Raw genomic sequence first — 57671 nt, forward strand, 5'->3', positions numbered from 1 at the left:
AATTTTTGTATTTATAGAATAGTCAAATTTACTAAAAAGAAATAGGAAAACATGAAGTCTTAATGATCAGCGTGTTATAACTATGCTAAAAAAAATGGCATAGATATTGAATATTATAATTTACTTTGAGAAGATTTACAAAGTATTTAACTCGATAATCGAGTGAACAGTTAACTTGAAAAACGAACGCTTATGAAAACTATAAAATTACTATTTGCTTTAGCAATATTAACAATAGGGTTTTCTTCTTGTACGAATGAAATGTACATGGAAGATCCTTATGTAGAGCCTGGAATATCTTTAAACCAATTAATGCACTCTTACGAGGTTTGGTATATAGATATTAATGAGTCTAATACCAATGGTCAAATTCCGTTTATGCAAATTGCCTTTACGTTATCTTTTAGAAATGGAGTGCTTTATGCAAACAATAACTTAGCTGGTATTGGTACTACTGGTAACGGCTTTGGGGTAGATATAGGGTATTATGACGTGTATAGTACTACGTTACAATTAGACCATGATTTAGATGGTGTATGGAATTTTGAAGTAGAACAGTTAGCAGCTAACCGAGTACGTTTGTATAATTATGCTACTAATACCTCTTTTGTAATGTACGGATACCAACGTAGTAATTTTGATTATGATATGGTATTTTATGACAACATACATTATTTTTTACAAGAGTATGATGCTTGGGAGAAAATATATACAAGCCAAGCAGGTGCTATTAATGAGTTTGATAACGAGAACTTTTTAGCGTTTTTACCAGATGGTTACGGAGATACTTTTCTATCTTCTATAGATGCTCCTGGAACTAGTATTAACAACTTATACTGGGATTATGAAGGTATTTATGAAGTAATGGATTTTTCTAACACAGACTATGTGAAAGCTTTAACATTAGATTATGATTTTCTGGGCAATGAATACTTTGAGTTGTACGTTGTTAATGATGAAACTGTAGAGTTGTATCACCCATACTCTGGTACTACATATAGATTTAGAGGAAGAGGATTTATACCTTACTTAAAGTCTCAGAAAGTTGAAAAAGGTACGCTAGAGAACAGAGGTAAATTGAGAATGAAGGAGAATAATAAGGTGTTTGATGCAACTAAGTTTAAAGCATTATAAAATATATTAGTTTGTGTAATATAAGTTTTTGGTTGGTTATTTAGTTAAAAAGCCAGTTCGTACAAAATGTAGAACTGGCTTTTTTTTATTGTTATCTGTAATATTCTAATTATAAATAGAAGATGTACCCTAAAGAAAGAGATACAGAAGTATCGTTATTTTGGTTTTCAGTATAAACATCAGGGTCTGGTCTCATACCATCTACCCAATCAGAGAAATAGTACTGATACCTTAAATCTACCATAAGATCTGAATCTCTGGTTATTTTTACTTTAATACCAACGTTTCCTATTGCAGACATCACAATGCCTGAGCCATTGTTTAACTGTCCGTTTTGGTATTTTACTGGTAACGTTTCTTCTGGTTGCGTTTCAATGTTTCCTAGGTCAGAATAGTTTCTAGGGAAGTAATAATTTGCTTGAAACCCTAAACTTGCATACGGAACAAAAACATAGTTACCACTTAAAAATTCTCTAAGAGGAACAGGGTAGTATTCTAATTGAGAACCAACAGAAAGTGTCTTCATCTCTCCGTGCATAGCTCTTAACTGATCGGCAGTAAGCGAAGTATATTCAGGGGATACCCACTGGCCAAAGTGATCAAGTTTAGATTGCATATAGATAAATTCATTTCTAATCATAAAGTGATCGTTAAAATAGGTGTATCTATTAAAACAGTCACAGTCGGCATTTAAGGCAAGGTTCATGTAATGTATAACACCTATACTAAAACCTAAGTTACCTTTAATGTTGTCAAAATTTTTGTCTTCCCCGTAGTCAGATTGAAAAGCTACAGGTCCACCAATTAACCCAAGTTGATGGGAAAATTGCGAAAAGCCTTTATGCAAGGCAAAAAGCAAAAAAACTAGCAGAAGTATGTTTTTTCTTATATGCATTATTTTAAGGTATATGAACTATTATAGCAAATATATAAAAATTGTGGTCAAACTTTTTAGTAGTATGGTGCTTCTGTCCTAAAATTTACTCCAATAGTCGAAAATACTGATTTGTTATTTTAAAGTTGTCAAAATTTTTAAATTCATAATTTAAGTATAATTTATATGCTGCATATTTAAAATATGTATATATTTGCTCGTATATTTTGTGAATATTTAAATCCAAAACTAGATGAATCAAAGAGTTGCATCGTTTATGGAGCTTGTAAAAGCCCGTAATTCTCATGAGCCAGAGTTTCTTCAGGCAGTTCAGGAAGTAGCTGAAACAGTACTTGATTATATTGCAGAACAAGATATTTATAATGGTAAAAACATTCTTTTAAGAATGGTAGAGCCTGAAAGAGCTATTAGCTTTAGAGTTTCTTGGGTGGATGATCAAGGCGAAATACAAGTTAATAGAGGGTACAGAATTCAAATGAATTCTGCTATTGGTCCTTACAAAGGAGGGCTACGTTTTCACCCTTCTGTAAATATGAGTATTTTAAAATTCTTGGCTTTTGAGCAAGTATTTAAAAATAGTTTAACTACCCTTCCTATGGGAGGCGGTAAAGGTGGTTCTGATTTTGATCCTAAAGGAAAGTCAGATGCTGAAATTATGCGTTTCTGTCATAACTTTATGGCGGAATTAAGCAGACATATTGGTCCTCATACAGATATACCTGCAGGTGATATAGGGGTAGGTGCTCGTGAAATTGGGTTCCTATTTGGAATGTACAAAAAAATTAAGAACGAATTTACCGGGGTACTTACTGGTAAAGGATTATCATGGGGTGGATCTTTAATTAGACCAGAAGCAACAGGATATGGTACAGTATATTTTGCTGAAAGTATGTTGCAGACTAAGAATGAAAGCATGGAGGGTAAATCTGTGGTTATTTCTGGGTCTGGTAATGTGGCGCAATATGCTGCTGAGAAAGTGTTGCATTTAGGAGGTAAAGTACTAACGTTATCTGATTCTTCTGGGTATATTTATGATAAAGATGGTGTAGATGCTGAAAAGTTAGCATTTGTTATGGATCTTAAAAATAACAAGAGAGGAAGAATTTCTGAATACGTTGAGAAATACAGTAGTGCAGAATTTTTTGAAGGTGAGACTCCTTGGGGTGTTGCTTGTGATGTAGCTTTACCATGTGCCACTCAGAATGAGTTGAGCGGTGAAGATGCTGAAAAATTATTAGGTAATGGATGTATTTGTGTGGCAGAAGGGGCTAATATGCCTTGTATGCCTGAGGCAGTACACAAATTCCATGAAGCTAAAATATTGTTTGCACCAGGTAAAGCGTCTAATGCTGGTGGTGTAGCAACTTCTGGTTTAGAAATGTCTCAAAACTCTTTACGTATTAGTTGGACAAGAGAAGAGGTAGATAATAAGTTGAAAGATATTATGAAAAACATTCATGATAACTGTGTTGCTTATGGTACCGAAGATGGATATACAAATTACGTTAAAGGAGCTAATATTGCCGGCTTTGTTAAGGTAGCAGATGCTATGTTAGCGCAAGGGGTAGTATAAGTTTTTTTGAAGTGTATATAAAAAGGAGGCATTTGCCTCCTTTTTTATTATATAGTTTTGTGTTTTTAAGTAGTTTTTTTAGCGCAACAATCCATTTTAGCTTTACCGTTACAGCCGGCTGCTTTAGTTTTAGCTGTGCAATTTTCTTTTTTTTCTGCCGTACAGCCTTTGCTACAATCAGCTGTGCAAGTATGAGCTTTTTCGTCAGTTTTAGCCATGTTGTATACCTTGTAGGTATGGCCGTCTCCAATAGTAGTTACGGTAGTGGCAATGGCTTCTAAAGATAGTTTAGTGCTGTCAAATGCTACAGATGCTTTTTTATTTTCAAAGTCTACCTTGGCTTGTTGTACACCATCTAATTCATTTAATTGTTTTTCAATAGTAGCTGCGCAACCTACGGCACAGGTCATACCATCTATATTAAATTCTGTGTTAGAAATATTAGCGGCTGCAACTTCTGTTTTAGCAGCTTGTTCTTTTGTTGCTGTATTGCACGAAACCGTAAGAAGTATGCACGCAACGCTAACGTAATAAAATATTTTTTTCATGAGATATCTTTTATGCAATAAAAATACTCTTTTTCTTGAAAAAATATTCACTATTGTATATAAAAAAGGGATGTACATAGTACACCCCTTTTTTCAAATATTATTTTGATTGGCTAATTATTCAAAATCAGCATCGGTAACGCCTTCGTTTATTTGAAGCTCTTGAATAGTAAAAACAACTTCTTGCGGACCAACAACTTGCTTAAATGAAAGTGGTATTTTAACACCATCATATTCTTTGTAGTCAGAAAATGTAGTGATAACATTATATGTTTGTCCGTTAGCTTCTATAGTTTTAACTTTTGATATTTTTAGATGAGAAGTTGTGGCATAGTATAGTTTTTCTGTGTCATTAGTTTTAATCACATACATGTCTTTGCCATCAACAGTTTCAATACCTGTTAATTCTATATTTGGGTTTTCAAGAAGAACTAATTCAGTAAATGTGGTAGCTTCAGCTTTTTCTTCTTTAAGTTCTTCAGCTGTCAATTCTTTCTTTTGACCTTGTTGAAGAACATAACCGGTATCTTTACCTATTACCTGTTTTTGTACTACATTACCTCCTAATATTAAGGCTTGGTAAGCTCTTCCGTCTTTGGTTTTCTTAGCTTCCATGTTTAGCGTCATACCTTGTGTTTCGGCTATGCCTTTCATACTTAAGGTTTTCACGTTGTTAACGTTCTCCATGCCTCCAATAGCTTCAATATAATCCATTAAAACAGTTTTAGCTGTTACTCCTTCAGGAATTGGTTTTGAGAACACAGGGCGCTCAATTTTATTACCATATTTATCAAAATAGAACACAGGAAGTTTTTTACCTTCAAAATCAATATTTTCTAATTTGTGTAAAACTTCGCTTCCTTTACCTACAATAACAATTTTTAAATTTCTGTATGGGAAATATTTTTCAGCAACACGTTTTACATCTTCTTTAGTAACTGCATTAATTCTGCTAATAAATGTTTCGTAGTAATTCTCTGGTAAATTTTTTGTTTTAATATTGAGAGCGTAACGCGCAATAGTTTGTGGGTCTTCAGTTGCCATAATAAAGTTACCTAGGTATTTTGCTTTCGCATTTGCAAGGTCTTTATCATCAACAAACTCGGTTCTTATACGCTTAATCTCTTTTAATGTTTCTACAACAGCGCTATCTGTAACGGCGTTTCTAATTTTAGTAGAAGCTCTAAATTCACCATTAGAATATTGGTCTGCTGAGGTGCTAGTACGTGCGCCATAGGTGTATCCGTGCTCTTCACGTAGGTTCATGTTAAGGTAACTACCAAAGGCTCCTCCTAAAATGTAGTTAGCAACCAAAACAGCAGGGTAATCTTCGTCTGCCATTTTTAAGTCAATAGGGCTTACTACTTTTAGTTCAGACTGCACAGCATTAGGCATGTCTACAAAATTTATTTGGGTATACTGTATTGGGTTTGCTTTTGGCACTGTTACGTTAGGTGCTTTAGCTGATAACCATTTACCAAAATATTTTTTAATAATTTTTTTAGCATCTTTAGTTTTAAAATCACCCGTAACTACCATGTATGCATTTTGAGGCACAAAGTATGTTTTGTAGTAATTTTTTACGTCTGCTAAAGTAACTTTGTTTACGGTTTCTTCAGTGGTAAATTCACCATAAGGGTGGTTAGCGCCGTAAAGTAAAACATCAGTAACTCTAGATGATACTGCAGCAGCACTGCTTTCGCCAGTTTTTAAACCTTCAATAAGTTTTTTGCGCTCTTTTTCTAATTCTTCCTCGGTAAAGTTAGGGTTAATAGCAGCATCTGCCATTAATTCTGCAACTCTATCAAAATACTTAGAAAGAGATCTTGCGTAACCTCCTTCGTCATTTAAAGAAATACTAGCGCCTAAGAAGTCTACTTCTTCATTATAAGTGTCTTTAGGTATGTTGGTAGAACCGTTACCTAATAGCGAAGATGTTAAGCTAGCAACCCCAGCTTTTTCTCCTTGCGTATGCGGTGTGTTGTCTATTTGTAAACTAATAGAAACTCTAGGTAGTTTATGGTTTTCTACTATTAAAACAGTTAGGCCATTGCTAAGTGTTACGGTTTCAGGAGCTCCTAAGTTAATTGTAGGTGTTGGTCCTGGCTCGGGCATTTGTGAGCGATCTATCTGCGCTTTAGCGCTTATTGTTGTAAGTATAATTGCTATGATAACAGTGAGTGTTTTTCTCATTTTATTCTATATTTTTAATTACTGAGCAGGTTCAGCTAAATAATCTAGTTCTAAACGTTGGTTTGATTGAAGGTATTCATTAGCTACACGTTTAATGTCTTCACGTGTAATAGATCTGTAAATCTCAATTTCTTTATTAATTAAAGAAGTGTCTCCGTATAGCATGTAGTATCTTGCCAATGAATTAGCAATACCCTGTACGCTAGAATTTGAGTTTACAAATTGGTTTTCAAAATTGTTTCTAAGTTTTTGGTACTCTCTTTCAGAAATCAATTCTGTTTGTATTTTATGAATTTCTTCATCCATTGCATCAGTAAGTGTTTTAAGAGATACATCTCCTAAAGGTAATGCGCCAATAATGTAAGTTCCGTAATCTTCCATAGACCTAGGAAAAGCTAACACTTGTAAAGCAATTTTTTGGTCGTCTACCATTTTCTTATAAAGTCTTGAGCTTTTTCCGCCTGTTAAAAGTTCTGATACATAGTCTAAAACATAGGCATCTCTAGCGCTCATTTTAGGAGTTCTGTAGGCTAATATTTTTACAGGAATTTGAATGTTAGAGTCGTATTCTGTTGCCTTAATGGTGTGTGTAATTGGCGTTTCTTCAATAACAGTTCTTTCAGGTTTTGGAGCATTATTAGTGATAGGTCCAAAATAATCTGAAATCATTTTTTTAGTTTCCTCTGTTTTAAAATCTCCTGCTACCACTAAAACCGCATTGTTAGGGTTGTAGAATTTGTGGTTAAAAGAAACAAACTCTTCTAATTGTGCAGCATCAAGATCTTCCATACTACCAATAACCGACTCTCCGTAAGGGTGTTTTTCAAAAAGGTGAGGATTAATACCTGTACCGTAAATAATTTTACCGTACGGAGCATTGTCTATACGTTGTCTTTTTTCTTCTTTAACAACTTCGTTTTGCGTATCTACCCCAATTTGGTTAATCACCGGGTGCATCATACGTTCGCTCTCCATCCATAAGCCTAATTGAAGACTGTTAGACGGAAATGTTTCATAATAATAAGTTCTGTCTTGGGTGGTGTTTGCATTGTTATTACCTCCCTGGGCTGAAACAATATCAAACCATTTTCCGCGCTCAATATTTTCGGTTCCTTCAAATAAAAGGTGTTCAAAAAAGTGAGCAAAACCAGTTCTTCCTGCTTCTTCATCCTTAGAACCTACATGGTACATAACACCTACGGTTACTACTGGTGCTGTGTTGTCTTGTTGTAATATTACGTGTAGGCCATTGTCTAAGTCGTACTCTTCATAGGCTACCTCTTGTGCAAAAGTTGTACTACCCATTAGTGCTAAAGTGGCTAATGTTAGAAATTTTTTTTTCATTGTAGATGGTTTTTTCAATGCTAGTTATAAAATAGATTAGTATAACTACAGTGTTATTTGTTACAAAAGTAAGATTGTTATGCTAATTTTAACGTAAAACTCTTAATTAAATGGTAAAATCATCATTTTTAACACTATTTTATAACTAGTTAGTTTACAGATAATTAATATCGTGTTAAAGTTTAATTCATAAGATTATGAATACTGGTGAAAAATCAAATTTAAAGTATGGTGTTTTAACGGCCTTTTCGTTTATAGTATATTTCATGTTGTTAAAAACAATTGGGTTGTCTGACCATGCATGGTTGCGTTTTTTTAATGCATTTCTGTTAGGTGTAGGAATCTATTCTAGTATTAGGAGTGCAAAAAAAATAGGTTCTGGCAATGTTAGGTATTTTAACGGAGTTAAAGACGGATTGGTTACAGGTATTGTGGCTACCTTGGTATTTGTAGCATTTATGACCTTATATATGTACGGTATAGATACTGATTTTCATAAACGAATTTTAAAACAGTGGTTTGACGAATATACACACGGACCTATATTGTTACTGTTTTTATTGCTTGTAGAGGGTATTTCTTCTAGTTTTATACTTACTTTGCTGGTAATGCAAAAGGAGAAAACCAACTGGAATTCAAGGTTTTCAAAAAAAACACATCAAAATGCATAAAGTGTTTGTAGTTTAATTAATTAGAATTATATTTGCACTCATTTTTTAGTAAATTAATTATAATTTAAACGGATACGCTATGTATGCAATTGTAGAGATAGCAGGGCAGCAATTTAAAGTTGCGAAAGACCAAAAGGTATATGTTCACCGTTTGTCTGCTGAAGAAGGTTCAAACGTTACTTTAGATAACGTACTTTTATTAGACGACGAAGGGAAAGTTACTATTGGCGCCCCGGCTATAGACGGTGCTTCTGTAGAGGCTAAAGTCTTAAAACATTTAAAAGGAGACAAAGTAATTGTTTTCAAAAAGAAAAGACGTAAAGGTTACAAAGTTAAGAACGGTCACAGACAGTCTTTAACTCAATTAGTAATCGAAGGTATTTCAGCTACTGGTGGTAAAAAAGCTGCTAAAGTTGAAAAGAAAGAAGAAGCTCCTAAAGCTGAAGTTGCTGCAGATACTACTGATTTAAGTAAGTTAACTGTTGCTGATTTAAAGCAAATGGCTAAGGACAAAGGAATTGAAGGTTATTCTTCAATGAAGAAAGCTGAATTAATTGAAGCGTTAAGCTAAGTTTAACCCATAAAAAATAGTAAGACATGGCTCACAAGAAAGGTGTCGGTAGTTCGAAGAACGGTAGAGAATCAGAATCGAAACGATTAGGAGTTAAGATTTTTGGTGGACAGGCTGCTATTGCTGGAAACATTATTGTTCGTCAGCGTGGTACATCTCATAACCCAGGTGAAAATGTTTACATGGGAAAAGATCACACATTACATGCACAAGTTGATGGTGTTGTGAAATTTGAGAAGAAAAGAAATAATAAATCTTATGTTTCTATTGTTCCTTTCGAGGCGTAATTAGAACCGAAGATTTTAAGTATAAAAAGGGCGTATAGTTTTAAACTATACGCCCTTTTTATATGTTGTATTTTTACGTAGACTAATTTTATGTAACATATTCTTACGTTCAATTTAAGAAATAATTAACATTGTAATTCTAAGTGTTTGCTAAATTGTTGACACTAAAACGAATATCAACTAAAAAAATTATGTTATGAAAAAAGGTCTGGTATGTGTAATGCTGGCAGGTTCAGTATTGTGTACAAGTTGTTTGGGTTCTTATAGTGCGTTTAACGGGCTAAGAGAATGGAATAGCGGTGTTAGTGATAGTAAGTTTGTGAATAACTTATTATTTTGGGGCTTATGGATAGTTCCTGTTTATGAGCTTTTTATATTGGGTGATACCATTATTTTTAACACCATTGAATTTTGGTCTGGCTCTAACCCTGTAGCAATGGAAGAGGGTGAGGTAGAAACTCAAATAGTGCGTCATGAAGGAAATAAGATTAAAATGACGGCTACTCAGAACAAACTAGTTGTAGAGGTATTAAAAGGGCCTAAAAAAGGGAGTAGACTAGATATGGTTTACAACCCTGAAACACAAACTTGGAGCGCTGTTAAGCCTAATGGAGAAGTTATTGAATTGGCTTCTTATAAAGATGGTTTCTTTTTAGTGCATTTGCCTAATGGTTCTAATGTTGCTATAGACCCTAACAAGCCTGTTGAAGAGGGTATGGCGCTACTAAATCATAAAATTGAAGCTATTGAAGAGCGTACGTATTTAGCTTCTAATGAATAATGAAATAACAAAGAAAAGTGTATTATAAAAAAAAGTCCCTATTTAGGGACTTTTTTATTGCATATATGTGGTGGTTACGATTCGCAACTGCTACAGTTAACTAAGTTGTTAACCATTTCTTTAGATACACTTTGGCTACGTTGGTAGTAAAGAGTTTTAACACCTAGTTTCCAGGCTTCAATAATTAGCTTGTTTACCTCTTTAATAGGTACTGCTGCTGGTATGTTGATGTTCAAACTTTGTGATTGATCTACAAATTTCTGGCGTATAGATGCTTGTATTATAATTTCTAACTGACTGATTTCTTTAAAAGTTTTAAATACGTCTTTTTCAGTTTGGGTAAGCTCTTTTAGTTTTTGTACACTTCCGCCATCAAGCATAATGTCTCTCCAAGTATCTTCATTGTCAATACCTTTTTCTTCTAGTAATTGTTTCAGGTATTTATTTTTTCTAATAAAGTTACCTTTAGATAATCCTGCCTTGTAATAATTGCTGCTAAAAGGTTCAATACCTGGTGAGGTTTGCCCTAAAATAGCAGAAGATGATGTTGTTGGTGCAATAGCAAGGGTTGTGGTGTTTCTTCTTCCGTATCCTTGTAATACTTCTGGCTCACCGTAAATTCTTGCTAACTCTTCACTCGCTTTATCTGCTTTTGCTTGAATATGCTGAAAAATTTCAGTGGTCTTCATTTTTGCTTGCATGCTTTCAAAAGGAATCATGTTTTTCTGCAGGTACGAGTGCCAGCCTAAAACTCCTAGTCCTAACGCACGGTGTCTCTTAGCAAATTTGTTAGCAGAAGCTAAGTAGTGGTTATCTTCTGTTTTTACAATAAACTCTTGTAATACGGCGTCTAAGAAATAAATAGCAAGTTTTACTGCTTCGGTATCTTTCCATTCGTCATACAGTTCTAAGTTCATTGATGATAAACAGCAAATGAAAGATTCATCTATAGAAGAAGGTAGCATAATTTCCGAACACAGGTTACTAGCGTTTACTTGCATTCCTTTGTCTTTATAAACTTGAGGCTTGTTTCTGTTTACATTATCTGTAAAGAAGATATATGGTAAACCTTTTTGTTGGCGACTTTCTAATACTTTAGCCCAAACTTTACGTTTGTCCATATCGCCATCAATCATTTCTTGCATCCAGTAATCGGAAACACAAACTCCGTAAAATAAGTTTTGAATAGGGTTACCTATATCTTTAATTTTTAAGAACTCCTCAATATCCGGGTGGTCTATATCTAAATAAGTAGCAAAAGCACCACGTCTTACACCTCCTTGAGAAATAGTATCCATAGCGGTATCAAACAGTTTCATAAAACTAACGGCTCCACTACTTTTACCATTATCGGTAACTGCACTACCTCTAGCTCTTAACGACCCAAAATAGCCTGAGGTACCCCCTCCAATTTTGGTTTGCATAATAACTTCTCCAAGTTTATGCGTTATCCCTTCAATATGGTCTGGTATATGTACGTTAAAACAAGAAATAGGTAAACCACGTTCGGTACCCATGTTGGCCCAAATAGGAGAACTTAAGCTCATCCATCCGCGCTCAATCATTTCTTGAAATGATTCTTTTAATTCTGGTTTGTATAATCTTTTAGCAGCTGCCGTAGTAATACGGTCTATTGCCCCCTCTACAGTTTCTCCTTTTAAAAGGTAACCTCTGTTTAATATTTGCTCGCTCTCTTCATTTTTCCACCAAAGTTTTTTTCTTAGGGTGGTATCTGTTTCGTTGGTAAGTGGCAGTTCTTTTGTAAACATGTTTTTATTTAAGTTTTGGGGAATTAAAATAAGTCGTTAGCTGTAATACTCTTATCGTGTTTTGTGTAATCTACTGGTCTTTTAGCAAAAAAGTCATCTAAACTGTTGGCAAAAACTTCCTCTTCAAACCAACGTAAAGGAGCATATTCTTCAGCGGATACATAATATATTTTATCCATCCCTATTTTCTCCATGCTCTCGTCTATTCTAAACTTCATAAAGTTTAATAGGTCTTCTTTTTTTACATTTTCTAAATGACCATCTTCAAAAATCCAATCTAAAATTTTGCCCTCAATGTCTAAAGAGTGTTTTACAGTTTCTTTGATATGGTCTAAAGTAGCCTGGTCAAAAAAGTCGGGATATTCTTCTTTAATTTTATTAACTAAATAGATACCTCCATTAGCATGTATTTGTTCGTCTACTGAAGTCCAGGCAATAATGTTGCTTACATTTTTCATTAATCCTCTAAAGCGGGTAAAAGAAAGTATAATGGCAAACTGGCTAAAAAGTGAAACGTTTTCTATAAGAATAGAAAATAAGATTAAAGAAACAACGTATTTCTTATTGTCTTGAGAATTTGCATTTTGTAATGCTTGTGATAGGTATTCTACACGTTCTTTAATTACAGGTACCTCTAATAAATCTCTAAATTCATTATTATAGCCAAGTACTTCTAATAATCTAGAATAAGCCTCAGAGTGTCTAAACTCACATTCAGCAAAGGTAGTTCCTAGTCCGTTTAACTCAGGTTTTGGAAAATGATTGTATATATTACCCCAAAAAGACTTTACTGCAACCTCAATTTGTGCAATAGCTAAAAGACTGTGTTTGATAGCCGTTTTTTCTGCCTGATTTAAATGCGAATGGAAGTCTTGCGTGTCTGCTGTAAAGTCAACCTCGCTATGTACCCAATACGCTTTATTAATAGCTTCGGTAAATTGTAATACATCAGGGTATTCAAATGGTTTGTAATTTACTCTTCTGTCAAAAATGCCCATAACTCACACTGTTTTTAATACGGTTCTTTTTCTACTTTTTTTCTAATGTTTTTGAAATCAGATTTCTGGAAAAAATGAATAGGGTATTATTCATTTTTTATCGGGAGAACTAAGTTAAGTTTTCAAAACTTTTAATTTTCTAAAAACATCAAAAAGATTTGAAAAGTTTATTAACAGTGCGTGAAGTCCCTTTTTATCAATGGTTTGCGATTTTTGGTGCTTCTTATTGTTTACAATTATTAAACAAAAAATGACAACAATCTAACTTTTAGATAATATAAAGTTTACAATTTTACAAACTGTTTACTTAAACCAACTATACATGAAATTTAATTATCTGTACACACTTTTTTTGTTTTGTACACTGGTTACTTTTGGGCAGCAAAAGAACCATTTTTCGGCCTCTGAAATTTCAAAGGATTCCTTGTTTTATACCTATAAAAAGCAGTTAAAAGAGGCAAAAGAAAGCAAATCTTTACAAGAGACGTGTAAGATATATATACAATTAGGCGATTTTTTTAAGCAGTCTGGTATATTTCCTGAAGCTATTGAACAACTAAATGAAGCTGCTGGCTTGGCAAAGACATTAAACAATGATTCTTTACAAATTGCAGTTCAAATTCAGTTAGGGGATGTTCAATTGCTATTAAAAAGTTACCCCAAAGCAAAGGAGTTGCTTACCAATAGTATAGAAAGAGCTCATGCAAAAGCATATAGGAAATTAGAGGCAATAGCACACGAGTTGTTAGGCACTTGTTACGAGAAAGAATCTGATTATCTCTTAGCATTAAATCATCAGGAAGAGAGTTTAGATTTATTTGAATCTATACATGACCAGGAAGGTATAGCTATAGTGAATGAAAATATAGGAAGCATTTATGAAGACTTGGAGCAGTATGAAAAAGCTAGGAGTTATTTTGTGAAGTCGCACACCTATTTTTCTAAAATGGAACCAGAGGCTAGCCTAAATGTACTTAATAATATTGGAGATACGTATAGAAAAACAGGAGACTATAAGAATGGGTTGTATTATACCTCGCAAGCCAAAGATTTGGCTGTACAGTATAATGATGGACATCAGCTAGAAAGTGCTTACCGAGATTTAGCCAAAACGTATGTGCTGCAAAATAATTTTGAAGAGGCATACAAGTATCTACAAAAAAGCCACCAAGTGAAAGAGGATGAATTTTATTCTCAGAATTTTGATCAAATGAATGTGTTGCAAACCGTATATGATACTAAAGTAAAGGAAGATCAAATTAAATATTTAACACAGCAGAATAAAATTAGTGAGGCGCATCAAAACCTGATGTGGTTTGCCATAATAGTACTAATTGTAGGTGGAGGTACGTTTTCTTTATTAATTAATAAAAGGAGAAAGGCCGGAGTTAAATTACAGGAGTACGAGCAACGTATGATGCGTGCAGAATTAAAGCAGAAAGAAATTGAAGAGCAAAATCTACAAAACGAAATACAATTAAAAACAGTTACACTGTCTAAATATAGTTTAACACTGGCTCAAAAAAACAAACTCATTACAGATGTAGCTGCTTCTTTAAAAAAATTAGCTACCAGAACTAAGGTAGATGTGCATACTAAAATAAAGAGTATTGCCAGAGAAATGGAAACTACTTTAGAACAAGACGAAGAATGGGATGAGTTTATGCAATTTTTTGAAGACATACACCCAGACTTTATTAAAAAGATTTCGGCGGTATCTGAACAAAAATTATCCTCTACAGAATTACGTTTGGCAATGCTACTACGTTTAAATCTTTCTAGTAAAGAAATAGCATCTATTTTAAGAGTTACTCCAGATAGTGTTAGGGTGGCCAGATATCGATTAAGAAAAAAATTACCCATAGATCAAAAGCAAGAACTGGTAAATTTCATGCTAGACTACTAAAAAAACACCTCATCTTTTCTTATTGTTAGTGTAATGTAAAGAAATCTTAATTGTTGCTTTGTTGTTTCTCTCAAAATTACAATTGTTTCTCTTTTGTTGCTTTTAATTTTAAGGTGTAATATGTTGATAAACATAATTTTGGTGAAAACAAAAAACACAAATAATGAAACAACTAACTGGCTTTAAATTAGCTATTGTAACATGGTTTGTTGCCCTATTTTTTGGTTTTGCACAGACCGGAGAGGGAACAATTCAAGGAACTATTACCGATGATTATGGTATTTATGTACCAGGTGCATCTGTAATGATTAAATCACTTAATAAAGGAGTAGTAAGTGACCAAGATGGTAAATTTACTTTTGTAAATGTACCTGCAGGAGATTACACTATCACAGTGAAATATTTAGGTTTTGAAGATACTGAAGCACCGGTTACTGTAACTGCTAACCAAACCGTTGCTGTGAGCATTGTACTGTCTTCTTCAAACGTGGAACTAGAAGAAGTTGAAGTAACAGGGTTTGGACTTGGTGGACAAGCTAGAGCATTAAATACACAGAAAAATAACACCAATATTACCAACGTAGTTTCTACAGAGCAAATTGGTAAGTTTCCAGATGCTAACATTGGAGATGCTGTAAAACGTATACCAGGTATTACCATGCAGGTAGACCAAGGGGAGGCCAGAAACATTATTGTACGTGGTATGGCACCACAATTAAACTCGGTAACCTTAAATGGTAGCCGTATACCTTCTGCAGAGGGAGATAACCGTAACGTACAGATGGACCTTATTCCTTCTGATATGATTCAAACCATTGAGGTAAACAAAGCGGTAACTCCTGATATGGATGGAGACGCACTAGGAGGGTCTGTAAACCTTATTACACGTTCGGCACCACAATCTTTCCGTTTGGCAGCTACATTGGGTTCTGGTATTAATTTTATTAATGACAAACCAGTTATTAACGGATCGTTCTTAGTAGGAGACCGTACTAAAAACGGAAAATTCGGTTGGATGGTTTCAGCATCTTATAACGATAGCGATTTTGGTTCTGATAATGTAGAAGCAGAATGGACAGATGAGTTTGAATATAACAACGGAGATGAGGATAACTTAGAGTCGGTAGACGTAAATCCTTATAACAATACATACGAGCTAAGAACTTATTTGGTACAGCGTATTAGAAGAAGTTTCTCTGCTAACTTTGATTATAAGTTTAACGATAACAATACCATTTTCTTCAAATCTATGTATAACTGGAGAGATGATAGAGAAAACCGTTATAGAGTAGAATATGAAATTTTAGACGGAGAAGATATTGGACCAAATGACTTTTCTGTAGTAGATGGTAACCTATTAAGCTTCCCGGCAGAAACAAAACGCCAAACCAAAGGGGGTATTAATAACAACCGTAATAAAAACAGACGTTTAGAAGACCAACGTATGCAAAACTATACTTTAGGTGGTAACCACCTTTTTGGTAATGTGAAATTTGATTGGATGGCAGCGTATGCAAAAGCTTCTGAAGAGCGTTTAAACGAGCGTTATATTGAGTTTGAATCTGAATTAATGGTAAGCAGAACGGCACAGTCTGAGTACCCAAGATATGCACCATTAAACCAAGCAGACTTAGCTTTAGATAACTTTGAGTTTGGTGAAATTACCGAGGAAAACCAATACACAGAAGAAGAAGACTTTAACATGTTTGCTAATTTTGAATTACCTGCTAACCTGTTTGGTAAAGGAGATGGTACTTTTAAATTTGGTGCTAGAGGTAGATTTAAAAACAAAAACAGAGCGAATGGTTTCATAGAATATTCACCTATTGCTGGTTTAGAAACCATGGCAGATGTTGCTACTAAAGATTATTCAGATCCTGATTTCTTAGCGGGTAGCCAGTACCAAGCAGGGTACTTTGCTACAGCAGAATACTTAGGAGGTCTTAACTTAACCAATACTGATTTGTTTGAAGGGGAAGATGTACCAGACGAGTACTTAACAGCTAACTTTGATGTTACTGAAAACGTATATGCAGGGTATGTAATGGCAGACCAAAAATTATCTGATAAATTAAGCGTGTTATTTGGTATACGTTTAGAGAGTACACACATAGAAAGTACTGGTAATGAGCTTACTTTAGATGAAGACGGAGATTTTGCTGGGGTTACTGCTGTAAATGGTGAAAGTACCTATACAAACATTTTACCTGGCGTTCACTTTAAATACAACGCTACTGATAATACGGTATTACGTTTTGCTTGGACAAACACTTTGGCAAGACCAAACTATGTAGATTTAGTTCCGTTTAGTGAAATTAACAGAGAAGATGAAGAGATAGTTTTAGGTAACCCTAACTTAGACCCTGCTAAATCAATGAACTTTGATTTTATGGCAGAGCACTACTACAAATCTGTAGGGGTTATTTCAGGGGGTGTTTTCTACAAAGATATTCGTGATTTTGCTTATACGTTTGTAACAGAAAACGAAGAAGGGTACGAGGTATACCAACCCATGAACGGAGACAACGCTATGGTATACGGTGCAGAGGTGTCTTTCCAACGTCAGTTAGATTTTTTACCTGGGTTTGCTAAAAACTTTGGGGTGTACCTTAACTATACGTACTTAAACTCAGATGCTAAAGGTATCCGTAACGAAGACGGAGACGAAAGAGGAGATCTTGAATTACCAGGATCGTCACCAAATATGTTTAATGCATCATTATCGTATGCAGATAAAAAATTAAGCGCTCGTTTATCGGGTAACTTCTCTGATGCGTATTTAGATGAATTAGGAGGAAACAGCTTTGAAGATAGATACTATGACCAACAGTTTTTCTTAGACTTTAACGTAAATTATTCGTTTACTAAAAACTTAAGCATGTATGCTAGTTTAAATAATATTACCAACCAGCCGTTACGTTATTACCAAGGGGTTAGTAGCAGAACTATGCAAATGGAATATTATGAAAGAAGATTAACGTTTGGTGTTAAGTATAACATTTTTTAATAAGCTGAATTGAATGAAAAAGATAGTATTAGGATTATGCGCTTTAGGTTTTTTTGCGTGTAATATGAAAGAGAAACAACCGGCTATTGCTCCGGATGTAATTACAGAAAAAACACCTAACGATACCGATGATCCTGCAATATGGGTAAACCCGGAAGATGCTTCTAAAAGTATTGTTTTTGGAACCGATAAGGATACCAACGGAGGTATATATGCCTTTGATTTAGATGGTAAAATAATACCAGAGAAGTGTATTTTAAATGTAAAAAGACCTAACAACGTAGACCTACGTTATGGTTTTGCAATTAACGATAGCACTACTACCGATATTATTGCTTTTACCGAAAGAGAAAAGCAGCAAATAAGAGTGTTTTCTGTACCCGATATGAAGCCTTTAGATAATGGTGGAATACCTGTATTTGCAGATGATGCCAATAATGAGTTTAAGTTTCCTATGGGTATTAGCCTGTATAAGTCGCCTAAAGATGGTGCTATGTACGCTATTGTAGGGCGTAAAACAGGTCCATTAGAAAACTATTTATACCAATATAAATTAACTGCCGATAGTACAGGTATTGTTACCGGAGAGGTTGTAAGAAAGTTTGGTAAGTTTAGTGGTAAAAAAGAGATTGAAGCTATTGCGGTAGATGATGCTCTAGGGTTTGTATACTACTCAGACGAAATGGCGGGTGTGCGTAAATACTTTGCAGAGCCTTCTAAAGGAAATGAGCAAGTAAACTTTTTTGGCCAAAAAGACTTTGTAGAGGATATTGAAGGAATTGCTATTGCTACCAAACCAGATGGTACTGGGTACATTATAGTATCTGACCAGCAACATGGACAGTTTAATGTGTATAACAGAACCGATAATACCTTTGTAAAAGCATTGAATTTATCTACTGTAGAAACCGATGGATGCGATGTGGTTACCGTACCACTAAACAGCACCTTTACACAGGGTCTTTTTGCAGCTATGAATGACGATGCCAGTTTTTATTTATATGACTTTAAGAAATTAGGATTAGAATAAATTGTTGAATTTCATCACTTTCAAGTGTTGTTGGGCCCCTTACTATAGTTGGTAAGGGGTTTTTTTATAGTTTGGGTTATGTGTTAAGGGGAGGTTATTATAAAGACTTAGAAATTTACCAATCTGCCCAATTAACTGAGGAAGAATATATTTGTAAAGTATCTCTTTTACGATACTGTTTAATTAAATAGCAAATCAAAGTATCTTTATTTTCTTCACTGTTTGTTATACGATAGTAATACCATTTTCCTCTTTTTCTACCTTTTCTTATATTCCCTATTTTCGCTACATCTTCACCATCTTTAATACAGAGAGTTTCTGAAGTTAACCAAATACTATCACCTTCCTTTAATACTTTAATATCTCTAATTTTTTTAAATGTTTCATCAGTTATACTTTTATGTAAATGAAAGTTCGGTTTGCTACAACTAGTAAATAGTATGAGTAGGCAACAAATAATAAATGGTTTCATAACAAATGTGTTCTGTATTCCCTTTAATAGTAAAAGATAACTATTAAAGCATAGATGTGTAGGGTTTGCCTTAATAACTAGTTTATGGCAATAGTTTTTTTAAGGTTTTTGGATTCATTCGATTGTTAAAAAACGTAATGATATATATTTTGTTACTTTCTGTATTGGTGGTGTAGAACAACGTTACGTTTTTATGAATTTTTGCTTTTCTAATGCCTAATTTTTCATTTGCAAATGGATGAATAACTTGATGGTTTTTAATCTTTTCTATTGATTTGTGGGTTAAATCTCTAAAGGTAATCATCTCTTTTTTTGTCCATCTCAATTCAAGATTTTCAAAAATCTCTTTATAGGTAATAAGTGCTAACCTAGTCCAGATAACTTCCATTTACTTTAAACCGTAAGCATCATTGATTTGTTTCATTACTTCCTCATGGGTAAAGGTATTTCCATCTTCCACATCCTTTAAGCCAGCTTCAACCATTAACTTTTCAGTTTCAGAAATTTCATTAGTCCAATTAGAAGTTGCGGTGAGCTCATTCTTAAAATTATTTAATTTAGAAATAATTGCTTCATCCTCAAGGTTTATCAACCATTTCATTAATTTATATTTTTCTAATTGAATGTCCATACCTTTTTTATTTATCAGCTTTCTAACAAATATAACGATTTTAGAATATAAATATTTTCAATTTTTTCTATTCACAGGTCACTTAAACAAGCAGCAAAATGGTTTGCCTCTCATGTAATTTTTAAGCATTCAAGATTTACTATATTACCTATTAGGTTGCAGACTAAACATCAGTCATATTTTTAACGGTTGATATATCTTTTTTCCTTATTACATAGAACTTTTTTTTCTCTTGCCATTTTTCATACTTATTTATATAATTTAACATTGGAAATAATGACATAAAGATTAAAAAGTACACAACACTGTTTCTAATTATAGAAAACTTGATAGTTAATTTTTTACAATTATCATCCAAAATTCTTAATCCAAAAATAAATTTCCCTGGAGTAATCGCTGTTAAAAACTCCAAAATAGACATGATAATAATAACACTTAAAAAAAAACTAGTAAAAATAATCTCCCTACATTAATCAAATCTTTTAAAATAAAAATCAAAGAAAAAACAACAATCATATCAATAAATTTTGCAAATAGTCGTCTATATATAACTTCTACATTTGGGTTGTAGGGTACTTTAAATGTTTGTTTTTCAATGTAAAAACTTCCATCATAATTTCTAACTCTCCTGTCCACTGTTTTAGTAATATATAATTCAGATATTTTCATTATTTAACGGTTAGATTTTTTTTTCAAAATAACTAAAATTATTAAGAATAATTTGATTAAAGGTACTTACGGTGAAAATTAGATCTGTAGTACTTAATGATTTTACAAATAGCAAAACATATTTTATTAACTACTGGCTTTCCGGTTTTTAAATTATTGAGTTGTACGTCATATCTTAATTGGGGACACTCCCGAACCACCTCATTTAGATTTTATTCTATATAATATTACACTGAAACCAATTATATGAAAGATTAACAATATTAAAATATTGATAATAGAACCATGACCTAACTCTACATAAATAGAATGTTCTCTAAGTAAAATATGAACTTGATTAAATACTTCTGCAAAAAACCACAATACAGCAAAATAGATAACACTCACAACAATTTTATTATCCTTTAATAAAAGTTTAAATAAATAGATAGTTAGCAATACATAAACTAATACTTCAAAAAATAAATATATATATAAAATCATAATAGAATTAATTTAAAATATCCATGCAGAAGGAAGTGTCTTAGATGTTTGAAACAATTTTAAATATTTATTAGTTTGCTTTTGTAAAGTGCTATTTATTCCAGAATAAAACAATTATTTCGATACATGTCTTATCTTTTCAATCTTTCTATTTCTTATTTAATTTTATTAAGATCAGAGTCATATTAACTAATATTGAAATACACATCATTAATTTAATGAATGTTAGAAATATTAGTTTTCTAGGGTTACCAAAATTTATAAAATTATTTAAAATTAAAATTATAAGAATTAAGCTAACAGTTAAACCAAGATAATTGATGCCTTTTAAAAAAATATTTGTTTTCTTAAAGAAAACAAATGCAATAACGCTTGAAACTAAGAGTATAAAAGCTTCTATTATAAAATTATTAATTTGATAATGTCCTCCTGCTATACCAAGTAAAAATAGAAATGAAACCAATAAAATCTCTATTAATAGATTAGTTATCTTAAGAACATTAATCATGTTTTTATTCAACATCATATTTATTAGTTTCATAATAGTATGTTATTAGTTTTCCTTGTGATTACAAACTACTGGAAATGGAAATTAAAATATCTCTAGAAATACCACTTAAATCTGAATTGACAAGAGTGTTTTTAAAGAATTTAAGCAATGATATTTTGTTTTATTAGTAATTTATTTTCTTAAAAGTGTTAGTTTAAGACATTATCCCCAATTTACTACATTACAACTTTTAATAATAATGATAACGAATATAAGTAATCATTATTTATAAAAACACATCTAATTTCTTCAAACCTAAAGGGATAATCATCTAACCATTTTGCCTTAGTACTTAGTATTTTAAATCTAAATGACTTTTCGTATTTGTTAAACTAGAAATAAAGTAAAGGAAATAACAGGCAGGCATTAACCAGTAAGTGTCAATCTTATCAGAATTAAAGTATAAAATTACTGGAAATAATAGTATAAAGTTATCTATTAAGATTTTCTTATTGATATAGAGAAAAATAAAATACACTATTAAGAATATAACTATAGCTATTAGATATAAACTAGTTAGTACAGTACAATATTCACTTAAGGTAACATGTTCTTGATAATGATAATTTATATAATAAATAGAAGTTAACGCTGAATGTAGAAAAATAAAGGCAAAACTAATATTAGCTAATTTTTGTTTGGTAAGTTTATTTAATAGCCATGTGGTTAAACAGAAAAATAATAAACTGAGAATAAAAGATGATACATAGAAACTCAATTTAATCATCGGAAAAAATCCATAAATTTTTGTTTCAGCAAAATATGTACACAGATAATAAGTACATAGATAGTCTAAAAAGAATAGTAAAAATACCTTAGTTTTTTCCATTATTCAAAATTGTTAATTGAGCCTGTTCATCTATTAACGTTACAGGTATAAAGATAGCCTTTAAAACCTTTTCTTACAGTTTAATTCTTAAATAAAGACTAACAACCTTTTCATTTTCTAAAAATATAAACCCCAACAACTGGCAAAAGTTGTTGGGGGTGTGTTTATTAGTGAACTATTCCAAAAATATCCATAAAGAAGAAAACAGCAGCCAATATTACTATTAACTACTGTTTTTCAAATGTTTAAATGCTGTTTGTATGGTATGTCCTAATCTGGGACATTACCGACATTACCTTAAGGAATATATTAGTAATATCTATTTTTGAATAAGTTGATTATAAAAGTCTTTCATTACATCGTCCGATTCAATTATCATCTGATCTCTATCTAAAATATTTTTATCCGATATGGATTCAATAATAATAGAATTATTCTCATAATCGATAAGTAAATCAGATATAGGGTAGGTAATTTGACGTTTTTTATTAAACTTCTCTAAGTTATCACTATCTAATAGTGCCTTAAAACCTCTTAATCCTAAATATAAATCATCTGAATATAAGACATCTATTACTACATTGTTTTTAGAGTCTAAAAACATTTTTTTAATAATTTTATTACTTATTCTATGACTGCCTTTTGTTACTTCTTTAGTTAAAAAACGATAAGAATATTTTTTAGGAATATCACTAATGAATCGATTTGATTTAGCCATTAAATCATCATTTTTTATAATAACTATATTATTCATTTTAATAGACTCCACTCTTTGAGCTGGTAAATATTCAGCTCCATAAAGTTTTGAATGGTTATAGAATAGTAAGTGATTATTCATAACATCCCATTCATTTGAAATATTAACAACTAGAATTAAATCATCATCGTTAAATAATATTTGCTTGGCTCTACTTAAAATTTCAACATCTAATTTAGAATCCTTAGGTGCTACATTATTAACATTCCTTTCATTCTTGTTGCAACCAATAAACAAAATCAGAAATAAAAGTGTAAAAGATATAATTTTTATATTTCTCATTTTATAAATCTTTTCGTTTAACAACATCCTTAGATATTGTAGTACTTCTTAAATGACCATTACCAGGTAACCTACTTGCTTTAAATTTTAAATACATTTGAGAACCAATTCTATGTCCCAATTTTTGTCCAAATTGAGTACTTGAAGATTCAGAAGAAAAACCACTTTGTTGATATGATTCAAGACCATCAAAGCCTAAACGTGCAGTACTCCAGCTCATACCATCTTTACCTGCAACAAGTCCAGCTCCAATATTGCCCACATCTCTTGCTGATGCAAAAATAGGTTTCCCATTTTTATCTCCTAATATCGGCATTCCTCTGTATTTATCTTCATTAGTAGTAAATTGAACCTTATCTGTACCATTAGTGGTTTTAAAATCATACTTTTCTCCTCCCACTGTATTCGGTAAATATGTTTCTAAACTAGGATCTTCTTTGATTAAATCATTTAAAAAATTCTTACCAGAATTATCTTTTGGGTCAATCGTTCCTAAGAATTGCCCTGTTCCATCTCCTGGAGTCTTTTCTGTTTCAGAATAATAGAATGACTCAGGTGTAGCTGAGTATCCTATCAATTCCCCTTTTCCTTCTTTTCCATCATCCACTTAGATTCCATTATCATTATCATATGCATCTCCACCTGTTACGGTGTATGTTCCGTCTTCATTTTTAGTAACAATAGTACTTTCCGGCGCCATCCCATCCGGATCAATAAAATAAATAGGATTATTAAACGCATAGGTATAAGGTGAAAATCTCCTCATTTGCTCCGCCAACGGGTCAATAGACATAAACCTACCAATAGCATAATCATAGTTACGCCATTTAAAGCTATCCCAGTTTAATCCTAAGTCCTCATTTCTTTCTTGCCCCTGATATTTAAAATCTCCTCCCTTAGTTCCGGATTGCAAGTCGTTATACCCGTTATGACGTAAGCCAAAGGGGTAATAGTTGTTAAGTTAGCTTTTAAAAATTAAAACTAGCTCCAACAGTAAGCACAAACTGGTTATGTAAATGTTCGGCAGGGGTTAGGGTATCGTCGTATTTAGCAATAGGGAAACCACCTTCGGCATACAACCCAAAGCCGTCTGTAAAAAAGTAGCGAGTACCTACATGCCCACCAAAATTTTTAAGGCTTATGTCTAACCCTGGGTAAATATCAAAACAATCGCAAATGTTTAAAACATCTTGTAAGTTGGCATTAAACCTACCTTTAATATCAAAACGGTCTAAAAAATCGGCATCTATATGCTCGTCTATACCTAACAAATAGCTACCGGCTATCCCAAAAGATATATTAGAGCCTACACCAACATCATACGTAACATTAATACCGGTGCCTAAATCTTGTATGTTGGCACCTACCTGAAATTTGGTATCACCCTTACCTGTAAAAGCCTGCGCGTTGATGGTTTGTATAGTTACAAACAGTATAAGAATACTTAAAAACTTTTTCATAGTTATCGGTTATTTTTTAAAAACTTAAAGATATACAAAATTAGCCTATAATATAACAATACCTATAAACCGTAGTAAGGTGTTGTAAACGGAAAAATGGTATGTCAAAATACCAGTATGACAATGAGAAGCTTTTTTTTGCTCGGTTTTTTAGTATATAAATAAAATTTTTACACTGAAATTGTTAAATACATATTTCTGTTCAATCTAAAGAGAATTGTATGATTTTTACCTCATTTTCTTTGAGATAATAGAATAATAATTAGATATTTAATGTAATTATTAAAAGCCCCAAAATATGAATAAACTAATTACTCTAGGCATAGCCCTTATAGGGTATGCTACGTTTGCTCAAGTCGGTATCAACACTACCGCACCACAAGCTAACTTAGATGTAGAGGGGAGACCTACAGAAACCTCTACGCCAGATGGTATTATTCCACCCAAACTTACACGGAGCCAGCTGATAGCTAAAACAGCCTATGGTACCAACCAAAAAGGTGCCATTGTTTACGTAACAGATGTGTCTGGTACTACCAACGCTAGTACGGCCAATGTTACCGCTGTTGGAATGTATTTTTTTGACGGAAGTGTTTGGCAGCGGTTAGATATGTATGAGACTACCTCTCATAACATTGCAACCTCTGGCAACACCTTAACCAGTACTGTAGATGGTACAGACTACACTGCAACTGTTGTGAACAGTGTAGTTAATGCCTCTAACAACAACAACTTTAGTACTGCGGTAAACGGCGTTACCGGTTCGGGCGTATCGTTAATAACTAGCAATAGTTTAGCGGTAGCCAACAACACGGTAAATAGTAGTTTAAACGGCGTTACTTCTAACACTATTACCGTGCCCAACCTATATACGGTAAATGGTAGTTTAAATGGTAACCGCGTAGTGTCGCTTGCTAACAATGCCTTGTCTTTTACGTCTACAGCCACAACGGGTACTAGCCATTTTACTATAGATGGTAATACCTTTAACGTAGATGCGGTAAACAACCGGGTAGGGGTAGGTAACAACAGCCCAGTAGCCAATTTAGATATCCGTGCCAATCCTGGAGATACTACCAATCCGGGTGAAGGTTATTTAGGGATAGGTACTACCAGTACCGCTGCAACCACTGCCGGTGCCGGTGCCATACGGTATACTACTACAGATGGTGGTGGTATTGAGTATAGTAACGGTGTAGTGTGGAATGCCCTTGAAAGTACGGTACAAAAGTCTATTATTATTGCTAAAAAAACCGCCTCCCAAACGGTAAGTAATAATTCTGAAACGAATATTACCAACTGGATAGAAATTACCGATTTAAACGGAGATTACAATCCGTCTACAGGAGTTTTTACCGCACCAAGAGATGGAAGTTATGTGGTTTCTTTTAGCTTTAATTTTTCACAAGGAAGCATAGCAGATAATTCTCAGGTAGAGGCACAATTAAAATATACAGATGGTGGTTCAACCAGTTCTATGAAATCGGTAGTGGCTTTTCCAGCAGGAGGTACTGCCCAAGCAGGTGCTGTTATTAGTTTTACGGTACAGTTAGATGCGGGCGAAACTGTAAGACCAGTAATATGGCATAGTCTTGGTGGAAACCGTTCTTTGCGTGTACCCGGAAGTATCTATGATGATGGGTTTAATAACTTTTCTGTAGTAGAACTGTAAAGCCCCTTGAGATATGAAATATAAAATTTTAGTACTATTACTTATAGTAATGGGGTTGCATGTGCATGCTCAAATACGTATATCAGACGGGTCGGCTACAGCCAATGCTACCTTAGAGATTGACGGAGAACCTACGGTTACCACTACTGCAGACGGATTAATACCACCTAGGTTAACACGTAAACAATTGGTGGGTAAAGATGCCGCTTATACTACTACTCAAACAGGTGCTTTTGTATACATTACAGATGTGTCTGGGGTTATTTCTACTGCTACGGCTAATGTAACTTCGGTAGGGTTGTATTATTTTGATGGTACGCTATGGCAACCTTTAAAAAGTGATGTTACCTACCCTAGCGGAGTGTCGTCATCTGGTAATGTGCTCACCAGCACAGTGCAAGATGTTACCGATACGGCTAACCTAGTGACCTCAGTTTCTAATACCAATGTAAACAATACCTTAACTACTACGGTTAATGGGGTTGCCTCTTCAGGGGCGCCAGTAATTAATAGTTCTAGTTTAGCGTTACTTGGGTATAACTTAACTGGTACTGTAAATGGTGTTACTTCTAATGCTGTTACCTTACCAAACCTTTATAACAGCAGTAGTACGTTAACAGGGAATAGGGTGGTAACCTTGGCAGATAAAAACCTGTCGTTTACCACAAGCGGATATTCAGGTACGGGACAGTTTACCGTAGATGGTTCTACCTTTTCTGTAAATACTGTAAATAACAGAATTGGCTTGGGTACATCACCTCCTATAGCTAGGCTAGATATGCGCTCTAATGCGGGCAACACCAGTAACCCTGGGAATGGGTACTTAGCTATTGGTACTACAGATATTGATGCTAATGCGGCAGGTGCTGGTGCTATACGATATACTACCGAGTCAGGGGGTACCATTCAATACAGTGATGGAGCTAACTGGCATCAAGTAGAAAGTAACGTGCAGAAGTCTATTGTGGTAGCCAAAAAAACAACCTCGCAAACCATTAACCAAACGGTAGACCCGGTTTTAATTACCAATTGGAATGAGGTAACCGATACCAACGGAGATTTTAACCCTAGTACCGGAGCATTTACTGCACCGCGTACGGGTAACTATATTATTTCTTTTGGTTTTAATTTTAATGCGTCTTCTATTAATGGGGGTACGCAGGTAGAGGCTATACTATTTTCTCCATTAGGAACAGCCTACTTTAAAAAGTCGGTTATTGCGTTTCCGCGTTCAGGGTATTCGCAGGCAGGTGCTGTAATTACATTTGCTATTCGTATGAATGCCGGAGAGGTGTACCGCCCAAGTGTATGGCACAACACGGGTTCTTCTAAAACCTTGCGCGTAGCCAATAGTGGTAGTAATAGCGGGTATTGTAACTTTTCGGTTAGAGAGTTATAGTAAAATAGAATATTAAACGTATACTATTTCAGTACAAACTTAGAAGTGGAACAATTAAAAAAGGGAGTTGTTTTATAACAACTCCCTTTTTCTATATATAGAATATTTGGTTTAGTATCTGTAATACTCAGGCTTAAATGGTCCTTCAACCGTAACCCCAATATATTCAGCTTGCTCTTCAGAAAGTTCTGTAAGTTCTACTCCAATTTTAGCAAGGTGTAATTTAGCTACCTTTTCATCTAAGTGTTTAGGTAACATATAAACCTTGTTCTCATATTTATCAGTGTAGTTCCATAACTCAATTTGTGCCAATGTTTGGTTGGTAAAAGAGTTACTCATTACAAAACTTGGGTGTCCTGTAGCGCAGCCAAGGTTTACCAATCTACCTTCAGCTAATAAAATAATATCGTTTCCGTTAACGGTGTATTTATCAACTTGTGGTTTAATCTCTACTTTTGTTTCACCAAAGTTAGTGTTTAACCAAGCTACATCAATCTCGTTATCAAAGTGTCCAATGTTACAAACAATGGTTTTATCTTTCATAGCAGAAAAATGTTCACCTCTAACAATATCTTTATTTCCGGTAGTAGTAATAACAATATCAGCTTTTGCCAATACGTTTTCTAATTTTTTAACTTCATACCCGTCCATAGCAGCTTGTAAAGCACAAATAGGGTCAATTTCGGTAACAGTAACAATAGATCCCGCACCTCTAAAAGAAGCAGCAGTACCTTTACCTACATCACCATACCCACAAACCACTACACGTTTACCAGCTAACATAACATCGGTAGCTCTTCTAATAGCGTCAACAGCACTCTCTCTACATCCGTATTTGTTATCAAATTTAGATTTTGTAACAGAGTCGTTTACATTAATAGCAGGCATTGGTAAAGTACCTTTGTTCATACGCTCATATAAACGGTGTACTCCTGTAGTAGTTTCTTCAGACAATCCTTTAATACCATCTGCAAGTTCTGGGTATACATCTAATACCATATTGGTAAGATCTCCACCATCATCTAAAATCATGTTTAGTGGCTTGCGGTCTTCACCAAAAAATAGTGTTTGTTCTATACACCAATCAAATTCTTCAGCATTCATTCCTTTCCAAGCATACACAGGTATACCAGCAGCAGCAATAGCCGCAGCAGCATGGTCTTGTGTAGAAAATATGTTACAAGAACTCCAGGTAACCTCTGCACCTAAAGCTACAAGTGTTTCAATTAAAACAGCTGTTTGAATGGTCATGTGTAAACAACCTGCAATTCTTGCACCTTTTAAAGGCTGCTCGTCTTTGTATTCTGCTCTTAAAGACATTAATCCTGGCATCTCAGCTTCTGCAAGCTCAATCTCTTTTCTTCCCCAATCGGCTAAAGAAATATCCTTTACTTTATAAGGTACGTAAGGAATTGTTTTTGTACTCATATTACTTTACTTATTTTTACAATTATTACTGCTATTGCAGTAGTACAGCTAAATGTTTCCGTAAATTACGGGCTGCAAAGGTAAGCAATAACTTTTAAAAACGAATGCCGCTTTACAAAACTATAACAGTAAATACCAGTACTAAAGTGCTGATTTGGAATATTGAAGAGTCTTTTGAGACACTTTTAGATGGGGTAGTTTTAACACCCCAGTGCCAAGATAGAGTAGCCGGAATGAAATCTGATATTCATAGAAGAGGGTTTCTAAGTGTGAGGCACTTACTGCAAAAGTTTGGGTATACAGCACACGATTTGTTTTATGATGCTAACGGAAAACCCCACTTAAAAGATGGCAATTATATTTCTATAACCCACTCTTTTGAGTATGCCGCAGTAATAGTAAGTACAAGCCATGACGTTGGAATAGATATTGAAATGAAACGTGCTAAGATTATAAGAATAGCACCTAAGTTTACAACACTTAAAGATTATGCTCACCTTACCAACGAGGAACAGTTGGTAGAAAAATTAACCAAAGTATGGTGCGCTAAAGAGTCTTTATACAAAATATACGCAACCCCCGGATTAAGTTTTTTACAACATATTAATGTGTTTAACTTTAAAGAAGATGCCTTGGCAACCTCTGGAGAAATTAATTATAACCACACCCAAACCCTTTATGATATTGCTTTTTTAGAATTTGGTGGTTTTATGTGTGCTTATGCCTATCCTAAAATATGAGTTATTACCATACTATAGTAAATGCTAAGGCTAGTGGTGCTCCCTTAATAGCCGTACTTATAGACCCTGATAAGTTAACACTTGCTGAGGTGCCTGCCTTTATGAATAAGGTGTCTCAAACTGCTATTGCTGTTATTTTGGTAGGGGGTAGTACAGTAGCTGCCGGGATAACAGAACCATTGGTTGCTGCTATAAAACAGCATACTACCAAGCCTGTTGTTTTGTTTCCGGGAGATGTGGGCCAGTTAACCAACAAAGCAGACGGACTCTTGTTTTTGATGTTACTGTCAGGTAGAAACCCTGAGTATTTAATAGATCAGCAGGTAGCTTCGGTTCCTTTTTTAAGAGAAGCTTCGTTAGAGGTAGTATCTACCGGATACATTTTATTAGATGGTGGTAAAGAAACGGCTACTATGCAAGTAACCCATACCACGCCCATACCTTTTACTGAAATAAACCGAATTAAAGATACGGCAAAAGCAGGGGAGTTTATGGGTAATAAATTAATGTACTTAGAGGCGGGTAGTGGGGCTTTGCATCCGGTTCCTGTAGAGGTTATTAGAGAAGTGAAGCAAGACCTCACAATACCCATTATAGTTGGCGGTGGTATACGTACCGAAAAGGCGCTATTAGATACTATAAAAAGTGGTGCTGATATGATTGTGATAGGTACTGCCTTTGAAGAGGATGAAACATTTTTTGAGGTATTACAAAATATAACCATTGCTAAATAGATAAGTATATGAATGAAGTGTATAGTTTTTTCTTTGACCCTTACATAGATAAACCTGTGTTTGAAATTGTATTAGAAACTATTGCCTTTGTATTTGGTATTGCTAGTGTGTACTACTCTAAAAAGGAAAATATTTTAGTGTATCCTACAGGTTTGGTAGCTACCGTAATTACGGTGTACTTATTATATGTAGCCGAGTATTACGGAGATATGATGATGAATTTCTATTACTCTGTTATGAGTATCTATGGTTGGTATAATTGGGCGCGCACTAATAGTAAAGAAGAGCATGTAGTACAAATATCACGTACCAATACCAAAGAAAAACTTATTGGGGTAGGTATGTTTATAGCAACCATGATTGTTACCTATTTAGTTTATAAAGGTGCTGGATACCAATTACAAACAGCTAATTATATAGATATTTTTACTTCGGGAGTGTTTTTTACAGCTATGTGGTATATGGCTATTAAGAAGTTAGAAAACTGGACCTTATGGATTTTTGCAGATCTAATTACCATACCATTATATGCTTACAGAGGTATGGGTATTCTATCTTTGCAATATGTTATTTTTACCGTGCTGGCAGTACAAGGGTATTTTGCCTGGAGAAAAAGTATGCAAGCAGATGCTTAATATATAGTTGATACTGTTATAACTTAGGGTTATTTTTCTATAGGAGTTAAAACAAGCTTCTTTAGGTTACTTATAGAATAGTCTAGTGCTATTGGGAAGTAAAAAAATCTTAAAGATTTTTGAAGATGTATTAATTTCTGTTAACATCTATTCGTAAATGCTGATTTTACTTAAATTTACCATTATGATAACAAGGGTAATTGTAATTTTTAATGTATATTAACATCCCCCTTTTGCTATTTTGAATTATTTATAACTAAAGTTGCTTTTAGGGTTTCTCTATGGAAATCATAAATTTTTTTGAAAAAGAAAAATACAGGTATTCCTTAAAGCAATTAAGATACTAATACTTACTAAAAACATGATGGAAACTTTAACGAAAACCGACAAAGATGTATTTGCAGACCGAGGCATACCTGCAAGTAAGATTGAAGAACAATTAGACATTTTTGAAGAAGGAATTCCTTTTGTTACCTTGGTTGCTCCCGCTACTTATGAGAACGGAATTCATAAAATTTCAGATGAAAACAGAGCTGCATTTGTAAAAGAATTTGAAGGAAGAATGAATGAACTCTCCCTTTTAAAATTTGTACCAGCATCTGGGGCTGCATCTAGAATGTTCAAATCGGTTTTTAAATTTATTAATGAATACGATCCTGAAAAGGAAACATTTAACTCTTATGTAAATAGGGAGAAGGCTTTTGATATGAATACTTTCTTTATTGGAGTGGAAAAATTTCCTTTCTATAAAGAAGTGGCAGAAAGTTTACTAGAAAAAATTCCGAATTTTGAAGACTTGTCAGACGATTATCAGAAGTATCACTTTGTTAGAGAATTACTTTTAGAAGAAGGATTTAACTTTGGTAGTTACCCTAAAGGAGCACTTCCTTTTCACCGCTATAAAACTCACCCGTCTACTGCTTTTGAAGAACATTTGTATGAGGCTGCATTATATGCTACTTCTAATGGCTTAGCAAAATTACATTTAACTATTGCAGAAGAACACAGAAGCAAGTTTGAAGATGAGTACGAAAAAGTACGGGTGCACGTAGAAAGTAAAACTAACGTAAAGTTTGATATTTCTTTCTCTTACCAAAAGAAATCTACAGATACCATTGCGGTTGATATGGATAACAATCCGTTTAGAGAAGAAGATGGTACTATTTTATTTAGACCGGGAGGGCATGGTGCTTTGATTGAAAATTTAAACGATGTTGAAGCAGATATTATCTTTATTAAGAATATTGATAACGTAGTTGTGATGCGTTACAAACATACTTTAGCAGAATATAAAAAGATGTTAGCGGGTATGTTGTTGAAAATACAACAGAAAGCTTTTGAATACCGAAGCTTATTAGATGAGCCTTTAGTGTACTCTAACGATATTGAAATGATTAAAATTTTCCTAGAAGAAAAGTTAAGTATTTCAATTACACCTCACTTTAAAAAATATAAGGAGATTTACCAGATTGAATATTTGAAAGAAATTCTTGATCGTCCTATTAGAATTTGTGGTATGGTTAAAAATGAAGGAGAGCCTGGTGGTGGCCCATTTTGGGTAAAAGGTGAAGATGCTTGTATTTCTTTACAAATTATAGAATCGGCGCAAATAGATATGTCTAGTAAATCGCAACGTAATATTTTACAAAAGTCTACACACTTCAACCCTGTAGATATTGTGTGTAGTGTTAGAAATTACAAAGGCGAAAAGTACGATTTAAGAAAATTTGTAGACCCTAAGCAAGGGTTTATTACTCAAAAAACAAGAGAGGGTAAAGATTTAAAGGCATTAGAGTTACCAGGTTTATGGAATGGTGCTATGGCTAACTGGAATACCATTTTTGTAGAGGTGCCTTTGAGTACCTTTAATCCGGTTAAAACTGTGATTGATTTATTAAAGCCTGCTCACCAGGTAAAACTTTAGTAAGTAACACCGTGTAAGTATTACACGTTTGTCACGTGAACATATACAAAATATTCACATATATTACATAGTTAGTATTTTTGAATATAAAATTAAACTACTGATATATAGGTTTTTATAATCTAATCAGTAGTTTTTTTCTTTTATGGCATTTTATTTTCATTATATAAGTCAAAGAAAAAATAATTGTTATGAAAAAGTTTTTTATTACTGCAAGTATGTTGTTGGGTAGTTTCGCAACATTTGCTATGAGCCCTGAAATGTCTCCTTATTCAAATGAAATTATTAGTAAAGTTCAAGACTACAAGGAGATTAAAGTGTCTGAATTACCGAAAGCTATTACAGAGGCCTTTGCCAATGATTTCCCTGGGGCAACCATTGATAAAGCCTACGTGAACGAGGATAAGAAATACAAGCTAGAGGTAACCACGGCAGAAATGTCTACAACACTTTATGCAAACGAAAAGGGTGAATGGATTGAGAAATAATCAATATTATTTCTCATGACATTAAGCTGCCGAAATATTCGGCAGCTTTTTTTATGTTTTTTTTAGAGTATTTTTATAATAAGCATCTTATTTTTGTGAGACAACCCACTTTTTTATGGCAACTATTTTAGTTATTGACGATGATGTAACTTTTTCTCTTTTAATAGAGCGTTTTTTAGTAAGATATGATCATGAGGTTACTGTTCGTCATAGTCTAAAGGAAGCTTCTACTGTATTAGATGGGGCGTTTGATATTATCTTCTTAGACCTTCGTTTGCCAGACGGAGATGGTATTTCGTTTTTAGATGTAATTAAAGAACAAACTCCTGGAACACCGGTGGTTATTATGACTAACTATGCTGAGGTGGCCTCAGCAGTAAATGCCATGAAAAAAGGTGCTTTTGATTATATATCTAAACCTTTTCAGCAAGAGGCGGTACTTAATGTCATAGAAAATGCTACTAAGGATACTAGTAACGCTGAAAATGAAGTGGTGCCTAAAAAGAAATTAAGTAGTACTACGGAGCGTAAAGAGGTTTCAGGTGAAATGGTTTTTGGAATTAGCAATGCTTCTAAAAAGTTAGCAGAATATATAAGTTTGGTGGCTCCTACAGATATGTCGGTACTTATTACTGGAAAAAGTGGTACCGGGAAGGAAGTGGTCGCTAAGTCTATTCATTTACAAAGTAGTAGAAAAGGGTATCCGTTTATTGCAGTAGATTGTGGTGCTATACCTAAAGAAATTGCTTCTAGTGAATTTTTTGGGCATGTAAAGGGATCTTTTACAGGTGCTGTTACGGATAAGAAAGGACATTTTGAGGAAGCTAATGGAGGTACTATTTTCTTAGATGAGGTAGGAAACCTGTCGTATGAGAATCAAATTCAATTATTACGTGCGTTACAAGAACGCAAAATAAAGCCAGTAGGAAGTTCTAAAGAAATTGATGTTGATATTCGTGTATTAGCGGCTACTAATGAGAATCTTTTAAAGGCGGTAGAGTTAGGCGAGTTTAGAGAAGATTTATACCATAGGTTAAATGAATTTTCTGTGAAGGTACCTTCGCTGATAGATAGGATGGAGGACTTGATGATATTTGCTGAGCACTTTTTAGCTATTGCTAATAAGAAATTAGGGAAACAAGTAATAGGGTTTGATAAAGATGCTATTGCTTGCTTGCAAAAATATAATTGGCCTGGTAATTTACGCGAGCTACAAAATGTAATTAAACGTTCGGTATTATTAACTACCGGCGATTATATTACTGAGAGTGTATTGCCGTCTGAAGTGTGTGAGGTAAGTGAAACACATGATACTACAGTTTTTAATACACTATCTACAAAAGATAATGAGAAAGCCTTAATTATAGCGGCACTTGAGAAAACTAACAATAATAAAACATTAGCAGCTAAGTTGCTTAATGTAAGCCGTAAAACACTTTATAATAAGCTCAAAACTTATGGTTTAGACTCATAAAAGTCTTTTAGCTGTTGTAATGAAACGCTTATTTGATTGTTGAAGTTGTTCATTAGTGTAGTCATTTCTTCAGTGGATAACCCTTCTGGTTTTTCTAGAACCAATAAAATTTCAGTTTCTTTATTCATCTCTAGCTGCTTAAGCATGGTAAGCATACGGTGACTTAAATCGCTTATGCCTTGTAGATTGTTGTTTGTAAAGTATTCATTTAGCTGTGCTACATTTTCAGTAGTATCTTTTACGTACTGTTTTATTACAGAACGTAACGCCTCTTGATCGTTGCCCACAAAACCAGCCAGCGAACGCAGGTTGAAGTTTAAGTGTTCGGCGTTATTATCAATAATTTCTGAAGTATCCTTATCTTCTTTTTGTGAAGTAACACTAAAGCGTTGGTTGGCAAATAAGGTACCAATAGTATTTAAGAGTTCTTCAGATTTGTAAGGTTTAAAAAGTACCGCTGTAAAACCATTTTCTGTATAGAAATTAGCAGGTAAATCACGTCTTCCGGTAACAGCAATAACAGGTTTATCAATCTGTTTTTGGTGTAGTACCTCTACAAAGTGAAAACCATTCATTTCTGGTAACTGTATATCGGTAATAATAAAATCAATATCCATATCAATAATATCATCCAATGCTTTTTTACCATTGTTGTATGTTATTACTTCTATTCCTGCATTGGTTAATAACTCTTCACTTAATTGTAGTAAAGTTTCATCGTCATCAATAACAACAGCGCTTAGTTGTAAAGTATCAATTTCAGGAGTGTTGTTTTTGTCTTCCGGTGCTTCAATATGCTGTTCTAAATTAGCAAACGTAGCAGGTATAATTAATGTAAAGGTACTTCCCTTATCAGGGGTGCTGTGTACAGTTAGGGTTCCTCCCATTAAATCAGCTAGTTTTTTAGAAATATGAAGTCCTAACCCTGATCCCCCAAATTTTTTCACGGTATCATCATCAGCTTGCTGAAATTCCTCAAAAATAAGCAGTTGTTTTTCTTTGGCAATACCTATACCTGTATCGGTTACTGAAATGTGAATGTGGTTGGTTGTTGCGTTAAGCTGCATGCCTATGGTAATACTACCTTCATTTGTAAATTTATAAGCGTTCCCAATTAGGTTATACAGTATTTGTTTAATACGGTAAGAGTCTCCTACATAGGTTTTATCACACTCAGATTCTATGTCAAAAATAAGGTCAATTTCTTTTTTAGCATGAATAGATTGAATGCTCAAAGCGGTTTCTTTTACCGATGGAACAATTTGAAAAGGTACTTTTTCAATCTGTATTTTTCCTGCTTCTAGTTTAGAGTAATCTAAAAGTTCATCTACCAGTTGCGATACAAAACCAGAAGCGTTTTTTATGTGGTTTAAATAATTGGTTTCTTTAGGTGTAGTAACAGATTTGCCAAATAATTCGGTATATCCTATAATAGTATTTAAAGGAGTTTTAAGATCATGACTCACCATAGAAATTAAGTGTTCTCTACTTTTTAGTAATGAATTACTGTAGTTATTGGCATTTTCCAGTCGTTCCCGTAGGTCTTGTGCTTTCCAAAAATCGTTTAGAATTATAACTGAAAATATGATAATAAGAAGTACCCCAATAACAGCCGAAGCCGTAAGGGTATAGCGGCTTTTTTCTAAAATTTCAGTTCTGTTTTCGTTTAAAATTTTGGCAGTATGTAAAACGTCTAATTCTAATTGTGTAAGTATAGCTTTTAATTGCTTGGAAACCACCATGTCGTTTTCCATCAATTCGCCCTCTTTTTTCTTCAATACTCTTTTTTGAGTAGCCGTATTTAAATGTATCTTTTTGAGTAGATTTTTAGAGGTTAATATAATGGAGTCCATGTCAGCTCTGTCGGCTTCAGAAGGAGCTTCACTAGGGGTGTATTTGTTTAGTATTTTCAGGTATTCCTCAAGGTTAGCTCTTGTTTGTTTATCTAGCTCATTGGGGTTAGAAACAAAGTTTTCTACCGTTAAGCGCCCCATATAATTCTCAAGGTTCGATAAGATTTGAATGGCATCTAAAATTCCGGTTTCAGAGGTGTCGTCATTCCGTATTTTTCGCAGGTCTTTAATGTTGTTAATTTTTACATCAATAAGCCCACTTACACTGTCAAGCAGTTCCTTTTGGTTTTCGGTAGCAACTCGGTCTTTAAGAGCTTCTATCTCTTGGTGTAAGGTTTCGTTTTTTTGCAGGTATTCCTGTAAACTTTCATTATCCTCAGACTGTATGGCAGCACGCCCCATACTTTCACTTTCATACATCAGGGTAAGTATGTTACCTATCTGAATAATCTTTGAGGTATCTTCAGCCTGTTCGTTTTTTACAGCAGTTAGTTTTTTAATTTCTCCTAAAATTCTGTTACCTGCCAAAACTGCTAGTAATGCAATGGCTAAGTAGCTGATAAAAACTTTAAAGGTAATTTTTCTTTTAGATGTATTCATACGTTTAATAAAGATACTAAATACTTACAATAGCAATTAATTTTTTAAAAAATAAGGCGAATTTAAATAATCTTTTTAAGTTTGCACCATCTCAAAGGGGTGCTCTTTACAAGGGGCTGAGATTATACCCAATGAACCTAGAACAGGTAATGCTGTTTAGGGATAGAAAATAAGCATGATTATATATGCTTAGGTGGTACATTTTATTTAATCAATTTTAATTAGTAATCAGAATAATTACCCCTTTTATTCGTAAAACATTTTTTACGGATGAAATTTTTATTCGCTTTAGGGTTAACAGTGTGTTCTGTGGGTACATTGTTGGCACAAGAAAAAGAGCAAGACTCTTTAAAAACAAAGGAACCGGTGCAATTGGAGGCCGTTTCAGTTTCTTCAACCAGGGTAACCGAAAAAAGCCCGGTCACATTTTCTAACCTTTCTAAACAAGAAATCAAGAAGAGAAATTTAGGGCAAGACATCCCATTTCTTTTAAATTATTTGCCGGGGGTGGTAACCACTTCAGATGCAGGTGCCGGAGTAGGGTACACGGGTATTAGAGTGCGTGGTAGCGATGCTACACGTGTAAATGTTACCATAAACGGTATACCGTATAACGATGCTGAAAGTCAAGGAACTTTTTGGGTAAATATGCCAGACTTTGCTTCTTCTGTAGAGAACATTCAGTTACAGAGAGGGGTAGGTACTTCAACCAACGGGTCGGGAGCTTTTGGGGCTAGTTTAAACTTGCTTACCGATGCGGTGTCTAAAAAAGCATACGGGCAAATAGCTAATTCCTATGGTAGTTTTAATACCAGAAAGCATACGTTAAAGTTTTCTACTGGGGTACTTAATGATCATTTTGAGGTTTCGGGTAGACTGTCTAAAATTGCTTCTGATGGTTATATAGATAGGGCTAGTTCTGATTTAAAATCATATTTTTTACAAGGTGCTTATGCCGATGAGAACACCCTTATTAAAGCATTGGTTTTCGGTGGGCATGAGATTACCTATCAGTCTTGGAATGGTTTAGAAGATGAGGAGTTATTAAAGAACGACCGTACTTTTAATACGGCTGGTATGTACTATGATGAAGATGGGAATGTACAGTTTTACGATAATGAAGTGGATAACTACAAGCAAGACCATGCGCAATTAATATGGAATCAAAAATGGTCTTCGAATTGGAGTAGTAATGTAGCCTTACATTATACGTATGGTAGAGGGTTTTATGAGCAATATAGAGAAGATGCTTCTTTTGATGAATATGGACTAACGCCTATAGAAATTGGTGGTGAAACCATTAATACAACCGATTTAATCCGAAGAAAATGGCTTGATAATGATTTTTATGGAGCAATTTTTTCAGCTACCTATGAGAAAGATAATGTGTCTGTAATTATGGGAGGTGGAGTAAACCAGTATGTAGGTAGACATTTTGGAGAAATTATTTGGGCTACCTATGCAGCAGATAGCGAAATACGTGATAGGTATTATGATGATACTTCTAAGAAAAATGACCTTAATGTATATACCAAGGTAAATTACGGACTTGGTAGTGGTTGGAGTTTGTTTGCAGATGTACAGTATAGAAAGGTGAGATATACGGCTGATGGAGCAGATACTGGTGGCGTAGATGACACCTTTAATTTCTTTAATCCGAAAGCTGGAGTTACCTATGAAATGAATGAGAATAATACGATGTATTTATCATATGCACGTGCTAATAGAGAACCTAACCGAACAGATTATGAAAATGGTAATCCGAAACCTGAAAAGTTAAACGATTTTGAGCTAGGATGGCGATACAATTCTCCTAAGTTAAAATTGAATTCTAATATCTATTACATGAGGTATCAAGATCAATTAGTATTAACAGGGGAACTAGATAACATAGGGGCGCCTATTAGAGCTAATAGTGGAGACAGTTACCGACTAGGGTTAGAGATTGATGCAACTGTGCCTATAAGCAGTAAGTTTTTAGTAAGACCTAATGTTGCGTTGAGTACCAATAAAAATATTGATTTTTACTTTCAAAGAGATGGCGTGCTTCAAAATTTAGGGAATACCAATATTTCATACTCTCCGGAAGTTGTAGCAGGTAATGCCTTTACGTATATGCCGAGTGCAGTATTTCAGGTGTCGTTATTGTCTAAGTTTGTAGGCGAACAATATATGGGGAATATAGATGCTGATGGATCTAAACTAGATAGCTATTTTATCAATGATTTTAATGTAGCATACGAGATTAAAACGAATAAGGTATTTAAGTCTATTGTGTTAACAGGTTTGGTAAATAATATTTTTGACGTGAAATACATATCTAATGGGTATTTCTATACCTATGATCTTGAGGGGAATACCCCAAATGACATAGTTACAGAAGAAGGTGCTGGTTATTACCCACAGGCAGGTATTAACTTCTTAGTAGGTGCTACTCTAAACTTTTAAAAAATAGGATTAGTTGTTAAGCTTTAAGGCGATAGCTATATGTACATATAGCTGTCGCTTTTTAATTAGATACAGTTAGTATATTTCCGTTTACTGTAGTTTGATAAAATAACATATTGTGGTAAGCATTACCGTCATTAGTTTCATCTACAATAGCACCTGTGTACAGGTTATATCTATAATCTTCACAGTCGCATTGGCAATAAATGTTACCTACTACACTCATGGTAGAGCAGCCACTTGGGGCATGATTTGGGCAACTAGCTTCCCAAGCTAAAAAGGTATTAAATCCTTGGTTTATTACAATAATACCTCTAATACCAGCACCGTCATCGTTAATTAATACACCATTACCTGCTACTGTAAGGTTGTTGTATAGCGGTAAGTTTAAATTTATGGTTTTGGTAAAACTTACTTCAGATAGGTAAGGGTTTCTGTTACTGTGGTTATCGGCACAACCAAAAAGTAGTACAAAGCAAGCAAGCCAAATGAATCTTTTCATGATAGTTCTTTTATAAAACTACTAACGTAGCGAGTGCAAAAATATTCTTAATTTTTTAAAGAGATGCAAATTACAAAATCAAGTTATTTAAAAAATTCTTATATTTGCTATGGAATCCTCTTATAACAAAGGGGATTTTTTGTATTTACAAATTAATGAAGCTATGAGTAAAGTATCATATTATACAGCAGAGGGATTAAAAAAATTAAGAGAGGAACTTAATCAATTAAAAGATGTAGAGAGACCACGTGCATCGCAAGCAATTGCAGAGGCAAGGGATAAGGGAGATTTATCTGAGAACGCAGAGTATGATGCCGCAAAAGAGGCACAAGGGCTGCTTGAGATGAAAATTTCTAAAATGGAAGAAACGTTGGCTAATGCAAGATTAATAGACGAGTCTCAATTAGATACTTCTAAAGTATTAGTGCTTTCTACAGTTAAGTTAAAAAATGTGGCTAACGGTATGGAGATGAAGTATACCTTAGTAGCAGAAAGTGAAGCCAATCTTAAAACAGGAAAAATATCTGTAAACTCACCAATTGGAAAAGGTTTGTTGGGTAAAAAAGTAGGTGAGATAGCTGAGATTAAAGTACCTAACGGAGTTTTAAAAATGGAAGTTCTAGAAATTACAAGAGCGTAATTTTTAACAATATTGACATCTAAATCCTTTGTATCTTTATGCAAAGGATTTTTTTATTTATTAAACACATACTTATGGCAACTATATTTACCAAAATAGTAAACGGAGAAATACCGTGTTACAAGGTAGCAGAAGACGATAAATTTTTAGCATTTTTAGATATTAGTCCTAATGCAAAGGGGCATACGTTGTGCATACCTAAGCAAGAGGTAAATAAAATTTTTGACCTAGATGAAGAAACGTATATGGGACTTATGGCGTTCTCTAGAAAAATAGCCATTGCTTTAGAAAAGGCAGTACCATGTAAAAGAGTAGGGGTAGCTGTAGTAGGTTTAGAAGTACCACACGTACACGTACACTTAATTCCGTTAAACGAAATGGGTGATATGAACTTTGCTAAAAATGTTCCGTTAGAAAAAGAGGAATTCAATGCTATAGCAAAAGCTATTCAAACCTATTTGTAGGTATTAACAATATATAAGCATGAGTGGTATTAGCTCATGCTTTCTTCTTTTCGTAAGCTAATCTGCATTGTAGTACCTTTTCCTATTTCAGATTCTAATACTTTTACCCTGCCTTTGTGGTAATCTTCAATAATTCTTTTAACTAAGGATAGGCCAAGTCCCCAACCACGTTTTTTGGTGGTAAACCCTGGTTTAAATACATTTTTAAAATCTTGTTTGTGTATTCCTTTACCGGTGTCAGATACATTTATCTTCACAAATTTATCGTTCTCGGTAATGGTTATTTTTAAGTCACCTGCACCTCTCATGGCATCTATGGCATTTTTTACCAGGTTTTCTATAGTCCAACTGAAAAGTTGTGTGTTAATAGCCACAGGTATCTCTTTGTTTGGTATGTCTATAGCAAAGGCAACTCTTTTAGAGCTTCTTATCTCAAGGTATTCATAAGCCGTTTTAGTTTCGGCTATAATATCTTTTACTTCTAATTTAGGAATCGATCCTATTTTAGAAAAACGCTCTGTAATGGTTTGTAAGCGGTCAATATCCTTTTCTATTTCACTAGTTACACTAGTGTCTACATCCATTGTTTTTAAAAGTTCTGTCCAGCCTAATAACGATGATAGTGGTGTGCCAATTTGGTGCGCCGTTTCTTTAGCCATACCTGCCCAAAGCTTGTTTTGATCAGATATTTTGGCCGTACGGTAGAAAAAGTATACTACCGAGCCAAATAACACAATAATTAGCAATAGCGCCATTGGGTAGTACTTCAATTTGTTTAGCAAATCGGAGTTTCCGTAGTATAGTGTAGCAAGCTTTTCACCATCATCAATAACCTCAATAGGGTGGTTTTCATTTTCAAACTGAACAATTTTTTGCTGTATATATAAACTATCGTTTTCTCTTTTCTCATCTAGGTTTTGAGATTGTGTATAGCCTTCAATACTTACTAAAATCATGGGGTTAGATTTGTTAGATTTTAGAATCTTAAGCGGTAATTCTAGGTCTACACTAGCCCCATCAGTACCTGCGGTGGTAGGAGCTTTAATAAGGGTTTGCTGGGCATTAGCCCAGATTTCCATTTTAGCGCGCTCTTCGTTCTTAAATTTCTGGAAAAAGTTATAGGTATTCCATAAAATCAAGCTAACAATGATAAAGGAAGAGATAATAAGTATCCAGCGTACGGTATTTCTTTTCTGTAGGAACATGATCTTTTTTGAAAATCTGTTTAAATATAAAGTAAAAGCTACAATTTTATTGCTTAGGTGTATAAACATTTTAGTAACTAACCTATAATATGTAGTTTTGCAATAGCAGAAAAATATAATTACAGGTAACAGTATATTTAGAATTATGGAAGTAACAGGAAAAGTTAAATTAATTGGAGCAACACAAACATTTGGTAACAATGGTTTTAGAAAAAGAGAGTTGGTTGTTACTACAGAAGAGCAATATCCGCAACATATTTTAGTTGAGTTTGTTCAGGATAAATGTGATCTTTTAAATACTTTTCAAGTAGGGCAGCCTGTAAAGGTAAGCATTAACTTAAGAGGTAGAGAGTGGACAAACCCTCAGGGAGAAACAAAGTATTTTAATTCTATTCAAGGATGGAGAATAGAGTCGTTAGTACAAGAACAAAACCCAAGTAACCAAATGCCACCAGTACCACCAATGGATGCTTTTGAGCCTGCAGACGATTTTAAAGAAGATGATTATGACGATCTTCCTTTCTAAGAAAATTAGAAATTATTATAAAAAATTAAAGTGCTTAGATTCTAAGCACTTTTTTTATGTAAAAAGTCCCGGAGAACCGGGACTTATAATTCTGTGGTTTTAGGTTGTCTTTACAACAAACTCAAAAAGCAATGATGAAATAAAAAAGGTTGTAAAGACATAACAAATGTGTCGATTTTTTATCAGAAAAAAAAGAAAATGTTTAATTTTTAACACTTAAAATCGTAAGTATTTGGCAATTATGAAGTATCTCACAAGTGCATTACAATTTCCTCACCCTGAGGAAGCTTCTGTAGAAGGAATCGTGGCAGTAGGCGGAGACCTTTCTGTAAAACGTCTTTTGTTAGCTTATGAGCAAGGAATTTTTCCTTGGTTTGATGAAGAGCAACCTATCTTGTGGTGGTCTCCAGACCCTCGAATGGTGTTATTTCCTCAAGATTTAAAAATATCTAAAAGCATGCGTAAGCTTTTACGTGATGAAGCATTTAAGGTTACGTATAATAAAAATTTCAATGAGGTAATAACGCATTGTGCCACTGCTTATAGAGAAGGCCAATACGGTACTTGGATTACCGAAGATATGATTGCTGCCTATAACAAGTTGCATGCTATTGGAAAGGCGGTTTCTGTTGAGGTATGGAAAGATGAAGAATTAGTGGGAGGTTTGTATGGTATAGATTTGGGAAATGTGTTTTGTGGTGAAAGTATGTTTGCAAAACAAAGTAACGCTTCTAAATATGGTTTTATTAAGCTAGTGCAAAAGTTAGCTTCTGAAAATTATAAGATGATTGACTGCCAAGTGTATACAGATCACTTAGCAAGTTTGGGAGCTGTAGAAATACCAAGAACCCAATTTTTAAGTTTGCTTTGGGAATAGTAAAGGTGTATAGGTTTACTATGTAATCAAGGACAATTGCTACAGTGGTTTGTAGTTTATTTGGTTACTTGGTGGTATCTGAAACAATCTACTTCATGATCGTTAACCATACCAGTGGCTTGCATGTGAGCATAAATAACAGTACTACCCACAAACTTAAAACCTCTTTTTTTTAAGTCTTTACTTATAGCATCTGAAATGGCTGTGTTGGCAGGAGCCTCTTTGTAATTTTCTACCTTATTAATAATAGGTTTGTTATTTACAAACTGCCAGATGTAGTTGCTAAAAGAACCAAACTCTTCTTGTATTTTCATAAAGCCTTGAGCATTGGTAACTGTGGCTTTAATTTTTAGTTTGTTTCTAATAATACCAGCATCTTCTAATAGGCTTGCTAACTTATCTTCGTTATATAGGGCAATCTTTTTATAGTCAAAGTTGTCAAAAGCCTTTCTAAAGTTTTCTCTTTTTCTTAAAATGGTAATCCAGCTCAAACCGGCTTGAAACGTTTCAAGAATAAGAAACTCAAATAGCTTATCATCTTCATAAACAGGGACTCCCCATTCTTCATCATGATATTTTTCGTAAAGAGGATCACCGATACACCAACCGCATTTTTTCATAAAAAAGTCTTAAAATTTGAGAAATATGCATTTTTTTAAAACCGCACTTGCTTTTCGCCCGTATATAAGGCAAAGTAAATATTAATTCTTAAAAATTAAAACTATGAAAACATTTAAAATTACAATGATGGTATTATCGGTTTTATTTTTCGTTGCCTGTAACGATGATGATAATCCAGGAGATATGGGAACAACACCGGTAGCTTCAAAAACTTTTGAGTTATGGTCGGTTTCAGACGCGTCTATTATGGGAGATGCAACCTTTATTAAAAACTCTGATAATTCGGTAACTATTGAGTTAGATCTTAGTGGTACTTCTTCAGGGGTTATGAGTCCGGCGCATATTCATTATAATACGGCAGCAGAAGGTGGGGCTATAGCATTAACTCTAGGTACTGTAGATGGTAGTACTGGTATGAGTAGTGTAACCGTGTCTGCTTTAGATGACGGAACTGCTATTACCTATGAGCAATTGCTAGATTTTGATGGGTATATTAATGTACATGCCTCAGCAAACGATTTAGCTACATTAATTGCACAGGGAGACATTGGGCAAAATGAGCTTACAGGTATGAGTGAGACCTATCCGTTAAATGCGGTAGCAGAAGCTTCTATTTCTGGAGAGGTAAGCTTTTACGAGCGTGTAAATGGTGAAACTTTGGTGAAAGCAATGTTAATGAATACTCCAACAGACGGAATGCACCCCGGCCATATACACTATAATACAGCAGCAGAAGGAGGAGGAATTGCAATATCTCTTACCACGTTAGATGGTAATACAGGAATGAGTGCTACCAATGTTAGTATGACAGATGATGGTACGATGGTTACTTACGATGATATGATTGATTTTGATGGTTATGTGAACTTTCATTTAAGTGCTGATGATTTAGCTACACTTGTAGGACAAGGAGATATAGGGCAAAATGCCTTAACCGGAGAAAGTATGACGTATGATTTAGGTGCTGTAGCAGATCCTAATATTTCAGGAACAGCTACATTTTATGAAAGAAATAATGGTGAAACATTAATTAATGTAATGTTGATGAATACGCCTTCAGGTGGAATGCACCCAGGTCATATTCATTTTAATACAGCAGCAGAAGGTGGAGGTATAGCCGTAACCTTAACTACTGTAGACGGAACCACTGGTATGAGTGCTACTAATGTAGGAATGTTAGACGATGGTACTATGGTTACGTATGATGATTTAGTTGACTTTGATGGTTATATCAATATTCATTTGAGTGCAAATGATTTGGCTACCTTGGTTGCACAGGGCGATATTGGGCAAAATGCATTAACCGGTATGAGTACTACGTATACACTGAATTCAGTAGATGTACCTAGTATTTCTGGAAGCGTGATGTTTGAAGAGAGAATGAATGGAGAGGCTTTAGCTACCATTATGCTAATGAATACCCCTGCAGGTGGTTCGCACCCAGCGCATATTCATATGAATGATGCAGCGACAGGTGGAGCGATAATATTTACTTTTAACAGTGTTGATGGTAGCACCGGTATGAGTAAAACCAATGTAAGTATGTTTGATGATGGTGCATCATTTACATATGATGATGTAGCAACGGTGAATGGTTATGTAAATGTACATTTTAGCGCAAACGATCTTGCAACCCTAGTAGCTCAAGGAAATATTGGTATAAATAATTAGTTTTAGGTTACTATTTTTGATTGAAATCCCGGATATCCGGGATTTTTTTCGTTTGTAAGTTGACAATTGTCAGTTTTTAAATTTTAAAAGACCTCTATATTTGGTTATAGCAAATTCTAATGTGATGCAGACATTACAGGTAAATAGTATTATTGAAAACAGTATAGCTAAGGCAATGAGCTATGAAGAGTACATTGCGCTAATGGCTAAACTGATGGCGGAAGGGGCATCTACCTCTACGGTTCCATCAGAAGAAATGACCTTATTTACCAAGCTTAACTATAAGCGGATGATCAGGCTTAACAAAACTATTAAGATTGATGGTAAATACAAAGAAGTAGTCGATGCTTATAAAAAGAAAGTTACTTGGTTGGTACTAACAGAGAGTTGGTGTGGCGATGCTGCACAAATTTTACCTGTAGTTAACAAGATTGCCGAAATGAGTGGCAATATTTCTTTAAGGCTTGTGTTGAGAGATGAGAATATAGATCTTATGGATCTTTGCTTAACCAATGGTACGCGGTCTATTCCTAAATTATTAGTAATTGATGAAGACTATAATATTATAGACAGCTTTGGGCCAAGGCCAGAAGCTGCACTAAATCTTGTAGACGATTTTAGAGAGCAATACGGTAAACTTACCCCTGAGTTTAAACAGTATTTACAATTATGGTATAATAAGGATAGAGGAAAAAGTATTGTAAAAGACCTACTTAAATTAATGACCTAATTACTTCCCCTTAGTAATAGAAATAATTTTTTCTGGGTTTGTGCCCTAAATAGTTTACTACTTCTGTTGAAATACATAAGATATAGTGCCAACTTGTAATCTTTTTTGCGGGTTGGCATTAAATTTTGTGCGCATGGCATAATGTATGGCATTTTCTACCAAGCATCCATCGGTAGTAGTAGAGCTAGCTTCGTTCTGTTTGGCAGATATCACATTGCCGTATTGGTTTACTTTTATGGTAATTACAACTACTCCGCCTTCTATACATGTGTAGGTAGGGTTGGGTATGCGCCCGCTAACTATTCTATCTACTAAAGAGTAGGTTACAGTGGCTGTGCGTTCTGTATTTCTATTCTGTACTCCCTTACCATCTTTTTTTAAATCTTCTAATGCCTTATTTGCTCTTTTTCTACTTTTTTCTGCGGCTTGTAAGTTACCATAACCTTCGGTGTTAGGTTGTTTAGTGTTTACTTTTTCTGCAGCTTTTTTAGATTCTAGCTCAGAGAAAAACTTGTCTAAAGATTGGTAATTATCTTCTTTAGAGTATCTGCTTTTAATGCGGTCGTTATAGGTTTTATGGGTAACCTTAGTTCCTTTTTTGGGTGGTTGCAGAGGTGTTTTCTTTTCTGCTATGTCTTTCTCTTTTTCCTGAGAAACCATTTCAATAAAGTATTCTTCTACGGTAGGGTGGTTTTTAAAGTGTATGGCACCTACCGATAGCAATAAAACAAGCATAATGCTCGCAGAGATTAAAGCCGATATGATATACCTATTAGATTTCATTTTCCGAAACCTAATAAATATTACGTAAAGTGCTTTTTTACAATTAGTTAATTTATTTATAAAGAAATTATAATTCATTTAAGTTAGCAACAAATTCTTCAGGAGAAATGGCATCTTCAACGCTGTAATCTCCAATTTTTGTTCTTCGCAAAGCAGATAAATGTCCGCCAGAGTTTAGAGCTTTTCCAAAGTCATGTGCTAAAGAGCGTATGTAAGTACCTTTGCTACAAACCACTCTAAAATCTACTTCGGGAAATCTAATCTCAGTTATTTCAAAAGTATTAATAGTTATTTGACGTGGTTGTATTTCTACTTGTTCGCCCTCACGTGCAAATTCATATAATCTTTTACCGTCTTTTTTTAAAGCGGAAAAAACGGGTGGATATTGCATAATATCCCCAATAAATTGATGTGTGGTTTCTTTAATTAAGTCCTCTGTAATATGAGCGGTTTCAAAAGTTTGGTCAACTTCAGTTTCTAAATCATAAGAAGGTGTAGAACCACCTAAGGTAATAGTACCTGTATATTCTTTTATCTGCCCTTGTAAATCTTGTATTTTTTTGGTGAATTTACCTGTGCAAATAAGTAGTAAGCCTGTAGCTAAAGGGTCTAATGTACCTGCATGACCTACTTTTATTTTTTTTAATTTGTATTTTTTTAAGATAGCCCATTTAATTTTGTTTACAGCATTAAATGAACTCCAGGTAAGGGGCTTATCTATTAAAAGTAATTGACCTTCTTTAAAATCTTCTAACTGCACTTTATACTACTTTTAACTCTAAAATGAAATAATGAATAATTAAAATGGCTGCACCGGCAATAACACGGTAGTAACCAAATACTTTAAATCCGTGTTTGCTTAAATACCCTATAAAAGATTTAATAGCAATCATAGCTACAATAAAACCAACCACATTACCTATAATAAGCAGGTTTACCTGCTCTTGGTTTAAAACAAACCCATCTTGATAATAATCGTATGATTTTTTTAACGTAGCCCCTAGCATGGTAGGCACAGCTAAGAAAAATGAAAACTCAGCAGCTACGGTTCTAGATAGTTTTTGAGTCATACCCCCAACAATAGTGGCACCACTTCTAGAGGTACCAGGTATCATAGCAAGGCATTGGAAAAAACCTATTTTTAAAGCTGTTAAATAAGATATTTCTGTTTCTTCACCATCACCAAACCAGTCGTCTACTTTGATAAGGAAAAAACCTCCTATAATTAATGAGATGGCTACTGTAGTAGGGCTTTCTAGCAAGCTATCAATAATATCACTAAATGCCAAACCTAACACCACTGCAGGTATAAAGGCAACAAATAACTTGTAATAAAATTGTAAGCTTTGAAAAAAGCGTTTAAAGTATAATACAATAACCGAAACAATTGTACCCAGCTGAATAACAATGGTAAATAGTTTGGTAAAATCTTCTGAAGCAATTCCGAAAAAGGAAGATGCTATAATCATATGTCCTGTAGAAGAAACCGGTAAAAATTCAGTTAAGCCTTCAATAATTGCCAAAATAATAGCCTGTAGGTACGTCATGAATGGTAGTGAAGTTTAGTTAGTATTACTTACTTAATGTTTTATTTTTTGGTTTTGTCTGGGTTGTAAAGTATGGCAAATACTTCAATAGCAAAGCCAATTAAAATTACCGTTGGGGCAACTCTAATTCTTCGGGTATTAAACATTTCTTCGTTAAAAACATTCGGGTCGTCACTACCACCACCACTCATTAAAATAAACCCAAGAGCAATTACTCCTAGCCCTATAAGCATGAATTGGTAATTCTTTTTAGTGAAAACAAATTGTTGTTTTTTACTAGTAGTATCGGGTTTATTAGTTTTCATTTACTGAAATATATTTTTAATAATAAAGATCGTCTGTTCTTAAATTTAAATAACGCTGTGTGGCAAAAAATGTGCTTAACCAGCTTATGATAATTCCAAATATAAAAATACCACCAAAAATACCTGCTAATACAGGTATATTATTTAGCAATTCTAAGTTAGGATACTTTTTGTCTAAAAACGACATGCAAGCCGTAAGACCAGCAATAGCAATAATAGCACCTATCATACCTAATTTAATATTGTTAAGTATAAACGGGCGGCGTATAAAGCGCTTGGTAGCACCAACCATTTGCATGGTTTTAATAATAAAACGTTTTGCGTAAATAGATAACCTAATAGAAGAGTTAATTAAAAGAATAGCAATTAGTAAAATAACTCCTGAGGCAATTAACATATAGTAGGTTATGGTTTTTACATTATCGTTAAGCATACTTACTAACGGAATGTTATAAGCAACCTCGTCTACAAACGTGGCACCTTTAAGTTCAATAGCAATATCTGCCAATTGTTCTTCGGTTACATAGTCTGCTTTTAAGTATAAGTCTATTGAGTTTTGTAGCGGGTTATCACCTAAGTATTGTACAAAGTTTTCTCCTAATTCTTTCATGTGTTTTTCCGCAGCCTCCTCTTTAGAAACATAGGTAGCAGATTTGGTATATTCTGCCATAGCAAGGCTTTTTTGAAACTGATTTATTTCGGCTTCTTTGGCGGTAGCGGAAAAATAAATGTTTACCTGAAGGCTTTCTTTAAAGTGATTCACTAGTTTTTGCGAATTCACAATTACAAAAGCCAATGTGCCTAACAAAAATAGAATTAGTGCAATACTCAGTGTAACTGAGAAATAGGATGATATTAATTTTCGTTTTTGAAATTTATCAAAAGATGTACTCATAGATGTAAGCTCAGGTATCTTTATAAGTTTTTGTAAAAGTACTAAAGTAAATTTAAAGTTATAAAACTTTAAGAATCCTTTGTTTAAAATAAACTACATAAGTAGTGTATTATTGTTAATAAGCCCTATTCTTTTAGGTTTGTTACTATATTTGTAGTGTGAAACATGTAGTGGTTATAGTAGCTTTGTTAATCTTAGGAAATCCGCTTTTTCCTGTGGTGGAATATGTGGTTAAGTACAACTATATAGCTAATGAACTGTGTGTGAATAGAAATAAACCGATGCTTCATTGTAATGGTAAATGCCATTTAATGAAAGCGCTGGCTAAAAAGGCAACAGAAGAAACGGAGAATTCTAAACAGTCTGATGTTAAGAAAACGGAATTGCCTATTTTCTTTACCATGCCAATGTATGAGTCTGCTTATAATCTTGTAGAAGAATTGCCCAACAAACAGGTGATTTATACACTTCAAAAAAAATATTGCTTTTTACTTTATAAGCAGTGTTTGAAACCCCCAATTGTAGCTTAGTTTTATTTGCGAATACATTGAGGGTAAGGTTTCCTAAAAAAAATTGAAGCCTATTAGTTTATTATTTAAAATTTAAAATCATGAAAAAAGGAATTATAATAATGATTGCTACATTGTTTTTAGCTGTAGCATGCGATACCAAACCAACGGTAGAAAAAAATAAAAAAGAGTTTGAAACGGTGTATGCTGAAACCATTAAGGTACACGATGAGGTTATGGCTAAAATGGGAACCATTAATAAGTTACAAGTACAATTAGAAGAAGAGGTTAAAGCAGCTACCGATACTGTACCGTATGCAGAAGCTATGAAAACCTTGAAAAAAGGACATAAGGGAATGATGGATTGGATGCATAGCTTTAGTGATGCATTCCCACATACTGAGGACCGATTTGCTGGGAAAAGCAAAGAGGAGATAGATGAGTCTGTTGAGCGTTTAAAAGAATACAAAGCACAAATGGAAGCAGTTGATGCCCAAATAAAAGAGGGGATTGATAAAGCTGAAAAATTATTGAGTAGTAATTAATTTCTTTAAAATACGTATAGCTTGAAAAGCCACAACATAATAGTTGTGGCTTTTTTATTTATTAATCGAGATGAGTTGCTTTGAAGCTTGTCTCTAAGTTGTTACCTCAAAAAAAATGCAATGTGGGTGTAACCTTTTTCGTTTAGGGAACTATATAGTATAGAAAACCAATCTAAAAATTACCCGAATTGAAATTACAAACAGACGAACAATTAATGAGGCAGGTTGCCAATGGAGAGCTAAAGCTGCTTAGTGTTTTGTTTGAAAGGCATCATAAACATGTATATAATTTTATTTTTCAGATGAGTGGTGATAAAGATTTGAGTGAGGATATAGTACAGGAAGTGTTTTTTAAAATACTAAAGCATAGAGCCACTTTCGGAGAGGGAAAGTTTATAGCATGGATGTTTACCATTGCAAGAAATAGTTTGTCTGGGCATTATAAAAAAGAGCAGCGGTTTACCACTACAAAGGAAACTATTGTAGCAGAGGTAGTGGAAGATCCGGAGTGCAAAGAGCAGTATTCAGATTTGCATGCTGCTTTAGCAAAATTGACACCTACAGATAGAGAGGTTGTAGTACTAAACAGATTGCAAGGGATACGTTATGAAGAATTAGCAATTATTTTAAATAGTACGCCAAACGCAGTAAAGACTAAAGTAAGTAGGGCTTTAGATAAGTTAAGAAAAGTTTATTTTAAACAAGTTGAGGTATGAAAATTCATGTGACAACTGAAACGATAGTGGCGCTATTAGATGGTGTGTTACCAGAAAGCGAGCAAGAGTTGATAAGGCTTCACATAGCAAATTGCAAAAAGTGTAAAGAAGCCTATAATGAATTACAAAAATTACAAGAAGTTTTTGTGAAAGAGATAGCTGTTGAACCAAGTGAAAAAGCACAAAATAATTTTAATGAAATGCTTGCTGAAGAAATAGCAGCAGAAGCTAGTGTACTTTCAAAATCAGGAATAATATGGCTGTACCCAGTGCTAAAAGTAGCGGCAATAGTTGCTGTAATGGTAGGTTCCTTTTTATTGGGTAAGTGGTATGGTTATGAGCAATTATCTGGAAGCTATTTGGCTTTAAAGGAGGATAATGTAGCCTTGAAAACTACCGCTACTATGTCTTTGATGGAAAGTACTTCGGCAAGTAAGCGTATTGAGGGTATAACAAGAACAAATGATTTTGTAACGTGGAACCAAGAGGTAATAGATGCATTGACTTTTAGAATGCTTTTTGACGAGAATGATAATGTACGTTTGGTAGCGGCACAGTCTATGGAACATATGGCTAGTGATAAATTAGTGAGAAGTTCCTTCATTGAAGCTTTGGGAAAGGAGAAAAATCCAATGATTCAGATTGAGCTTATTGAAATTATTGCTCGAATAAGAGAAAAAGGCGCCTTAGAAAACCTGAAACAGCTAAGACAGTCTAATACCACATTACCGCTGGTAAAGGCACAAATAGATAGGGTAATACCAGAAATAATGTAATCAATAAAAAATGGATATAGTTATGAAACATGTAAGTTTTCTTTTAATTTTTTTAATGTTTGGTTTTGGGATCTATGCACAAGAACAAACACAGCGTTTAGATGCACACAAAATAAAATGGGTTAAAATTAAATCAAAGTCTAAAATTACGGTAGTGGGGTATGATAAAGATGAAATACAAATAAAAATAGACGCTTATAATTTGCCTCCTGAAAAGGCGAAGGGGTTAAAGCAGTATGGCTATAAGCAAGCTAATACAGACGTAGGTTTTTATATGACCAAAGATGGAGAAACCATGTATTTGGAAAGTATACGAAATGTGGGTAAAGGGGAAGCTACCATATTTGTACCTAAAAATATGAGCTTGGTGATAGATGAATTAGGTATGTATGATATAAGCGTAGAGAATGTTGAAGGTGAAATTGAAGTTTCGAGCTCGTTAGCAGGTGCTGTTTCTATACATGGGGTATCAGGTCCGTTGACCATAAACACAAGTACCGGAGATGTTACAGTAGATTTTAAGTCATTAAAACAAAGTACACCGCTTAGTATTAGTTCTTTAGCAGGAGAGGTAGAGGTGAAGTTACCTGTAAAAACAAAGGCAGACGTTAAGGTAACCTCTTCTATGGGAGAGTTATATACTAATTTTGATTTGGAAGTAGAGAATGAAAAAGATGTAAAAGTAGGGATGGCAGGTATCGCCTTAAAAGGAAAAATAAATAAAGGAGGTGTTCTAATAAATTTACACTCGGGTACCGGAAATATATATCTTAGAAAAAAATAATATAAAAGCAGCCTTAGGGCTGCTTAGCTTTTTCTAATAGTTCTGTTTCTTCGCCTAAAATTTTTAAGATTGTAGGCATTTCTTTTATAGCGTGTTCATAACCAATTTCAAAAGCACGGTCTAGCATTTTTACATCTAAAATACCTACAGTATAAATTTCAGGTGGTAAAAATACATAGTGGCATTCGTTAAACTGATGGTAGTAATTGGCATCCATACTAATGGTTATTACACGTTGAAGCAGTTTAAAGGTGTTGTTGATGTCTTTGTTTTCTACTTCTGCAACCGGATTCACAAAACTGCCCAAGGTGTATTGGCAAGTATCGCAAAGCGGTTCGTATGGGAAATTGTTTAACAAACCTCCGTCTGAATATAAGTGGTCATTAATTTTTACCGGAGAAAAATATGGTGGTAAGGCACAAGAAGCTAACAAAGGTTTTATTAAATCTCCAGAATCAAAAAACTCCAACTTACCTGTATTTAAGTTGGTAGCAGTAACCGTAATAGGTATGTTTAACTCTTCAAAAGTAGTTTTGGTAAAAAACTTTTCAAACAGTACTTGGTATTTTTCACTATCTACCAATCCTGGCTTGTTTAAGGCAAATAAAGAAAAGCTAAAAACAGGCGTATCTTTAAAAAAGTTCATCATTTCTTTTGGCTTATACCCAGAAGCATAGAGTGCCGCTATTAGAGCACCACCGCTGGTGCCTGCAATACAATCTGGTTGTATGCCGCGTTCTTCCAAGGCTTGTAATAGCCCAGCGTGTGCCAAAGCACGTATTCCTCCTCCAGAAAGTACTAAACCTAGTTTGTTTTCAGGAGCAGTTTCTTTTTTCTTATTGAATATATTAAAGAATGCCATATAAAGTCAAAAATACAATATTGCAGAGTAAGTACCCCTTGAAAATCTGTTAATTAAAAGGCAAAATTTGTATGTTGAGGCAGTTGCAAATTAGCTAGTCTTTGTGTTAGAAAGGCTTATAAATGTTTGGGTTGGTGGCCTTCAATAATCTTTTTTATAATACCTATTTCAGCTTGTGCGTGTTCATAGCCTATTTGAAAAGCTTTGTCTAACATCTTTACATCTAGTATACCAACTTTATGGATGTTGGGAGCCATGAAAACGTATTGACATTTTTGAAACTTCTCGTAATAATTAGCGTCCATACTAATATGATATACGCGCTGTAGTAGTTTTAAGGTTGAGTTGATGTCTTGTTTTTCAATTCTGCCTACGGGGTTTACAAAGCTTCCTAAAGTAACATCGCAACAAGACTCTAAAGGCTCCGTAGGAAAGTTGTTCAACATTCCACCATCGGCATAGAGTTCGCCATTCATTTCTACAGGAGAAAAATACGGAGGTAAGGCAGCAGAGGCAACTAAAGGTTTTATCAGTTCGCCTTTGTTAAAATATTCTAGTTTTCCGCTGGTAATATTGGTAACTGCTATGGTGGTAGGTATTTTTAGTGCTTCAAAAGTATCTGTATGAAAAAACTTTCTAAAAAGCCGATCGTATTTTTCGCTATCAATTAGGCCTGGTTTTTTTAAAGCAACTAAAGAAAAGCTAAATAGCGGTGTTTCTTTAAAAAAGGCAAGCATTTCGTCTGGGTGGTACCCAGTAGCGTATAAGGTGGCAATAAGTGCACCTCCGCTAGTGCCCGAAAGGTGCGTGGGTTTAATTTGGTGTTCTAATAATGCTTTTATAAATCCGGCATGGGCAAGTGCTCTCACACCTCCGCCTGAAAGTACCAATCCTATGTTCTGGTGCGTCATGTAAGTGGTAAAAAGTTAGTGTTATGTTGGTTTGATAAATATAAATGTACAATAATAAACGAATAACGTACTCACTTCATTGTATAAATAGCTGGTTTTTTATCTGTATACATGTATGTAATAGACTTGTTAACTTAACTTTTATAATTACCTTTGAAACCGATTTTTAAAAGCAAATTCAGGTAATTAGTTAAATAGAAAGTAATGAATTACAATCCGAATGACATTGAAGCAAAATGGCAACAATATTGGAGTGAAAACCAAACCTTTAAGGCTTCTAACAATAGTGAAAAACCAAAATATTATGTGTTAGATATGTTTCCTTACCCATCTGGGGCAGGGTTACACGTTGGGCACCCACTGGGGTATATAGCTTCCGATATTGTAGCGCGTTATAAGCGTCATCAAGGTTTTAATGTGTTGCATCCACAAGGATATGATTCATTTGGACTACCAGCAGAGCAGTATGCTATACAAACTGGTCAGCACCCGGCTATTACCACCGAAACAAATATTAAAAGATACCGTGAGCAATTAGATAAAATTGGGTTCTCTTTTGATTGGAGTCGTGAGGTGCGTACGTCTAATCCTGAGTATTACAAATGGACACAGTGGATATTTATTCAGTTGTTCAACTCTTGGTACAATAAAGATGCTGATAAAGCAGAAGATATTTCAACCTTAAAAGCGATTTTTGAAAAAGAAGGAAATGCAACTGTAAATGCAGTTTGCGATGATGCTATTGTGCCTTTTACAGCAGCTGAATGGAATGAATTTACAAGTGAAGAACAACAAAAAATATTATTACAATACAGACTTACCTATTTAGCAGAAACTGAAGTAAACTGGTGTCCGGCACTAGGTACGGTGTTAGCTAATGATGAGATTGTAAATGGAGTTTCTGAACGAGGAGGACATCCGGTAGTTCGTAAAAAAATGACCCAATGGAGTATGCGTATTTCTGCCTATGCAGAGCGTTTGTTAGAAGGGTTAAATAGAATAGACTGGACAGAATCTTTAAAAGAGAGTCAGCGTAACTGGATAGGTAAATCGGTTGGGGCAAGTGTAACTTTTAATGTAAAAGAAAGCGATGCTACCATTGAGGTTTTTACCACCAGACCTGATACTATTTTTGGAGTAACGTTTATGACGTTGGCGCCAGAGCACGATTTGGTTGCACAAATAACTACCGATGAGCAAAAAGCTGAGGTAGCAGCTTATATAGAAGCAACTGCAAAACGTAGTGAGCGTGAGCGTATGGCTGATGTAAAAACCATTTCTGGGGTGTTTACAGGGGCGTATGCAGAGCATCCGTTTAGTAAAGAGCCAATTCCTATTTGGATTGGAGACTATGTGTTAGCAGGCTATGGTACCGGAGCTGTAATGGCAGTACCTTGTGGTGATGAGCGTGATTATGCGTTTGCTAACCATTTTAAAGGTACTAACGGAATGCCAGAAATTAAGAATATTTTTAATCAAGATATTTCTGAGGAGGCATTTGCAGCCAAAGAAGGTTTTGAGTTGGTAGCATCTGATTTCTTAAACGGATTAGGATATAAAGAAGGTG

General features: G+C 34.2%; 56 protein-coding genes (1 of these 56 cut by a window edge). 30 read left to right on the top strand and 26 right to left on the bottom strand.

The window, feature by feature from the left end; genetic code table 11:
- Positions 1-192 precede the first annotated feature (192 nt).
- The gene (locus Y10_RS03825; RefSeq protein WP_281764041.1) at positions 193-1134 is read left to right on the top strand and encodes a nicotinic acid mononucleotide adenyltransferase; all 942 of its coding nucleotides are present in this window, start codon (positions 193-195) and stop codon (positions 1132-1134) included.
- A 109-nt stretch (positions 1135-1243) separates the two neighbouring features.
- On the opposite strand, the gene Y10_RS03830 is transcribed toward Y10_RS03825, so the two are convergent.
- The gene (locus Y10_RS03830; RefSeq protein ID WP_281764042.1) at positions 1244-2029 is read right to left on the bottom strand and encodes a THC0290_0291 family protein; all 786 of its coding nucleotides are present in this window, start codon (positions 2027-2029) and stop codon (positions 1244-1246) included.
- A 232-nt stretch (positions 2030-2261) separates the two neighbouring features.
- Between Y10_RS03830 and gdhA the strand changes: the two genes are divergently transcribed.
- The gene (gene gdhA, locus Y10_RS03835) at positions 2262-3602 is read left to right on the top strand and encodes an NADP-specific glutamate dehydrogenase (RefSeq protein WP_281764043.1); all 1341 of its coding nucleotides are present in this window, start codon (positions 2262-2264) and stop codon (positions 3600-3602) included.
- Between the two features lie 65 nt (positions 3603-3667).
- On the opposite strand, the gene Y10_RS03840 is transcribed toward gdhA, so the two are convergent.
- From Y10_RS03840 to Y10_RS03850, 3 genes are all read right to left on the bottom strand, one after another.
- Entirely contained in the window at positions 3668-4150 is a 483-nt protein-coding gene (locus Y10_RS03840) for a cation transporter (RefSeq protein WP_281764044.1), read from the bottom strand.
- Positions 4151-4267: 117 nt separating this feature from the next.
- Positions 4268-6343 carry an insulinase family protein gene (locus Y10_RS03845; RefSeq protein WP_281764045.1) on the bottom strand — a complete coding sequence of 692 codons (2076 nt, stop codon included), beginning with the start codon at positions 6341-6343 and terminating at the stop codon, positions 4268-4270.
- Between the two features lie 18 nt (positions 6344-6361).
- Positions 6362-7687: a M16 family metallopeptidase gene (locus Y10_RS03850; protein WP_281764046.1), complete on the bottom strand. Its 1326-nt coding sequence runs from the start codon at positions 7685-7687 to the stop codon at positions 6362-6364.
- 197 nt (positions 7688-7884) lie between these two features.
- Here Y10_RS03850 and Y10_RS03855 point away from each other — a divergent pair, with 197 nt between their 5' ends.
- The 4 genes from Y10_RS03855 to Y10_RS03870 all read left to right on the top strand — a co-directional run bounded on the left by Y10_RS03855 (position 7885) and on the right by Y10_RS03870 (position 9997).
- Entirely contained in the window at positions 7885-8358 is a 474-nt protein-coding gene (locus Y10_RS03855; RefSeq protein ID WP_281764047.1) for a DUF4199 domain-containing protein, read from the top strand.
- A gap of 79 nt (positions 8359-8437) precedes the next feature.
- Entirely contained in the window at positions 8438-8929 is a 492-nt protein-coding gene (gene rplU / locus Y10_RS03860; RefSeq protein ID WP_281764048.1) for a 50S ribosomal protein L21, read from the top strand.
- Between the two features lie 26 nt (positions 8930-8955).
- Complete coding sequence (gene rpmA / locus Y10_RS03865) at positions 8956-9216, top strand: 50S ribosomal protein L27 (RefSeq protein WP_281764049.1); 261 nt, start codon at positions 8956-8958, stop codon at positions 9214-9216.
- 196 nt (positions 9217-9412) lie between these two features.
- Positions 9413-9997 carry a DUF3332 domain-containing protein gene (locus tag Y10_RS03870; RefSeq protein ID WP_281764050.1) on the top strand — a complete coding sequence of 195 codons (585 nt, stop codon included), beginning with the start codon at positions 9413-9415 and terminating at the stop codon, positions 9995-9997.
- A gap of 74 nt (positions 9998-10071) precedes the next feature.
- Here Y10_RS03870 and Y10_RS03875 read toward each other — a convergent pair whose 3' ends face one another.
- Positions 10072-11766 carry a ribonucleoside-diphosphate reductase subunit alpha gene (locus tag Y10_RS03875; protein ID WP_281764051.1) on the bottom strand — a complete coding sequence of 565 codons (1695 nt, stop codon included), beginning with the start codon at positions 11764-11766 and terminating at the stop codon, positions 10072-10074.
- Between the two features lie 23 nt (positions 11767-11789).
- The gene (locus tag Y10_RS03880) at positions 11790-12764 is read right to left on the bottom strand and encodes a ribonucleotide-diphosphate reductase subunit beta (protein WP_281764052.1); all 975 of its coding nucleotides are present in this window, start codon (positions 12762-12764) and stop codon (positions 11790-11792) included.
- A gap of 322 nt (positions 12765-13086) precedes the next feature.
- Here Y10_RS03880 and Y10_RS03885 point away from each other — a divergent pair, with 322 nt between their 5' ends.
- The 3 genes from Y10_RS03885 to Y10_RS03895 all read left to right on the top strand — a co-directional run bounded on the left by Y10_RS03885 (position 13087) and on the right by Y10_RS03895 (position 18707).
- Entirely contained in the window at positions 13087-14670 is a 1584-nt protein-coding gene (locus Y10_RS03885; RefSeq protein ID WP_281764053.1) for a tetratricopeptide repeat protein, read from the top strand.
- A gap of 163 nt (positions 14671-14833) precedes the next feature.
- Positions 14834-17677 (top strand): TonB-dependent receptor, encoded by a 2844-nt coding sequence (locus tag Y10_RS03890; RefSeq protein WP_281764054.1) that lies wholly within the window; start codon positions 14834-14836, stop codon positions 17675-17677.
- A 13-nt stretch (positions 17678-17690) separates the two neighbouring features.
- Complete coding sequence (locus Y10_RS03895) at positions 17691-18707, top strand: phytase (protein ID WP_281764055.1); 1017 nt, start codon at positions 17691-17693, stop codon at positions 18705-18707.
- Between the two features lie 115 nt (positions 18708-18822).
- On the opposite strand, the gene Y10_RS03900 is transcribed toward Y10_RS03895, so the two are convergent.
- From Y10_RS03900 to Y10_RS03930, 8 genes are all read right to left on the bottom strand, one after another.
- Complete coding sequence (locus Y10_RS03900) at positions 18823-19179, bottom strand: hypothetical protein (protein ID WP_281764056.1); 357 nt, start codon at positions 19177-19179, stop codon at positions 18823-18825.
- A gap of 82 nt (positions 19180-19261) precedes the next feature.
- The gene (locus Y10_RS03905; protein WP_281764057.1) at positions 19262-19567 is read right to left on the bottom strand and encodes a type II toxin-antitoxin system RelE/ParE family toxin; all 306 of its coding nucleotides are present in this window, start codon (positions 19565-19567) and stop codon (positions 19262-19264) included.
- Positions 19568-19810: a hypothetical protein gene (locus Y10_RS03910; RefSeq protein WP_281764058.1), complete on the bottom strand. Its 243-nt coding sequence runs from the start codon at positions 19808-19810 to the stop codon at positions 19568-19570. It lies immediately after the preceding gene.
- A gap of 163 nt (positions 19811-19973) precedes the next feature.
- The gene (locus Y10_RS16950; RefSeq protein ID WP_408733612.1) at positions 19974-20270 is read right to left on the bottom strand and encodes an RDD family protein; all 297 of its coding nucleotides are present in this window, start codon (positions 20268-20270) and stop codon (positions 19974-19976) included.
- Positions 20271-22660: 2390 nt separating this feature from the next.
- Complete coding sequence (locus Y10_RS03915) at positions 22661-23380, bottom strand: hypothetical protein (protein ID WP_281764059.1); 720 nt, start codon at positions 23378-23380, stop codon at positions 22661-22663.
- Position 23381: 1 nt separating this feature from the next.
- Entirely contained in the window at positions 23382-23987 is a 606-nt protein-coding gene (locus Y10_RS03920) for a hypothetical protein (protein ID WP_281764060.1), read from the bottom strand.
- Positions 23988-24293: an RHS repeat-associated core domain-containing protein gene (locus Y10_RS03925; protein ID WP_408733607.1), complete on the bottom strand. Its 306-nt coding sequence runs from the start codon at positions 24291-24293 to the stop codon at positions 23988-23990.
- A gap of 55 nt (positions 24294-24348) precedes the next feature.
- Complete coding sequence (locus Y10_RS03930; RefSeq protein ID WP_281764061.1) at positions 24349-24840, bottom strand: DUF6646 family protein; 492 nt, start codon at positions 24838-24840, stop codon at positions 24349-24351.
- Between the two features lie 298 nt (positions 24841-25138).
- Between Y10_RS03930 and Y10_RS03935 the strand changes: the two genes are divergently transcribed.
- Together Y10_RS03935 and Y10_RS03940 are read left to right on the top strand one after the other, a co-directional pair.
- A complete protein-coding gene (locus Y10_RS03935; protein WP_281764062.1) occupies positions 25139-26512 on the top strand; it encodes a hypothetical protein in 1374 nt (457 codons plus the stop codon).
- A gap of 13 nt (positions 26513-26525) precedes the next feature.
- Positions 26526-27911: a hypothetical protein gene (locus tag Y10_RS03940; RefSeq protein WP_281764063.1), complete on the top strand. Its 1386-nt coding sequence runs from the start codon at positions 26526-26528 to the stop codon at positions 27909-27911.
- A gap of 111 nt (positions 27912-28022) precedes the next feature.
- On the opposite strand, the gene ahcY is transcribed toward Y10_RS03940, so the two are convergent.
- Positions 28023-29339: an adenosylhomocysteinase gene (ahcY, locus tag Y10_RS03945; RefSeq protein ID WP_281764064.1), complete on the bottom strand. Its 1317-nt coding sequence runs from the start codon at positions 29337-29339 to the stop codon at positions 28023-28025.
- 104 nt (positions 29340-29443) lie between these two features.
- Between ahcY and Y10_RS03950 the strand changes: the two genes are divergently transcribed.
- From Y10_RS03950 to Y10_RS03975, 6 genes are all read left to right on the top strand, one after another.
- Positions 29444-30079, top strand: a complete 636-nt coding sequence (locus Y10_RS03950) for a 4'-phosphopantetheinyl transferase family protein (protein ID WP_281764065.1) — start codon at positions 29444-29446, stop codon at positions 30077-30079.
- Positions 30076-30813 carry a geranylgeranylglyceryl/heptaprenylglyceryl phosphate synthase gene (locus tag Y10_RS03955; protein ID WP_281764066.1) on the top strand — a complete coding sequence of 246 codons (738 nt, stop codon included), beginning with the start codon at positions 30076-30078 and terminating at the stop codon, positions 30811-30813. Before Y10_RS03950 ends, Y10_RS03955 begins: the two co-directional genes overlap by 4 nt.
- A gap of 8 nt (positions 30814-30821) precedes the next feature.
- A complete protein-coding gene (gene pnuC / locus Y10_RS03960; RefSeq protein WP_281764067.1) occupies positions 30822-31448 on the top strand; it encodes a nicotinamide riboside transporter PnuC in 627 nt (208 codons plus the stop codon).
- Positions 31449-31809: 361 nt separating this feature from the next.
- Positions 31810-33372, top strand: coding sequence for a DUF4301 family protein (locus tag Y10_RS03965; RefSeq protein WP_309297815.1), 1563 nt, complete (start codon positions 31810-31812; stop codon positions 33370-33372).
- 191 nt (positions 33373-33563) lie between these two features.
- Positions 33564-33860: a hypothetical protein gene (locus Y10_RS03970; protein ID WP_281764068.1), complete on the top strand. Its 297-nt coding sequence runs from the start codon at positions 33564-33566 to the stop codon at positions 33858-33860.
- A gap of 115 nt (positions 33861-33975) precedes the next feature.
- Positions 33976-35334, top strand: a complete 1359-nt coding sequence (locus Y10_RS03975; RefSeq protein WP_281764069.1) for a sigma-54-dependent transcriptional regulator — start codon at positions 33976-33978, stop codon at positions 35332-35334.
- Here the strand turns inward: Y10_RS03975 and Y10_RS03980 are convergent.
- On the bottom strand, positions 35316-37787 hold the full coding sequence (locus Y10_RS03980; protein ID WP_281764070.1) for an ATP-binding response regulator: 2472 nt from the start codon (positions 37785-37787) through the stop codon (positions 35316-35318). The two genes, Y10_RS03975 and Y10_RS03980, sit on opposite strands and share 19 nt — an antisense overlap.
- A 270-nt stretch (positions 37788-38057) precedes the next feature.
- On the opposite strand from Y10_RS03980, the gene Y10_RS03985 reads away from it, so the two are divergent.
- The gene (locus tag Y10_RS03985; RefSeq protein ID WP_281764071.1) at positions 38058-40235 is read left to right on the top strand and encodes a TonB-dependent receptor; all 2178 of its coding nucleotides are present in this window, start codon (positions 38058-38060) and stop codon (positions 40233-40235) included.
- A gap of 61 nt (positions 40236-40296) precedes the next feature.
- Here the strand turns inward: Y10_RS03985 and Y10_RS03990 are convergent, their stop codons facing one another.
- The gene (locus Y10_RS03990) at positions 40297-40737 is read right to left on the bottom strand and encodes a Rieske (2Fe-2S) protein (RefSeq protein WP_281764072.1); all 441 of its coding nucleotides are present in this window, start codon (positions 40735-40737) and stop codon (positions 40297-40299) included.
- Between the two features lie 163 nt (positions 40738-40900).
- Between Y10_RS03990 and greA the strand changes: the two genes are divergently transcribed.
- Both greA and Y10_RS04000 read left to right on the top strand, forming a co-directional pair.
- Positions 40901-41377 (top strand): transcription elongation factor GreA, encoded by a 477-nt coding sequence (gene greA, locus Y10_RS03995; RefSeq protein WP_281764073.1) that lies wholly within the window; start codon positions 40901-40903, stop codon positions 41375-41377.
- A 74-nt stretch (positions 41378-41451) separates the two neighbouring features.
- Entirely contained in the window at positions 41452-41841 is a 390-nt protein-coding gene (locus Y10_RS04000; protein WP_281764074.1) for an HIT family protein, read from the top strand.
- A gap of 29 nt (positions 41842-41870) precedes the next feature.
- Here Y10_RS04000 and Y10_RS04005 read toward each other — a convergent pair whose 3' ends face one another.
- Positions 41871-43049 (bottom strand): sensor histidine kinase, encoded by a 1179-nt coding sequence (locus Y10_RS04005; RefSeq protein WP_281764765.1) that lies wholly within the window; start codon positions 43047-43049, stop codon positions 41871-41873.
- 142 nt (positions 43050-43191) lie between these two features.
- On the opposite strand from Y10_RS04005, the gene Y10_RS04010 reads away from it, so the two are divergent.
- Together Y10_RS04010 and aat are read left to right on the top strand one after the other, a co-directional pair.
- Positions 43192-43572 (top strand): DUF3127 domain-containing protein, encoded by a 381-nt coding sequence (locus tag Y10_RS04010; protein ID WP_281764075.1) that lies wholly within the window; start codon positions 43192-43194, stop codon positions 43570-43572.
- Positions 43573-43813: 241 nt separating this feature from the next.
- Entirely contained in the window at positions 43814-44449 is a 636-nt protein-coding gene (gene aat, locus Y10_RS04015; protein ID WP_281764076.1) for a leucyl/phenylalanyl-tRNA--protein transferase, read from the top strand.
- A 56-nt stretch (positions 44450-44505) separates the two neighbouring features.
- Here aat and Y10_RS04020 read toward each other — a convergent pair whose 3' ends face one another.
- On the bottom strand, positions 44506-45069 hold the full coding sequence (locus Y10_RS04020; RefSeq protein WP_281764077.1) for a DNA-3-methyladenine glycosylase I: 564 nt from the start codon (positions 45067-45069) through the stop codon (positions 44506-44508).
- Positions 45070-45172: 103 nt separating this feature from the next.
- Here Y10_RS04020 and Y10_RS04025 point away from each other — a divergent pair, with 103 nt between their 5' ends.
- Complete coding sequence (locus Y10_RS04025; RefSeq protein WP_281764078.1) at positions 45173-46741, top strand: CHRD domain-containing protein; 1569 nt, start codon at positions 45173-45175, stop codon at positions 46739-46741.
- Between the two features lie 124 nt (positions 46742-46865).
- Positions 46866-47471, top strand: a complete 606-nt coding sequence (locus Y10_RS04030; protein ID WP_281764079.1) for a thioredoxin family protein — start codon at positions 46866-46868, stop codon at positions 47469-47471.
- A 57-nt stretch (positions 47472-47528) separates the two neighbouring features.
- Here Y10_RS04030 and Y10_RS04035 read toward each other — a convergent pair whose 3' ends face one another.
- The 5 genes from Y10_RS04035 to Y10_RS04055 all read right to left on the bottom strand — a co-directional run bounded on the left by Y10_RS04035 (position 47529) and on the right by Y10_RS04055 (position 51001).
- The gene (locus tag Y10_RS04035) at positions 47529-48254 is read right to left on the bottom strand and encodes a hypothetical protein (protein ID WP_281764080.1); all 726 of its coding nucleotides are present in this window, start codon (positions 48252-48254) and stop codon (positions 47529-47531) included.
- A 67-nt stretch (positions 48255-48321) separates the two neighbouring features.
- On the bottom strand, positions 48322-49014 hold the full coding sequence (gene truB / locus Y10_RS04040) for a tRNA pseudouridine(55) synthase TruB (RefSeq protein WP_281764081.1): 693 nt from the start codon (positions 49012-49014) through the stop codon (positions 48322-48324).
- 1 nt (position 49015) lies between these two features.
- The gene (locus tag Y10_RS04045; RefSeq protein WP_281764082.1) at positions 49016-49801 is read right to left on the bottom strand and encodes an undecaprenyl-diphosphate phosphatase; all 786 of its coding nucleotides are present in this window, start codon (positions 49799-49801) and stop codon (positions 49016-49018) included.
- Between the two features lie 41 nt (positions 49802-49842).
- Positions 49843-50106 carry a DUF3098 domain-containing protein gene (locus Y10_RS04050; protein WP_281764083.1) on the bottom strand — a complete coding sequence of 88 codons (264 nt, stop codon included), beginning with the start codon at positions 50104-50106 and terminating at the stop codon, positions 49843-49845.
- Between the two features lie 16 nt (positions 50107-50122).
- Positions 50123-51001 (bottom strand): cell division protein FtsX, encoded by an 879-nt coding sequence (locus Y10_RS04055; protein WP_281764084.1) that lies wholly within the window; start codon positions 50999-51001, stop codon positions 50123-50125.
- A 158-nt stretch (positions 51002-51159) separates the two neighbouring features.
- Between Y10_RS04055 and Y10_RS04060 the strand changes: the two genes are divergently transcribed.
- The 5 genes from Y10_RS04060 to Y10_RS04080 all read left to right on the top strand — a co-directional run bounded on the left by Y10_RS04060 (position 51160) and on the right by Y10_RS04080 (position 54331).
- Entirely contained in the window at positions 51160-51531 is a 372-nt protein-coding gene (locus Y10_RS04060; RefSeq protein ID WP_281764085.1) for a hypothetical protein, read from the top strand.
- A gap of 80 nt (positions 51532-51611) precedes the next feature.
- A complete protein-coding gene (locus Y10_RS04065; protein ID WP_281764086.1) occupies positions 51612-52055 on the top strand; it encodes a hypothetical protein in 444 nt (147 codons plus the stop codon).
- A gap of 188 nt (positions 52056-52243) precedes the next feature.
- Entirely contained in the window at positions 52244-52771 is a 528-nt protein-coding gene (locus Y10_RS04070; RefSeq protein WP_281764087.1) for an RNA polymerase sigma factor, read from the top strand.
- Positions 52768-53547: a zf-HC2 domain-containing protein gene (locus tag Y10_RS04075; protein ID WP_281764088.1), complete on the top strand. Its 780-nt coding sequence runs from the start codon at positions 52768-52770 to the stop codon at positions 53545-53547. Before Y10_RS04070 ends, Y10_RS04075 begins: the two co-directional genes overlap by 4 nt.
- Positions 53548-53569: 22 nt before the next feature.
- Positions 53570-54331, top strand: a complete 762-nt coding sequence (locus tag Y10_RS04080; RefSeq protein ID WP_281764089.1) for a DUF4097 family beta strand repeat-containing protein — start codon at positions 53570-53572, stop codon at positions 54329-54331.
- Between the two features lie 13 nt (positions 54332-54344).
- Here Y10_RS04080 and Y10_RS04085 read toward each other — a convergent pair whose 3' ends face one another.
- Positions 54345-55193, bottom strand: coding sequence for a patatin-like phospholipase family protein (locus Y10_RS04085; protein ID WP_281764090.1), 849 nt, complete (start codon positions 55191-55193; stop codon positions 54345-54347).
- 116 nt (positions 55194-55309) lie between these two features.
- Complete coding sequence (locus tag Y10_RS04090; protein ID WP_281764091.1) at positions 55310-56104, bottom strand: patatin-like phospholipase family protein; 795 nt, start codon at positions 56102-56104, stop codon at positions 55310-55312.
- A gap of 204 nt (positions 56105-56308) precedes the next feature.
- On the opposite strand from Y10_RS04090, the gene Y10_RS04095 reads away from it, so the two are divergent.
- Positions 56309-57671 carry the 5' end (the start) of a leucine--tRNA ligase gene (locus Y10_RS04095; protein WP_281764092.1) on the top strand. 1673 nt of this gene lie beyond the right edge of the window, so the window shows 1363 of its 3036 coding nt (coding positions 1-1363); its start codon is at positions 56309-56311; the stop codon falls past the right edge of the window.

The sequence above is a fragment of the Neptunitalea lumnitzerae genome (genome assembly GCF_027924185.1).
In the GTDB taxonomy this organism is placed as follows: domain Bacteria; phylum Bacteroidota; class Bacteroidia; order Flavobacteriales; family Flavobacteriaceae; genus Neptunitalea; species Neptunitalea lumnitzerae.

Excerpts from the sequence above, each read along its gene's own strand:
- Y10_RS03825 (WP_281764041.1), top strand. The coding sequence starts at position 193 with ATGAAAACTATAAAATTACTATTTGCTTTAGCAATATTAACAATAGGG.
- Y10_RS03830 (WP_281764042.1), bottom strand. The coding sequence starts at position 2,029 with ATGCATATAAGAAAAAACATACTTCTGCTAGTTTTTTTGCTTTTTGCC.
- gdhA (WP_281764043.1), top strand. The coding sequence starts at position 2,262 with ATGAATCAAAGAGTTGCATCGTTTATGGAGCTTGTAAAAGCCCGTAAT.
- Y10_RS03840 (WP_281764044.1), bottom strand. The coding sequence starts at position 4,150 with ATGAAAAAAATATTTTATTACGTTAGCGTTGCGTGCATACTTCTTACG.
- Y10_RS03845 (WP_281764045.1), bottom strand. The coding sequence starts at position 6,343 with ATGAGAAAAACACTCACTGTTATCATAGCAATTATACTTACAACAATA.
- Y10_RS03850 (WP_281764046.1), bottom strand. The coding sequence starts at position 7,687 with ATGAAAAAAAAATTTCTAACATTAGCCACTTTAGCACTAATGGGTAGT.
- Y10_RS03855 (WP_281764047.1), top strand. The coding sequence starts at position 7,885 with ATGAATACTGGTGAAAAATCAAATTTAAAGTATGGTGTTTTAACGGCC.
- rplU (WP_281764048.1), top strand. The coding sequence starts at position 8,438 with ATGTATGCAATTGTAGAGATAGCAGGGCAGCAATTTAAAGTTGCGAAA.
- rpmA (WP_281764049.1), top strand. The coding sequence starts at position 8,956 with ATGGCTCACAAGAAAGGTGTCGGTAGTTCGAAGAACGGTAGAGAATCA.
- Y10_RS03870 (WP_281764050.1), top strand. The coding sequence starts at position 9,413 with ATGAAAAAAGGTCTGGTATGTGTAATGCTGGCAGGTTCAGTATTGTGT.
- Y10_RS03875 (WP_281764051.1), bottom strand. The coding sequence starts at position 11,766 with ATGTTTACAAAAGAACTGCCACTTACCAACGAAACAGATACCACCCTA.
- Y10_RS03880 (WP_281764052.1), bottom strand. The coding sequence starts at position 12,764 with ATGGGCATTTTTGACAGAAGAGTAAATTACAAACCATTTGAATACCCT.
- Y10_RS03885 (WP_281764053.1), top strand. The coding sequence starts at position 13,087 with ATGAAATTTAATTATCTGTACACACTTTTTTTGTTTTGTACACTGGTT.
- Y10_RS03890 (WP_281764054.1), top strand. The coding sequence starts at position 14,834 with ATGAAACAACTAACTGGCTTTAAATTAGCTATTGTAACATGGTTTGTT.
- Y10_RS03895 (WP_281764055.1), top strand. The coding sequence starts at position 17,691 with ATGAAAAAGATAGTATTAGGATTATGCGCTTTAGGTTTTTTTGCGTGT.
- Y10_RS03900 (WP_281764056.1), bottom strand. The coding sequence starts at position 19,179 with ATGAAACCATTTATTATTTGTTGCCTACTCATACTATTTACTAGTTGT.
- Y10_RS03905 (WP_281764057.1), bottom strand. The coding sequence starts at position 19,567 with ATGGAAGTTATCTGGACTAGGTTAGCACTTATTACCTATAAAGAGATT.
- Y10_RS03910 (WP_281764058.1), bottom strand. The coding sequence starts at position 19,810 with ATGGACATTCAATTAGAAAAATATAAATTAATGAAATGGTTGATAAAC.
- Y10_RS03915 (WP_281764059.1), bottom strand. The coding sequence starts at position 23,380 with ATGAGAAATATAAAAATTATATCTTTTACACTTTTATTTCTGATTTTG.
- Y10_RS03930 (WP_281764061.1), bottom strand. The coding sequence starts at position 24,840 with ATGAAAAAGTTTTTAAGTATTCTTATACTGTTTGTAACTATACAAACC.
- Y10_RS03935 (WP_281764062.1), top strand. The coding sequence starts at position 25,139 with ATGAATAAACTAATTACTCTAGGCATAGCCCTTATAGGGTATGCTACG.
- Y10_RS03940 (WP_281764063.1), top strand. The coding sequence starts at position 26,526 with ATGAAATATAAAATTTTAGTACTATTACTTATAGTAATGGGGTTGCAT.
- ahcY (WP_281764064.1), bottom strand. The coding sequence starts at position 29,339 with ATGAGTACAAAAACAATTCCTTACGTACCTTATAAAGTAAAGGATATT.
- Y10_RS03950 (WP_281764065.1), top strand. The coding sequence starts at position 29,444 with ATGCCGCTTTACAAAACTATAACAGTAAATACCAGTACTAAAGTGCTG.
- Y10_RS03955 (WP_281764066.1), top strand. The coding sequence starts at position 30,076 with ATGAGTTATTACCATACTATAGTAAATGCTAAGGCTAGTGGTGCTCCC.
- pnuC (WP_281764067.1), top strand. The coding sequence starts at position 30,822 with ATGAATGAAGTGTATAGTTTTTTCTTTGACCCTTACATAGATAAACCT.
- Y10_RS03965 (WP_309297815.1), top strand. The coding sequence starts at position 31,810 with ATGATGGAAACTTTAACGAAAACCGACAAAGATGTATTTGCAGACCGA.
- Y10_RS03970 (WP_281764068.1), top strand. The coding sequence starts at position 33,564 with ATGAAAAAGTTTTTTATTACTGCAAGTATGTTGTTGGGTAGTTTCGCA.
- Y10_RS03975 (WP_281764069.1), top strand. The coding sequence starts at position 33,976 with ATGGCAACTATTTTAGTTATTGACGATGATGTAACTTTTTCTCTTTTA.
- Y10_RS03980 (WP_281764070.1), bottom strand. The coding sequence starts at position 37,787 with ATGAATACATCTAAAAGAAAAATTACCTTTAAAGTTTTTATCAGCTAC.
- Y10_RS03985 (WP_281764071.1), top strand. The coding sequence starts at position 38,058 with ATGAAATTTTTATTCGCTTTAGGGTTAACAGTGTGTTCTGTGGGTACA.
- Y10_RS03990 (WP_281764072.1), bottom strand. The coding sequence starts at position 40,737 with ATGAAAAGATTCATTTGGCTTGCTTGCTTTGTACTACTTTTTGGTTGT.
- greA (WP_281764073.1), top strand. The coding sequence starts at position 40,901 with ATGAGTAAAGTATCATATTATACAGCAGAGGGATTAAAAAAATTAAGA.
- Y10_RS04000 (WP_281764074.1), top strand. The coding sequence starts at position 41,452 with ATGGCAACTATATTTACCAAAATAGTAAACGGAGAAATACCGTGTTAC.
- Y10_RS04010 (WP_281764075.1), top strand. The coding sequence starts at position 43,192 with ATGGAAGTAACAGGAAAAGTTAAATTAATTGGAGCAACACAAACATTT.
- aat (WP_281764076.1), top strand. The coding sequence starts at position 43,814 with ATGAAGTATCTCACAAGTGCATTACAATTTCCTCACCCTGAGGAAGCT.
- Y10_RS04020 (WP_281764077.1), bottom strand. The coding sequence starts at position 45,069 with ATGAAAAAATGCGGTTGGTGTATCGGTGATCCTCTTTACGAAAAATAT.
- Y10_RS04025 (WP_281764078.1), top strand. The coding sequence starts at position 45,173 with ATGAAAACATTTAAAATTACAATGATGGTATTATCGGTTTTATTTTTC.
- Y10_RS04030 (WP_281764079.1), top strand. The coding sequence starts at position 46,866 with ATGCAGACATTACAGGTAAATAGTATTATTGAAAACAGTATAGCTAAG.
- Y10_RS04035 (WP_281764080.1), bottom strand. The coding sequence starts at position 48,254 with ATGAAATCTAATAGGTATATCATATCGGCTTTAATCTCTGCGAGCATT.
- Y10_RS04045 (WP_281764082.1), bottom strand. The coding sequence starts at position 49,801 with ATGACGTACCTACAGGCTATTATTTTGGCAATTATTGAAGGCTTAACT.
- Y10_RS04050 (WP_281764083.1), bottom strand. The coding sequence starts at position 50,106 with ATGAAAACTAATAAACCCGATACTACTAGTAAAAAACAACAATTTGTT.
- Y10_RS04055 (WP_281764084.1), bottom strand. The coding sequence starts at position 51,001 with ATGAGTACATCTTTTGATAAATTTCAAAAACGAAAATTAATATCATCC.
- Y10_RS04065 (WP_281764086.1), top strand. The coding sequence starts at position 51,612 with ATGAAAAAAGGAATTATAATAATGATTGCTACATTGTTTTTAGCTGTA.
- Y10_RS04075 (WP_281764088.1), top strand. The coding sequence starts at position 52,768 with ATGAAAATTCATGTGACAACTGAAACGATAGTGGCGCTATTAGATGGT.
- Y10_RS04080 (WP_281764089.1), top strand. The coding sequence starts at position 53,570 with ATGAAACATGTAAGTTTTCTTTTAATTTTTTTAATGTTTGGTTTTGGG.
- Y10_RS04085 (WP_281764090.1), bottom strand. The coding sequence starts at position 55,193 with ATGGCATTCTTTAATATATTCAATAAGAAAAAAGAAACTGCTCCTGAA.
- Y10_RS04090 (WP_281764091.1), bottom strand. The coding sequence starts at position 56,104 with ATGACGCACCAGAACATAGGATTGGTACTTTCAGGCGGAGGTGTGAGA.